The sequence below is a fragment of the Cellulomonas aerilata genome, assembly GCF_007991755.1.
Classification (GTDB): domain Bacteria; phylum Actinomycetota; class Actinomycetes; order Actinomycetales; family Cellulomonadaceae; genus Pengzhenrongella; species Pengzhenrongella aerilata.
This window is the reverse complement of sequence record NZ_BJYY01000020.1, coordinates 1-57,037: the sequence shown is the minus strand read 5'-3', so window position 1 is coordinate 57,037 and position 57,037 is coordinate 1. Positions and strand designations below refer to the sequence as shown.

Here is a 57,037-nt window from a genome sequence, read left to right as displayed (position 1 = left end):
GGTCGGGCAGGCGCTGGTGACGGCACTCGAAGCTGTCACCCCCGTTCCGGCTGCTGGGGACACCTCGACGGCCGATCAGCGGCGGGCGCAGGCGGTCGGCGTCCTGGCGAACCTGGTGCTGGACAAGGGACTCGCCGGTGAGGGCCGCGCGTCACGGCCGCGGCTGAACGTGCTGGTGTCCTACGAGACGCTGCAGGCCGTCACCGAGCGGGCGATCGCTCGCCAGGACGGGCAGACGTTGCCCGGGTTCGCGTCGGTATTGACGGCGGAGAGCGTGCTGCACGCCCCGCGGTTCGAGGACGGCGCCCCGGTCCCGCGTATTCTGCTGGACCGGCTGGCGTGCGACGGGGAGCTGAACCGGGTGATATTCGGCCTCAAGTCGGAGATATTGGATGTGGGCCGGGCGGAACGGACCTTCACCCGGGCCAGACGCAACGCCATCATCGCCCGCGACCGGCATTGTCGGTTCCCGGGGTGCAGCGCGCCACCGACGTTGTCGGAATGTCACCACGTCAAACACTGGGCGCGTGACCACGGCAGCACCAGCGTCGACAACGGGATCCTGCTGTGCTGGCACCACCACGGGCATGTCCACGCGCGCGGGATCGAGATCCACCGCCAGGGTGCCCGGTGGGTGTTCACCGACGCGGCCGGGCGCGAGCTGGGCGATCCCTGCCCGGACGACGAGGCGGGATGACGTCGTGCGTCACCGGAGATGTGTAGACGCGGGGGCGAGTCACCGGGCACATCGAGATGCGTCACCAGGAGCTCGGACGCTCGCTCACGCCACGCGCCCGGTCGATCCACGACGCACCCCGTTCGATGAGCTGGGGTGGCACCGGGGCGATCGCAGCGCCCGGTGCCACCCCTGTCGGTGGCCCCTGCTCGAAGGTCGTCCTCGACCGCTCCGCACCGGTCCGGCGCCATGAGACACCGGGCCGGCCCGACCCTGTCCGGCTCAGCCCTCCCCGAGCCGCTCCCCGCCCTCGGCGAGGTCCGGGCTCTCCTCGGGCTGCGGGACGCAGAGCTCGAGGGCGCCAGGACGCACGGTGACGACCAAGGAACGACCCGGCTCGATGACGTCGCCGTCGAGCTGGCGCCGCTGCTCCCGGTCGCACACGACGCGGATGCGGGTGCCGCGCAGGACGTCCATGTGGGCGATGTCCCGGTTCTGCCGGACGATCCCCCAGATCATCTGGACCCAGTGTCCGAGCCGGTGGGGGGCGAGGATCGCGACGTCCATCTGGCCGTTGTCCGGCTCGGCGTCGGCGAGCAGCTTCACGCCGCCCTGCAGCCGTCCGACGTTGCCGACCACGACCGTGCGGGCGCGTCGACGCACCGGCGGGCGGTCGTCGATGTAGACGGCCACCCGCATGCGCCGGTCCCGCAGGTGCTTGAGCGCCGACAGGACGTACGCGACAGGCCCGAACTTCGCCTTGAGGGTGGTGGACGCGTCGTCCAGCAGCGCGGCGTCGAAGCCCATGCCGGCCATGACGGCGAAGACGTGCCCGTCGACCTCGCCGACGTCGAGCCGCCGCCGGCCCCACTGCGTGGCGAGCTGTACGCCCGCCTTCGGGTCGTCGGGGATGCCGAGGTTGGTGGCGAGCAGGTTGCCGGTGCCGGCGGGCAGGACGGCGAGGGCCGCCTCGGTGCCGGCGACGCCCTCGATGCACGAGCGCACGGTCCCGTCGCCGCCGCACGCGAAGATCACGCGCGCGCCGTCCTCGACGGCCTGGCGCGACTGGCCGGCGCCCGGGTCCTCGGCGCTCGTCTCGATCCACTCCGGCGCGGGCCACCCGGCCTCGGCGAGGGCGGCCTCCACGGCCACCCGCCGGCCCTCCAGGTCCTCGACGCGCACCGGGTTGTAGACGACGGCCGACCGGACCGGCTCCCGGGAGGAGGAGGCCGCGTGCCGCGGGCGGGACCGGGTGACCGGCGCGCCCGCCGTGTCCGGGGCGAAGCTGCCGGCGACGGCCGCCGGCCCGGTGCTGCCGGCGGTCGTGTCCGGTGCCGAGGCGCCAGTGGTCGGGGCATCCATGAGGTCTCCTGAGGTGGGTCGTCCGAGCGCTGGGCGTCGGGCGGCAGGTGCGGGCTCCCTCTACGGTCCCAGACCGCCTCGCTCCCCGCAGCGCGGGGCCGCCCGCCCCTGCGCCGCAGCCCGGCCCGCCCCGGACGACGACCACCCGGTCGGTGACGTCCGCACCGGCGCGAACGGTGCCAGGGTGTGCTCATGACCGGGATCCGATCGGCGGCCTCGCAGGCCGGCAACAACCCTCTCGTCGAGCGCGGCGCGCGCCTGGGCTACGCGGCCAGCGGGCTCCTCCACCTGCTCATCGCCTGGGTCGCGCTCCAGGTGGCATGGACGGGCAGCGGGCAGAGCGCCGACCAGAACGGCGCGCTGCAGACCCTGGCGGGCAGCGGCGTCGGCCGCGCGCTGCTGTGGGTGACCGTGGTCGGCTTCGTCGCGCTGGGCCTCTGGCAGATCACCGAGGCGTTCGCCCGGCGGGACACGGGCGACCGCGTCAAGGCGGCGGCCAAGGCGGTCATCGACCTCGTGCTGGCCTGGACCGCGCTGTCGGTCGTGCGCGGGTCGGGCGGCTCGGGTGGCGGGGAGGGCGTCACGGCGACGCTCATGTCCAGCACCGGCGGGCGGGTGCTGCTCGCCGCCGTCGGGCTCGGGGTCGTCGCCGTGGGGGCCTACCACGTGGTCAAGGGCTGGACCCGGCGGTTCCTGGAGGACCTGCGCGAGAACCCCGGACGCTGGCCGGTCGTGGCCGGCCGCATCGGGTACATCGCCAAGGGGCTCGCGCTGGCCGTCGTCGGTGGGCTCCTGGTGCTGGCCGCGGTCCGGAGCAACCCCGGGCAGGCGCAGGGGCTGGACGCCGCGCTGCGGACGGTCGCCGCCCTGCCGCTCGGCACCGCACTGCTCACCGCCATCGCGCTGGGTCTGGCCGCGTTCGGCGTCTACTCGTTCGCCCGGGCGCGCCACGCGCGCGTCTGACGCACCGCACCGCCGGACACGCCTCAGCCGCCCGACGGACGGATCCGTCGGGCGGCTGAGGACGCGGGGTGCAGTCGGGTGGGACCCGTCAGACCGTCTGCGGCTCCCGGGCCGCGACCTGGGCGTCGGCGGCCTGCTCGGCCTCGACGATCGGGTTGGGCTTCATGCTCTTGAGCGCGATGACGACGACGGCCATGACGACCATCCCGACGGCGACCGCGAGCAGGAACCCGAGGGCGTTCGAGATCAGGGGCGACACCCACACGCCACCGTGCGGCGCGCGCAGCTCCGAGCCCAGGCTCATGATCATCGCCCCGGTGACGGTGGAGCCGACGACCGAGGACACGATGACCCGCCACGGGTCCGCCGCGGCGAACGGGATGGCGCCCTCGGAGATGAAGGACAGCCCCAGCAGCCAGGCAGCCTTGCCGTTCTCCTGCTCGGCGTGCGTGAACAGGCGCTTGCGGACCGTCGTGGCCAGCGCCATCGCGAGCGGGGCCACCATGCCGGCGCCCATGACCGCCGCCATGATGCGGAACTGGGTGGCGCCTGCCTCCAGGCCCTCGGTCGCCAGGCCGGTGGTGGCGAAGACGTAGGCCACCTTGTTGATCGGGCCGCCGAGGTCGAAGCCCATCATCGCGCCGAGGATGGCGCCGAGCAGGAACAGGTTCGCGCCGGACAGGCCGTTGAGCCAGCCCGTCAGGCCCTCCATGAGGCCCGCGATCGGGCGGCCGATGATCACGAACATGATGAGGCCGGTGAGCAGGGAGGACAGCAGCGGGACGACGACGACGGGCATGACCCCGCGGACGCCCTTCGGCACCTTCCAGCGGCTGATCCACAGCGCGAGGAAGCCGCCGATGAAGCCGGTCGCCAGACCACCGAGGAACCCGGCGTTGATCGCACCGGCGATGGCGCCGCCGACGAAGCCCGGCACGAGGCCGGGACGGTCGGCGATCGCGTAGGCGATGAAGCCCGAGAGCACAGGCACCAGGAACCCGAAGGCGAGCCCACCGGTGCGGAAGAGCAGGACGGCCCAGTCCTTGCCGGAGAGGGCGTTGAAGCTGCCGACGAGGTCCGCGACCGGGACCTGCGTGACCTCCACCGGCCCGTTCTCGCCCCACGCCGCCTGGGCGACCATGAAGCCCAGCGCGATGAGGATCCCGCCCGCGGCGACGAACGGGATCATGTAGGAGACCCCGGTCATCAGCCACTGGCGGACGCGGGTGCCGACGCCGGCGTTCTTGTCGACCTTCGTCACCGGTCCCCCGGCGGCGGTGGCGCCGCCCGGCGCGGCTGCGGGCACGACGCCGGACTCGACCGCGGCGACCGCCTGGGCCAGGACCCCGTTCGGGTCGTGCACGGCCTTCTTGACGCCGACGTCGACGACGGGCTTGCCGGCGAACCGCTCCTTGTCCTTGACCTCGAGGTCGGCGGCGAAGATGACGCCGTCGGCGTCCGCGATGAGCTGGGGGTCCAGCGGGGTGGAGCCCGCGGCTCCCTGGGTCTCGACGTGGACCTCGTGCCCGGCGGCGCGGCCGGCGACCTCGAGGGCCTCGGCGGCCATGTAGGTGTGGGCGATCCCCGTGGGGCACGAGGAGACGGCGACGAACTTCATGAGACCACGACCTCTCGGGAGACGATGTCGGCCACCGTGGCGGGGTCCGAGGCCTCGAGCAGCGAGGTGCGGAACGACTCGTGGATGAGCCGGCGTGCGAGCGCGGCGAGGATCTTCAGGTGGTCGCCGTGGGCGCCGTCGGGTGCGGCGATGAGGAAGACCAGCCGCGCCGGTCCGTCCGGCGCGCCCCAGTCGACTCCCTGGCGCAGCTTGCCGACGGCGAGGCTGGGCTCCACGACGTGCGCGGACCGGGCGTGCGGCAGGCCGACGCCGCCGGGCATCCCGGTGGCCATCTGCGCCTCGCGGGCCCGGACGTCGGCGTGGAAGCCGTCGGCGTCCGTCACGCGCCCGGCGGCGGTGAGGAGCTCGATGAGCTGTCGGGTGGCGTCGTCGCGGTCGGTGGCGTCGAGGTCGACGGCGACCAGGTCCGCGGTGATGAGGGGGGTGCTCACGTTCACAGCTCCTTGAGGGTGAGGGTCGGATCAGGGCTCTCGACGACGCGGACGGCGCCGATGACGGCGTCCACGTCGGACTTCTCGGGGACGGCGCTGCCGGGCAGCAGCACCGCGGCACGGCCCCAGGCGACCGCCACACGCAGGCGCTCGGCGGGGGGGCCGTCGGCGGACAGGTAGCCGGCGAGCGTGGAGTCACCCGCGCCCACCGTGGACAGCGGGACGAGCGGCGCGCCGCCGGCCCACCAGCAGCCGTCGCCCGTGACGAGGAGCGCACCGTGCGCTCCGAGGCTGACCAGGACGGCGTCGTTGCCCTGGGCCAGCACCTCCCGGCCGGCGACGACGACGTCGTCCACGGTCACGAGGTCGCGACCGACGAGCTCGGCGAGCTCGTCGTCGTTCGGCTTGACCAGCGCCAGGCCACCGGCGGCCACGGCCGCGGCGAGCGGTGCGCCGGAGGTGTCCAGCGCGACGGGGACGCGGTGCCGGCCGGCGGCGCGGGCCGCCCGGACGAACAGGTCGTCCCCGGCCCCCGGGGGCAGGCTGCCCGCACCGACCAGCCAGCGCGGGGCGGTGGTGAGCTGGTGGCCGACGGCGGCCAGCAGCGCGCCGACCTCCTCGGCGCTCAGGCCCGGCCCGGGCGCGTTGATCTTGGTGGTCGTCCCGTCGCGCTCGACCAGCGTGACGTTGGAGCGGGTGTCCCCGGCCACGGGGACCGGGACCGCGGGGACGCCGAGCTCGGCGAGCAGCGCCACGAGCCGGGACCCGTCCGCACCGCCGGCCGGGAGCACCGCCGTGGACGGGACACCGGCACGCACCAGCGCCCGTGACACGTTGATGCCCTTGCCACCCGCGTGCTCGTGGGCGGCGACGGCGCGGTTCACCTCCCCGACCGCGAGGCTCTCGAGATCGAGGGCACGGTCGACGCTCGGGTTGGGCGTCAGGGTCACGATCATGCGCGCACCACCGTCGGACCGGCAGCCTCGAGCTCCTCGGCGAGCTCGGGTTCGACGCCGGAGTCGGTGATCACCGTATCGACCTGGGCGAGCGGCGCCACGTGGGCGAAGTCGGTGCGCCCGATCTTGGTGTGGTCGGCGAGGACGACCACCCGGCCGGCCGCCGCGATCAGCGCGCGCTTGACGGCGGCCTCCGCCAGGTCGGGGGTGGTCAGCCCCTGCTCCACCGTCACGCCGTTCGTGCCGAGGAAGACGACGTCCGCGTGGATGTCGGCGAGCTCGCGCAGCGCCCACGTGCCCACCGCCGCGAGCGTCCGGCCGCGCACCGTGCCGCCGACCAGGTGCAGCGTGAGGCCGGGACGGGAGGCCAGCGCCGAGGCGACCGGCAGGGCGTGCGTGACGACGGTCAGCTCGCGGTCCGCGGGCAGCTGCTCCGCGAGCCGCAGGGTCGTCGTCCCGGCGTCGACGAGGATCGAGCCGCCGTCGGGGACCTCGTCGAGCGCCACCTTGGCGATGCGCTCCTTCTCGACGGACAGCAGGCCCTCCCGGTCGGTGAGCGTCCGCTCGATCGTCAGGCGCTCGACCGGGATGGCGCCGCCGTGCACGCGCCGGACCAGGCCGTGCCGCTCGAGGACGCCGAGGTCACGGCGGACGGTCTCCGCGGTGACGTCGAGCTCGCGAGCCAGGGAGGCCACGTCCACGCGGCCCTCCGACCGCGCGCGGGCCAGGATCTGCTGGTGCCGCTCCGGTGCGTACACATCGACTCCGTCGTCCGGACCCCGAGCCCCTGCGCCCGTCGGGTGTGCCCCGAGTCTGGCCGGAGGGTGCCGTCGATGTCAACACATTCGGGCATTTCCGGGTGAACTCGGGCAACCCGGAGGTCCGATTCCTTCCGATTCGGTCCGGCGTGATCAGGCGCGCCGCCGACACCCCGATCGCCCGGCTCGCCCGGGTCGCGCCGGTGCGGAGCGCCCGGCACGGTGACCAGGTGACGGACGCAGACCAGGGTCGGGCGCTCGTGGTCGGGGCGAGCAGCGCCATCGGGCGGGCGATCGCGGCGCGGCTCGCCGACCGGTTCGCGCTCCACCTGTGGGGGCGCGACCGGACGCGCCTGGACGAGACCGCGACGGCCTGCCGCCGCGCGGACCGACCGTCGCCGGTGGTCGAGGTCGTGGACGTCACGGACCCTGCCGCCCTCGCCGGCGCCGCGGGGCGCGTCCGGGACGCCGGCGGGCTCCAGGTCGTCGTGTGGGCGGCCGGCGCCTTCGACTGGGCGCCCGCCCCCGACGCCGACCCGGCCACCTGGCGACGGGTCCTCGACGTCAACCTCGTCGCCCTCGCCGAGGCCGCGGCCCTCCTCGTGCCCGAGCTCGTCGCCCACGCCCCGGGCTCGCTCGTGCTGCTCGGCTCCGGTGCCGCGCACCGGGCCTACGCCGGGAACGCCGCGTACGTCGCCAGCAAGCACGGGGTCGCAGGCCTCGCCGAGGCGCTGTGGCTGGACCTGCGCCGTCACCACGTCGGGGTGACGCTCGTGTCCCCCGGCCTCGTCGCCGCCGGCGCCGGGCTGGGCGCGCCCGTGGCGCAGGACAGCCCCGAGCTCCTCCTGCAGCCCGAGGACGTCGCCGACGCCGTCGGGTACGCGGTCGACCTGGCGACCCGGGGCCCGGCCCGCGCGTGCCCCACGGTGATCCGCCTCGACCCGTACGTGGAGCCCTGAGTCTTCGTCCCCGGGCCACCGCGCGTTCACCGCCACCGTGTGGGATCGGGTCCAGGCCGCGCGCCGCGCCGGCCCCGTGACCAGGAGAGACCGTGCCTCGATCCGCTCCCCCGCTCGTCATCGGCCACCGCGGCGACCCCGTGTCGTTCCGGGAGAACACCGTGGCCGCCGTCGAGTCCGCCATCCTGTCGGGTGCCGACGCCGTCGAGGTGGACGTCCAGCTCGCCGCGGACGGGACGCTCGTGGCCGTGCACGACGACACGTTCGAGCGCCTGTGGGACGACCCGCGACCGGTCGCCTCGATGACCGCCGTGCAGATCGCCCGCCTCGGCCACGGCGACGTGCGCGTCCCGCGGCTGGCCGACCTGCTCGAGCTGTCGACGGCGGCCGGCATCCCGCTGGTCCTGGACCAGAAGCACCCGATCGCCGCCATGGCGGCCGCCCGGCTGGTCACGCGCATGGGCGCGACCCGGACGGCGTTCTGCGGGTCGACCCAGGGACTGCTCGCCATCCGTGAGGCGGACCCGGACGCCACCGTCTACCTCAACGACGCGTCGCTGCACCCGCCGGACGTGCGCCTGCTGGCGACCCTGCGACCGCAGCTCTACAACCCGCTCTGGACGCTGCTGTCGCCGTCGACCGTGCACGCCATGCGCACGTTCGGCATCGGGGTGTGCTGCTGGACGCCGAACGACGACGCGGACCTGGAGCTCGTGCTCGCGCTCGGCGTGGACGCGGTCATGACGGACCGTCCGGGGCGGCTGCGCGAGCTCGTGGAGGCCCGGTGGCCGGCGCCCTCCCGCGAGCCGGTGGCGCCGGTCGGGTCCGCCGCCGGAGCGCTCGGCCGCGCCGCCGACCCGGCGTAGCCGCCGGCTGGGGCACAGTGGGCCCGTGCGCACCCACCTGGCCCTGCTGCGCGGCATCAACGTCGGCGGCCGCAACCGGCTCGCCATGGCGGACCTGCGCGAGGTCGTCACCTCCCTCGGTCACCGGGACGTGGCGACGTACATCCAGAGCGGCAACGTCGTCCTGACCTCGACCGGGACGGACGCGGCAGCGCTCGCCGACGACCTCGAGCGCGCGATCGCCGAGCGCACGGACGTCCACCCCGGCGTCGTGGTCGTCCCTCGCGACGCGCTCGCCGCGGTGGTCGCCGGCAACCCCTACCCCGGGGAGGGCGACCCCAGCCGCCTGCACGTGGTGTTCCACCGCGCGCCGCTCACGCCGGAGGCGGTCGAGGCGGTGGCCGACGCCGTCCGCCGGGCGCAGGCCCGGGGCAGCCGGGACGAGGCCACCGCCACCGGCTCGGTCGTGTACCTGCACACCCCGGACGGCCTGGGGCGCAGCGAGCTGGCCACGCTGCTCGCGCGGGTGCCGGCCGACGTCACGGGCGGCGTGACGACGACGCGCAACTGGGCGACGGTCACCCGGCTGCTGGGGCTGCTCGACGAGGGCTGAGCCCCTGCTCCTCAGCGCCAGGGTGCGCGCAGGGCGCCCAGGGCCGGGGCGCCGAGCGGCTCGGTCAGCCACCGCGCACCCACCGCACCGCCGGCGCTCCCAGCCGCCTCGTCCGGCGCGGCGATCTCCAGGCGCAGGCGGTGCGGCGTCTCGCGGAACACCACGTCGACCAGCAGGGTGCCCCGTCCGGTCCAGCCGCCGGTGACCGCGACCGGGACCGCGGTGCCGTCGGCCCGGTGGGCGTCGGCGACCAGCCAGCCCCCCGCCGCTGCACCGGCGCCGGTGCCGGCGCCCGATCCGGTGCCGCTGCCGGGCCGCGGGAGCGGCACCGTGACGGCGTGCGGGTCCGTGGCGGCGTCCGGGTCCGCGGCGGCGTCCGCCCCGGCGTCGGTCCCGTCCCGGCGGCCGCGCACGGTGAGCTCCCACCCGTCGTCGCCGCGCGCGAGGGTCACCTCGGCGACCGGACCGTCCGGCGACCCGGCCGTGAGCCCGTCCCAGCGCTCGGCGGCGGACGGCGGCTCGCCGTCGCCCGGCAGGGGCGGCAGCGCGAGCCGGGCGAGCCGCTCGGCGAGGTCCCGGTCGGCGGCCTCCGGGTCCGTCCGGTCGGTGCCGGGCCGCCCGTCGCCGGATTCCTGCCCCCCGTCGGACCCCTGCCCCCCGCTGGACGCCCGCCCCCCGTCCGACGCCCGGCCCCCGAGCGCCGGGAGCAGGTGCGCGTAGACGGCCTCGAGGACGCTCCCCATGTCGGTCGTCGCAGCCGTGATCGCCACGACGGCGTCCTGCTCGGGGAGCACGAGGCAGAACTGCCCGTAGGCGCCGTCCCCGCGGTACCCGTGCTGACTGCGCCAGAACTGGAAGCCGTAGCCCTGGCGCCAGTCCGCGGCCGTGTTCGCCACGGCGTTGTCGACGTGGCTGCGGGTGGCGTCGTCGACCCACTCCTGCGACAGCAGGCGGATGCCGTCCCACACCCCGCCCTGCAGGTACAGCTGCCCCAGCCGCGCGATCGCGTCGGTGGTCGCGTGCAGCCCGGAGTACCCGATCTCCCGACCGGACGAGTCGCGCTGCCACGCGACCGGTCCGATGCCCAGCGGGTCGAGCAGCCGGGGACGCAGGTACTGCGTGAGCGACTCCCCGGACCGGGCCGCGACGATCGCGGCGACCGTGTAGGTGCACGGCTGGTTGTAGGCGAACACCGTCCCGGGCTCGCGGTCCGGCGGCGTGAGCAGGAAGCCCCGCACGAGGTCGGCCGGGTCGGTCTCGAGCGCGCGCTCGTGGGTCTCGGTCAGGTGCCCGCTCGCCATCGCGGCGACGTGCCGGACGAGCATGGCGCGGCTGCGGGGGTCCACGACGTCGGCGTCGAGGTCCGGGAAGTGGCTGAGCACGGTGTCGTCGAGCGAGACCAGCCCCTCGGCGACCGCGAACCCGAGCGCGGTGGACGTGAAGCTCTTGCTCAGCGAGTACAGCAGCTGGACGCCGTCGGCCGCGTACGGGTGCCACCACCCCTCGGCGACCACGTGCCCGTGCCGCAGCACCATGAGGCTGTGCGGCTCGATGCCGGGCGCCGCCTCGAGCGCGTCGAGCAGCGCCGCGACACCGCGCGCGTCGACGCCCTGGTCGCGGGGAGCGCTGCGGGGCAGCGCGTCGGTGCGGGCGGGCGCGTCGGTCACGGGAGGGCCTCCGGAGCGGGTCGGTGAGCGGCGGACGCCGCGGGGTCGAGGCCGGGCACGGCCGGGGTACCGGCACATCGTGCACGACCCCGGCACCCGTGTCGTGCCGCCGGGCGACAGGTCCCGCCCGACGGGCGCCCGCCCTCTCACCGCGCCCGCTCGCCGCGCGCGATGTCCCCGCTCCGCTGACACTCGGACGTGTGACTACACCCACCACCGCCGTGGACGTGCCCGAACGCGCCCCCACGCCCGGCATGGTCCGCACGATCCTCACGATCATCGGCCTGCTGCTCGCGACCGCGCTGCTCCTCTACATCGTCCTGCACTCCCTGCAGGTGATCACGTGGATGATCATCGCCGCGTTCTTCGCCGTCGCCCTCTACCCGGTCGTCAACCTGATCCAGAACCGCCTGCTCGGCGGCCGCAAGCGCGTCCTGGCGACGCTCCTGGTCTTCCTCGTCGTGCTGCTGGTCATCGGCGCCATCGGCACCGTGTTCGCCGTCCCGCTCGCCCGTGAGGGGAGCCAGTTCGCCGGTGAGCTGCCGGACCTCGTCGAGGACGCGCGCAACGGGCGCGGACCGGTCGGGGACCTGCTCGAGCGCACCAACGCCCTGGAGTACGTGCAGGACAACCAGGAGCGCATCGGGGAGTTCGCCCGCGGGCTGACCAGCCCCGCCGCCGGCGTCCTCGCGGGCGTCGCGAGCGGGCTCATCGCCCTCGTGACGATCTTCGTGCTCGCGGTCCTCATGGTCCTGGAGGGCCCGAAGGTCGTCGACGGCTTCGTCAGCCTCTTCCGCCCGACCACCGGCCACCGCATCCGCGTGGTCGGCGGCGACTGCGCCCGGTCCGTCACGGGCTACCTCTCCGGCAACCTGGTCATCAGCGTGATCTGCGGTGTGCTCACGTACATCGTGCTCAAGGTCGCCGGTGTCCCGTTCGCCGGGCTGATCGCCCTGTTCGTCGCCCTGATGGACCTCGTCCCGCTCGTCGGGGCGCCGATCGGGGCCGTCGTCGCGACCGTCGCCGCCCTCGTCCACTCGGTCCCGGCCGCCATCGCGGTGGGCATCTTCTTCCTGATCTACACCCAGCTGGAGAACCAGCTGCTGCAGCCGGTGATCCTCTCCCGCGCGGTGAGCCTCAACCCGCTCGCGGTCATCGTGTCGATCCTGGTCGCCGTCGAGCTGGCCGGGATCCTCGGTGCCCTGCTGGCGATCCCGGTCGCGAGCATGATCCAGGTCATCGCGCGCGACGTGTGGGACCACCGCGGTGGGCGTCTGAAGGACGAGCCGACGGTGGGCGAGGACCGGCTCCCGGTGAGCCAGGCCCCGGCGAACCCGGCGATCTCCGGGGCGTCGGTCGCCCGGTAGCCCGGCTCACGCCCGGTTCGCGCCCGGCCTCGCACGCCGACGGGTGCACGGTCGAGGAATCCGTGCACCCGTTCAGCGGCCCCCGGTGAGCGTGCGGTGGCGCTGCCGGACCCCGGCGACGCCGTACGGGTAGTCGTCGACGCGGGGTGCGCTCGCCTCGCCGAGCCGGGTCAGCTCGTCCTCGGTCAGGTCGAGGTCGGCGGCCGCGAGGTTGTCGGCCAGCTGCTCGGCCGTGCGCGCCCCGAGGATCACCGACGTGACCGCCGGCTGGGCGGCCAACCAGGCGAGCGCCACCTGGGACGACGACGCGTCGTGCGCCGCGGCGACCTGCCCGACGACGTCCAGCACGCGCCACGTGCGCTCGTCGGCGTTGCGCGCGGCCCACGCCTCCATCCCGCGCGCCGGGTTCTCGCCCAGGCGGGTCGCCCCGGTGGGGTCGACGTCGCGCCGGTACTTGCCGCTGAGCCAGCCGCCCGCCAGCGGGGACCACGGCAGCAGCCCGACGCCGGCGTCCAGGGCGGCCGGGACGACCTCGTGCTCGATGTCCCGCACCAGCAGGTTGTACTGCGGCTGCAGCGTGACCGGCGGCGCCCAGCCGTGCGCCGCCGCCACGTGCACCGCCTTGGTGAGCTGCCAGCCGAGGTAGTTCGAGAAGCCGTAGTACCCGATCTTGCCCGCTGCGACGGCGTCGTCCAGGAAGCGCAGCGTCTCCTCGAGCGGGGTCAGCGCGTCCCAGGCGTGCATCTGGTAGAGGTCCACGTGCTCGACGCCGAGGCGGCGCAGGGAGTCGTCCAGCGCCGTGCGCAGGTGCCGGCGGGACAGACCGTGGTCGTTCGGGCCGGCTCCCGTGGGGAACCGGCCCTTGGTCGCGACGACGAGCTGCGCGGCGTCGGTCGGGTGGGCGGCGAGCCAGCGGCCGACGATCTCCTCCGAGACGCCGGCGCCGTAGACGTCCGCGGTGTCGACCAGCGTCCCGCCCGCCTCGACGAAGGCGGTCATGATCCGCCCGGACGTCGTCTCGTCGGCCTCGGCGCCGAACGTCATGGTGCCCAGCGCCTGGGTGGACACGACGGTCCCGCTGCGGCCGAGCGTGCGGTATCTCATGGGGCTCCTCGTGGGGGTGGGCGCCGGTCGGACGCCGGTCGGGCCTGACGGGCGCTGGTCGGGCCGGACGGCCGGCTCAGCGGGTGAGCGCGGGCTCGCTCCGGTGCAGCGTGCTGTGCCGGTAGCCGAACAGGGCGTAGATCGCCATCCCGGCGGCGAGCCACGCGAGGAACCGCAGCCAGGTGAGCGTCGTGAGGTTCGTCATGAGCCACAGGCACGCGACGCCGGACAGGATCGGCAGCAGCGGGGACAGCGGCACCCGGAACCCGCGCTTGAGGTCCGGGCGCGAGCGCCGCAGGAGCGGGACCGCGAAGCTGACCAGCACGAAGGCCGACAGGGTGCCGATGTTGATCATCTCCGCGAGCACCTCCACCGGGGACAGCCCCGCGATGAGCGCGACCACCACGCCCGCTGCCACCTGCAGCCGGACCGGGGTGTGGTACCTGTGCGACGTGCGGGAGAGCGCCCGCGGCAGGAGCCCGTCGCGGCTCATCGCGAAGACCACCCGGGTCAGGCCGAGCAGCAGCACCATGAGCACCGACGTGAGCCCCACGAGGATGCCCACCGAGATGATCCGCCCGGCCCAGTCCGCCCCGACCAGCACGAACGCCGTCGTCAGGGACGGGCTGTCGGACTCGGCGAGCTCGCGGTAGGACACCATCCCGGTGACCACCACGGTGACGAGGATGTAGAGCACCGTGACGATCGCGAGCCCGCCGAGCACGCCGCGCGGGATGGCGCGCTGCGGGTCCTTCGTCTCCTCGGCGGTGGTGGCGACGACGTCGAACCCGATGAACGCGAAGAACACCAGCGCGGCCCCGGACAGGACGCCGACGACGCCGTAGGTGGACGGCTCGAACCCGAGCAGGAACGCGCTCAGCGGCTGGTCGAGCGAGCTCTTCTCCGCGGCGGCCTGCGACGGCGGGATGAACGGGGTGTAGTTCTCGACCCGGACGTAGGTGAACCCCACCACGATGACCAGCAGCGTGATGCCGACCTTGATGAGCGTGAAGACGCTGTTGACCCGCGTGCTGAGCTTGGTGCCGACGGCCAGCAGGGCGGTGAAGACGGCGACGATGACGACGGGCCCCCACTCGACCGCCAGGCCGCCGGGGTGGACCGTCGTGGGGATGTCCACGCCGAACAGCCCGAACGCGTCGGACAGGTACACGCCCCAGAACTTGGCGATCACGGCCGAGGCGAGCAGCAGCTCCAGGATGAGGTCCCAGCCGATGATCCACGCGACGAGCTCACCCATCGTGGCGTAGGAGAACGTGTACGCGGACCCGGCGACGGGGAGCGTGGACGCGAACTCGGCGTAGCACATGATCGCCAGGCCGCAGACGACCGAGGCGATGACGAACGACAGGATGACGCCGGGTCCGGCGTAGTCGGCGGCGGCGGTCGCGCCGACCGAGAAGATGCCGGCCCCGACCGCGACGGCGACGCCCAGGACGGCCAGGTCCCAGCTGGTGAGCACCCGGGACAGGGACCGCTCCGGGTCGTCCACCGAGGCGAGGGAGTCCTCCACGGACTTCCGCCGGAAGATGCTGCGCGACTCCATGGTGCCTCCACGTCGTTCGGTGCGTGCCGGACCGCTCCGGCCGGAACCCCACCGGCGCATCGGCGCGCCGGACGACGGCGCCCCGCGCTGCCCCGCGACGGCGTCCCGCCGACGAGCATCCCAGGATCACCCGCCGGACGCCCGGTGACACGACCGGGCGTCCGGGACGCGGCTGCCCGAGGGGTCCGCGCGGTCCGACGACCGGTCAGGCCCCCGGGACCTCCAGCACGACCATGCTCCACGAGGCCGGTGGCAGCTGTGCGGTCAGCGTCCCGTCGGTCACCGAGGCGTCCGGGTGCGGGCGCGGGACGACCCGGTCCGGGTCGGCCTGCGTGTTGGCGGCGGTGAGGTCGTCGTCGGCGATGACGACCGCCTCGGCGATCTGGCCCCCGCCGAACGCGCGCAGGTCCGTGCTGAACGACACGGGCTCGGAGGGGTGCCGGTTGACGACGAACACCGCGAGCCGGCCCTCGTCGGCGTCGTGGGTGGCGACCGCGTCCAGCACCGGGACCTCGCCGTACGTCGGCGTGGTGGTCGTGGGGGCGTCCAGGCGCAGGTCCAGGACCGTGCCCCGTGCGTGGCGGGCGGTCCGGGCGAACGGGTGGAAGATCGACTGGCGCCATGCCGGGCCGTTCGGCTCCGTGCGGATGGACGAGATCGTGTTGACCAGCTGCGCCTGCGAGGCCGCGGTGACCCGGTCGGCGTGCCGCAGGAGGGTGATGAGCAGGGAGCCGACGACGACGGCGTCGAGCACCGTGTACGCCTCCTCGCTCGTGCGCGGCGCGACGGTCCAGTCCTTCGGGAGCCCGCCCTGGCCGCTCATCAGCTCGCGCAGGTACCAGACGTTCCACTCGTCGAACGAGATGTCGATCCTCTTGTCGGACCCCAGGCGCGCGCCGACGTGGTCCGCGGTCGCCACGACCTGGTCGATGAACCGGTCCATGTCGACCGAGCACGCCAGGAAGCTCGCGTGGTCGCCGTCGAGCAGCTGGTAGTAGGCGTGGGCGGAGATGTAGTCGACGACGTCGTAGGTGTGCTCCAGGACGGTCGCCTCCCACGCCCCGAACGTCGGCATGGTGCGGCTCGAGGACCCGCACGCGACGAGCTCGAGGCCCGCGTCGTACTGGCGCATGGCGCGCGCCGTCTCGGCGGCCAGGCGGCCGTACTCCTCGGCGGTCTTGTGCCCGAGCTGCCAGGGTCCGTCCATCTCGTTGCCCAGGCACCACAGGCGGATGTCGTGCGGCTCCTTGGCGCCGTGCTCGATGCGCAGGTCCGACAGCGCCGTCCCCTGCGGGTGGTTGGCGTACTCGAGCAGGTCGATGGCCTCCTGCAGGCCTCGGGTGCCCAGGTTCATGGCCATCATCGGCTCGACGTCGGCCTTCTTGGCCCACTCCATGAACTCGTTGAGCCCGAAGGCGTTCGTCTCGATGGTCCGCCACGCGGGGTCGAGCCGGGTCGGGCGGTCCTCGCGCGGGCCGACGCCGTCCTCCCACTTGTAGCCGGACACGAAGTTCCCGCCGGGGTAGCGCACGGTCGTGACGCCGAGCTCGCGGACCAGGTCCAGGACGTCGCCGCGGAAGCCGTCGTCGTCCGCGGTGGGGTGCCCGGGCTCGTAGATCCCGGTGTAGACGCACCGGCCCATGTGCTCCACGAAGGACCCGAAGACCCGGCGGTTGACCGGGGCGACGACGAACGCGGGGTCGATCGAGATTCGTGCCTGCTGCATGGGACTAGGCCTCCTGGGCGCTGCTGGGCGGGGTGGGTGACGGCGGGGTGGGTGACGGCGGGGTGGGTGACGGCGGGGTGGGTGACGGCGGGGTGGGCTGCGGGGTGGGCACCTGCGGCCCGAGGGTGGACTCGCGCTCGACCACCCGGAACGGCGCGACGTGCTCGACCGCCGGGCGGGCGGCGCGGGCCGGGTCGGCGATGCGCTCGACGAGGAGGCGGACCGCGGTGCGGGCGATGTCGTGCCGTCCGGGGTCGACGCTCGTGAGCGACGGGGTCGAGTAGCGCGCGTCGTCCAGGTCGTCGAAGCCGACGACCGCGACGTCGTCCGGCACGGCCAGGCCGCGCGCGGACAGCACGCGCAGAGCGCCGAGCGCCATCGCGTCGTTGAGCCCGAAGATAGCGTCGACGGCGGTGCCGCTGTCCAGCAGGCGGCTCATCGCCTCGGCGCCGGTCGCGCGCTGCCACCGGTCGCCCGGGACGACCAGCGCCGGGTCCAGCGCGAGGCCGGCCTCGTCCAGGGCCCGCCGGTAGCCGGCGATGCGCAGCGAGGCGGAGCCCGTCGGTGCCCCGGGGTGCGCGCCGAGGATGGCGATACGGCGTCGTCCCAGGTCCAGCAGGTGCCGGGTGGCGGCGTACCCGCCGTCCTCGTTGGCCATGGTCACGTGGTCGGTGGGGCCGTGGAAGATCCGCTCGCCGAGCAGGACGAGGGGGTAGTCCACCGACAGCGCGGCGCGGTCCTCCTCGCCGAGGGCGAGCGGGGAGAGGATCAGCCCGTCCCGCATCCGGCGCCGGGCACCGTGCAGGACCTCGAGCTCGCGGTCCCGCTGGGCCCCGGTCTGCTCGATAAGCACGGTGACGCCGAGGTCCTCCCCCGCCTGGATGACCAGGTCGGCGAGCTGGGCGAAGTACGGCTGGCTCAGCTCGGGGACGGCCAGCCCGATCATCCCGGTGCGCCCCTGGCGCAGGTTCCGTGCGGCGACGTTGACCTGGTAGCCGAGCTCGGCGATCGCCGCCTCGACCCGCTCCTTCGTCGCCGGCCGCAGGTGCGCGTAGCCGTTGACGACGTTGGAGACGGTCTTGACCGACACGCCCGCGCGCCGGGCGACGTCGTGCATGGTCACCGGCATGGACGTCCCTCGGATCGGCGCGGGCGGCGGGTGGTCACGGCTGCGGGCGGGTGGTCACGGCAACGGGCGGCGGGTGGTCACGGCTGTGGGCCGTCGGTCACGGCAGCGGTGCCCGGTCGAGGCGGTCGGTGGCTGCCCGGGCGACGTGCGCTGCCCCGGCCCGGCGAACTCTACAACGATGTACAGCGTCCTACAACGATGTACGGCGTCGGCAGCAGGAGGTGTGCCGGCCGACTAGGGTGGGCGGCGATCGAGCGTTCGCGAGGCACACGTCCGCGCGCACCTGCCTGGCGTGAGGACACCGCGATGACCAGCGTGACCGAGCCTGCTCTCCCCGAGATCGACTGCGCGGACGAGCCGATCCGCATCCCGGGGTCCGTCCAGGCGCACGGCGTGCTGCTCGCCGTGGACGAGAGCGACCACACCGTGGTGATGGCGTCCGCGAACGCCGCCGAGCACCTCGGGCAGGACGCGGCGAGCCTGCGCGGGCGCCGTCTGCAGGACGTGCTCGGGCCCGACGGCGTGCCGTCCCTGGCGGCCGGGGAGGAGAGCGCCGAGCCGCGGCGCATCGACGTGCCGCTGCCCGACGGGACCCGCCGCGCCGTCGACCTGCTGGCCCACCGCAGCGACGGGATGCTCGTCGTCGAGCTGGAGCCCCCGGTCGGGTCGGCGCCCGAGACCGCCCCGCGCACGCGGCTGGCGCTGCGCGCGCTGCAGGGTGCGACGAGCCACGGCGAGCTGACCCGCATGCTCGCCGCGGAGATGCGCCGGGTGACCGGGTTCGACCGTGTGATGGTCTACCGGTTCGACGACGACTGGAACGGCGAGGTCGTCGCCGAGGAGGCACGCGAGGACCTCGAGCCGTTCCTCGGGCTGCACTTCCCGGCGTCCGACATCCCGGCCCAGGCGCGCGCGCTGTACACGTCGCAGTGGTTGCGGTCGATCCCCGATGCCGGCTACACCCCGAGCCCGCTGATGCCGGGCCTGAACCCGCGCACCGGCCTGCCGCTGGACCTGTCCGGGGCGGCGCTGCGCAGCGTCTCCCCCGTCCACCTGCAGTACCTGGCCAACATGGGCGTGCGGGCGTCGATGTCGGTGTCCCTGCTGTCCCACGGGCGGCTGTGGGGGCTGGTCGCGTGCCACCACTACGCCGGCCCGCACTACCCGAGCCCCTCGACCCGCAACGTCGCGGAGTTCCTCGGGCGCACCGCGTCGCTGCTCATCCAGGGCAAGGAGGACGAGGGCCGGTACGTCGACGCGCTGGCGATCAGCGCGACCGCCGCCGATCTGACCCGGTCCCTGGCCGGCAACATCCGCAACCCGCTGGACTCGCTCGCCGGGGACGGCGGGGCGCTGGACCTGATCGAGGGCGCGTCCGGCGTCGCGATCCGCGTCCACAACGAGCTGCGCCTGCTCGGCGAGACGCCGTCCGTGCAGGACGTCGAGGCGCTCGCCGGCGTCCTGTGGAGCAGTGGCCGGACCCTGGTCGTCACCGACGCCCTCGGTCGGGACCTCGCCGCCACCGAGCTGACCGCGCGCATCGCCGGCACCGCCAGCGGCGTGCTGGGCGTGCCCCTGACGTCCGGCGAGCGCAGCGACTTCCTCATGTGGTTCCGCCCCGAGGTGCTCCGTGAGGTGCAGTGGGCCGGGGACCCGCGCAAGGCGGTCCAGCGGACCGACGACGGGCTGCGCCTCACGCCCCGCGCCTCGTTCTCCGCCTGGGTGGAGCAGGTCCGCGGGCGGTCCGACCCGTGGGCGCCGGCGGAGACGGCGGCGGCCCAGCGGCTCGGGCAGGACGTCGACGAGCTGCTGGCCCGCCGGTCCGCGGAGGACAGCCGCATCGCGGCCGCGCTTCAGCAGATCGTGCTGACCGAGCGCCCGGTCATCCCGGCCGGGTTCTCCCTGGCGTCCCGCTACGTGCCCAGCGGCAACGACATCATCGGCGGCGACTGGTACGACGTCACCGTGCTGCCCGACGGCCGGGTGGTGCTCATGGTGGGCGACGTCGCCGGCCACGGGATGGGCGTCGCGGCGATCACCGCCCAGATGCGTCACGCGCTGCGCGCCTACCTGGTCAACGAGGGCAGCGCGTCCACGGCGCTGCGCCGGCTCGGGACCCTCATCGGCGCCCTGCTGCCGGGCAAGCTGGCGACCGTGGTCGCCGCGGAGCTCGACCCGCAGACCGGCAGCGCCCGCATCACCAGCGCGGGCCACCTGCCGATCCTGCACCTCGGGGCCGAGGGCGGCCGCCTGCTGCACGAGGCCACGGGCCCGGCACTGGGCGTCGACGTCGCCCGGGACTACGCCGAGGTGACGGTCGAGCTGGCGCGGGGCGACGCGCTGGTCCTCTACTCCGACGGCCTGGTCGAGGAGCGCGGGGTGCACCTGCTGCGCAGCCTGGAGCAGCTGCGCGACCGGGCGGCGGCCGGCGGCCGCGACCCCGACGGGCTCTGCGAGCGGCTGCTCGCCGGTGCGCCGCAGACCCGCGACGACGTGACCGTGCTGGCGCTGTCGCGGTTCTGAGGGCCGGGGACGGGCGAGGGCGCATCCCGCGCCCCGGCTCGGGGCTCGGGGCTCGGGGCTCGGGGCTCGGGGCTCGGGGCTCGGGGCTCAGGCGACGTCGGTCGCCGGCTCCCGGCGCACGGCGGGCAGGTGGACGGCGCCGAGGTCGGCGAAGACGTCGGCGTTGAGGCGGAACGCCACCCGGGCCTCGTCGATCACCCGCGCCCGCTCGTCGACGCCGAACGGCAGCGCGTCGAGCCGGGCGCGGTAGGCGTCCTTGAAGAGCTTCGGCTTGGGGATCGACGCGAAGGTGTAGAACGCCAGCGCGTCGTCGGGCACCGCCATCGTGCGGCGCAGGACCGTCCGGATCGCCTGCCCGCCGGACAGGTCCCCCAGGTAGCGCGTGTACGCATGGGCGACGTACCCCCCGACCCACGTCTGGGCTGTGGCGCGCAGGCGGTCGACGTAGCGCCGGGTCGCCGGCAGCACCCGCAGCCCGTCACGCCACGTCGGACCGCACAGCACGGCCAGGTCGCTCTCGATCGACCCCGACCGGGCCAGTCCGTCGACCACGACGCTCGCTCCGGCGCAGTCGGCTCGCACGAACGGCTCGGCGGCCTCCAGGGCGTGGTAGATCGCGTGGTGCTGGGACAGCAGGTCGACGTAGGCCGCGAGGGGAAGACGGCCGGCCATCAGCTCGCCGACGAAGGGCATGTGCTCGGCCTGCTCGTGCTCCGTCCGGGTGGCGGTCCGGAGCGCGGCGGCGAGGGGCGTGTCCACGGGGCTGAGGATGCCACGTCCGGACGACCAGCCGGGCTGACGGGGTGGCGCGCGCCCTCAGCTGCGCGGCTTCAGGCGCTGCAGCGGCATCGGGGGTGCCGGCAGCGGAGGGTGCGCGTGCCCGGTGACGGTCCCGAACCTCGAGCCCGGCCGGGGCCGCCCCATCGGGCCGTCCGGGACGGCGTCGGGCGGCACGCCGTCCGCCGCGCCGAGGTCGGCCCGACGTGGGTCACCGGCGGCCGGGTCGCCGGCCACGGCGATCTCGGCGTCGTCCGCGCCGATCTCCTGCTGCCACCGGTCCCGGGCGGCCACGACCTCGTCGTGGGAGCGGCCGATGAAGTTCCACCACATGACGATGCTCTCCCCCAGCGGCTCACCGCCGATGAGGACGACCCGCAGGTCGGCGTCGCCGAGCGCCCGCACGGCGAGCGTCGACGTGCCCGGCGGGACGTACAGCAGCTCGTCGCGCTCCCCGCGCACCCCCTCGACCTCCGCGGTGCCCGTGTCGACCAGCACCGCGTGCTCGAACGTCGGGTCGACCGCGAACGTGTGCTCGCAGCCGCCGCCCAGCACGACCTCGGCGCCGACGAGCGGCGAGAACGTCGGCACGGGGGACGTCGACCCCTGCAGCGTGCCCAGGAAGACCCGGACCGCACCGTCGTCGAGCAGCACGACCGGCGGGGCGTAGTGGTCGAACGCCGGACGGGTGTCGCGGTGCCGCTCGGGCAGCACCGTCCACAGCTGGACCCCGTGCAGCACCCGGGTCTGCGCGGTGGAGTCCTCGGAGTGGCTGATCCCGTGCCCGGCGGTCATGAGGTTGAGCTCCCCCGGCCGCACGAAGGCGTGCGTCCCGAGGCTGTCGCGGTGCTCCACCTCGCCGGAGAACAGCCAGCTGACGGTCTGCAGCCCGGTGTGCGGGTGCGGCGGGACCTGCATGCCGCCCGTCGCGGTCACGTCGTCGGGCCCGTAGTGGTCGAGGAAGCACCAGGCGCCGACGAACGACCGCGCCCGCTGCGGCAGGGTCCGGCGCACGGACATCGCGCGGATGCCCCCCAGCGGCACGTCGCGCGGGGTCAGGACCTGCACGCCCGCGGCGGCGGTCTCCCGGTCGTCGCACAGCAGCGCGTCGGGCCGGGTGTCGAGGTTGGTCACGAGTCCTCCTCGGACGTCGACGCCGTGACCGCCGTCGGCCGGCGGGGGCAGCCCCCATCCTGCCCCGACGCGGGGCTGCTCAGGTGAGGGACAGCACGAAGGACAGCAGGAAGCCGGCCGTGGTCGAGAGCGCGACGGTCGGCCCCCCGTCCTCGTAGGCCTCGGGCATCAGCGTGTCGGCGAGCGAGGCGAGCACCGCACCGGCCGCGAACGCGAGCGGCAGCGAGATCGTCTCCCCCGACGCGCGCGACAGGGGCCCGGCACCGAGGACGACGGCGAGCGTGAGGAGGACGCCGCACAGGGTCCACAGGGCCAGCACCGAGAGCCGGGACCGTCCCTGCGCACGCATCGACGCCGCCCCGACGAGGGCCTCGGGGAAGTTCGACACGAAGATGGCCGCCAGGAGCGCCAGTCCCCCGGTCCCCTCGCCGATCGAGACCCCCAGGGCGACGTTCTCCGGCACGCCGTCGAGCGTCACGGCGGCGAGCAGGGCGAACCCGGCGGCGCCGCGCGTGGACGCCGACGACGGCGCGTGCTCCTGCGCCGCGGCCTCCAGGTCCAGCTTGTCGCTGCCCTCGTCGCCGGACGTGGTGCCCGACCCCGCGCGGGCAGCCGCGTCCAGACGCGCGCTCAGCAGCGTGAACACCACGGCACCACCGGCCAGACCGAGCGCGGCACGGCCGATGCCGCCGCGGTCCACGGACTCCTCGAACAGCTCGAAGGCGAGCGCCGTGATGAGGGCTCCGGCGGCGAAGGCGAGCATGCCCGCCAGCACGCGCTTGGGCAGGGTGGCCCACCCGCCGACCAGAGCACCCAGCACGAGCGCGCTGGACGCGATCGCCCCGAACAGGATGACCTCGCCCATGGGTTCACCCAACCGCAGCGCGGCCGCCGTGACCAGGCCCGACGGCACCGGGTCCGACGTACCAGCGCGGGCGACGGGCCACGGCCGGGGTCAGTAGACGTGCACCGGCGTGCCCAGCGGCGCGCCCCAGGTGTCCCAGATCCAGTCCATGGCGGCGTTCGAGACCCGCACGCAGCCGTGGGACGCGGGCCACGGCGGGATCGAGCTCGAGCCGTGCACGGCCCACCCGCCGCGGAAGTACTTCGGCCGGTACATCGAGCCGAGCTCCAGGGTGGACTCGTGCATGCCGTCGATCTGCCGGACCACGCTGTAGTCGCCGGTCGGGGTGACGGCGCGCTGGGTGCGGCCCAGCGCCTCGTACGGCTTGCCGTTGCCGGACGACGCGTTGACGACCCGGGTCACGACGCCGTCGTCGACGGCGAGCAGCAGCTGGGCGTCGAGGTCGACCTCGATCGCCCGGCCGCTCGTGGTGCGCGGGGCGGGAAGGGTGCCGGCGTCGAGCGCGGCCAGCGTCGCCGGCCCGACGACGCCGTCCCGGCCAAGGCCCGCGGCCTTCTGCAGGGCCCACACGGCCTGCTCCGTGCCGGCACCGAAGCGGCCGTCGGCCGCGGTGAGGAAGTAGCCCAGGTCGATCAGGCGCTGCTGCAGCGCGAGCACCGCCTCGCCCTCGTCGCCCCGGCGCAGCCCCGTGGGCTCTGCGGGGGGCGCGGGCTCCGGTGCGGCAGCGGGCGGCGCCGGCTCCGCCGGTGCGGGTGCCGGCGCGGGTGCCGGCGCCGGTGCGGGCGCCGGCGGCGCCGGCTCCGGGGCGGGCGCCGGGGTCGAGGTGGGCGGGGGCGTCGGGGTCGAGGTGGGCGGGGGCGTCGGGGTCGACGTGGGCGTCGGTCGTGGAGCCGGGGTGGCGCGGTCGGACGCGCTCGGCGACGCCGTCGGGCCCGGCGACGGTGCGGCGCCCTGGGCGCTCGTCAGACCGGTGCCGCACCCGGTCAGCACCACCCCGACGAGCAGCATCGCGCTCGCCGCGACAGCACCGCGCCGGACCCCGCGCCGCCCCGCCGCTGGTGAAGCGGCCACGTCCTGCACCATGGTGAGCCCCCGTTCGTCGCGGCGACCCCGCGGTCGCCTGAGAATGATGACGCGCGAGCGGTCCGGAACGTTGTCTCCTCGACGCGGGCTCGCGGCGCGCCCCGCGTTTCACCCGGTCGCCGCGGGCCCTGCCTGTCCGCCCTCGGTGGCGTGGGACCGTGCCGGCGCCTGCCCCGACAGGCGCCGGACGCTCTCGTCGATGTCGGCGCCCTCCCGCTCGACGTCCTCCAGGTACAGCCGCGCCCCGACGACCTGCTCGTCCCGTACCTGGAAGAGCGCGACTCCTCGCACCTCGAACGGCTCGCCGTCGGTGCGCCTCCCGGTCCAGTGCCACTCCGACCACACGGTGTCCCCGTCGACCACGCTGCCGAGCAGCTCGGCACGGAAGTCCGGGACCCCGGCGAACATGGCCTCCCAGTTCGCGCGCATCTGCGCCCGCCCGCTGAAGTCGCGGGCCGGGTGGGCGGGCTGCCGGCTCTCGTACCCGGGGGCGAAGAGCGCCGCCGCGCCGTCCAGGTCGTGCGCGTTCATCGCGGCCGCCAGCCGCTCCACCAGGTGGGTCATCGTCGGCCTCCACCGGTGGGCCCGTCGACGTCCGGCGGGCGCGCCGGTCACCACCATGGTCCTCCGTGGCGGGGTCCGGAACCAGGTCCTGCGTACCGCACGGACCTCGCACGCAGGCGACCCCGGCGCGACGGCGGCGAGCGCTGTCGTGCCGGGGCGCAGGCCGCGCCGCGTGCCCGGGTCGCGTGCCGCGGTCCCTCCGTCCGCGGGCGACGCCGTCAGACCTGCGGTGCGACCGGCAGGCCGGCGTCGGGCAGTGCGGGCGCCGGGGCCGCGGCGATCACGGGGGACGACGGCGGGGCGCCCACCCGGGCGACCGGCACGGCCACGGCGTCCGGAGCGGTGACCGGGACGTCGCCGTCCGCGATCGACCAGGCCTCCTCCGTGATCGTGCGGGGCCAGACCGTCGCCGCGATCAGGTACGCGACGAGCGAGGTCAGGCCGCCGTAGAACGTGGGCCACCCGTCGAAGCTCGCGGGCACCAGGTCGTTGGGCAGGTAGGCGACGTCGTTGGGGACGCCGTACATCGTCGGCGTCAGGACGAACAGGCCGATCCGCACGACCAGACCCGTCACCATGGCGGCGACGGCCGCCCGCGTGCCGCCCCGCTTCCAGAACAGGCCCAGCAGGAAGGGCACGACCAGGCACGCCAGCATGAGGTCGAAGGCCAGGGTGAGCAGGATGCCGGTCTGGGCGACCTGCAGGGCCACGGTCACGCCGAGGATCACGACCGGGATCATCGCCATCCGGGTCCAGCGCAGCAGCGGGTCGCGCACACCGGGCTCCGTCGTGACCCGCCGGACGCCGAGGATGTTGCGCACGGCCACCGCGGAGGTCGCCAGGATCGCCCCGGACGCGGTGGAGAAGGACGCCGCGACGATGCCGGACAGCACGAGGATGGTCAGGGCCGGCGGGGCGTAGTCGTCGAGCAACGTGAACAGCACGGGCCCGTCGGCCATGTCGAGCCCGAACGCGGAGACCGCGGCGAGCGAGACGAGGGCGTAGGCGACGCCGATCACCGCGGTGCCGGCCGCACCCGTGAAGCACGAGCGCCGGGCGACCTCGGGGCTCCGCGCCGAGAAGATCCGCTGCATGAAGTCGATCGCCACGATGTCCCCGATGCCCAGCGAGAGCAGCGTGGCCCAGTTGATGGGGGCACCGGCGTCGGTGGAGGTGAGCTGCTCGAAGTCGAACGGCCCCATGCCGTCGGGGATGGAGAACCCGATCGTCGAGCCGACCCACCACAGCAGCGCGGCGGTCGCGGTGAGCGTGATGACGATCTGGATCGCCGCGGTGTAGGCGTCGGAGAACATCCCGCCGCCGATCGTGTAGACGAGCACCAGCACCACGGCGATGCCGACGCCGAGGGTGTAGTCGAGCCCGAGGAACCGCTCGAGCAGGAACCCGCAGGCCACCAGGTTCCCCGCCATGAGGATCGCGAACGCGAAGATCATCAGCAGCGACGACGCCACCTCGACCCCGCGCCCGTAGCGCAGCCGGTAGAAGTCCGCGAGCGTGAAGAGCCCCATCCGGTTCATCGGCTTGGCCAGGAAGATCCCGGTCAGCAGCAGGCAGAGCGCCAGCCCGAGCGCGAGCGACGCCCCGGACCAGAAGCCGAACGCCGACGTGAGGTCCGTGTTGCCGACCGTGGCGTTGGAGTCGACTGCGGCCGCCATGAGGGACGCCGCGACGAGCGGCACCCCCAGGCGCCGGCCCGCGACGAGGAAGTTGGCACTGTCGCCGTCGACCTTGCGGGCGACGACGATTCCGACGAGGACGACAGCGAGGACGCTGAGTCCGACTCCGGCGATGATCACGGCACACTCCGATGCACGAGCGCAGGGGGGACCCGGTCGCGGACGAGGTGGCCGCGGGACCGGCGCCGGGGAGTTTCCTGTCGCCCGACAGGCTCATTGATCACCCGGGCCGTGTCCGGGTCGATGCGCTCGTGCAACGGTCGTGTTAATTCTCCGGCCGCGCCGCACGATTCTGCGGAAAGCGCGCGACGCCGAGATCCGGGAGCGTCGCGCGCAGCGCCAGGCCCTCGGCGCGCACGGCGGCGAGCCCGGCGGGGGTCGCGCCGAGGAGGCGCTGCACGGCGTCGGCGACCCGGGGGGCGACGTCGTCGGCCCGGAGGTCGGGCTCCTCCCGGCGCCGCAGGATCACGCTCTCGACGAGCCCGATCGCCAGGGACGACAGCTCGCCGACGTCCTCGCCGCGCACGCCGGGGTACTGCCCGACGAGGTCGGCGTACCCGGCTCGCAGCGCCAGGTGCAGCGCCCGGAACGGCGCGAAGCGCTCGTCGGACAGCTCGGGGAGGAAGTACAAGGCCCCCAGGTTGTCGCGCGGTGCGCACAGCAGCTCGACGTCGGCGGCGGCGAGCGCCCACAGCCGGGCCGGCACGCCGGCGTCGATCCGGGCGAGCAGCTCGGCGTTGCGCAGCGACGGGCGCACCGTCCCGAGCAGCAGCTCGTGCAGGATCGCGTGCTTGCCGGCGAAGTGGTGGTACATCGACGCCTGCCGGACGCCGGCGCGCTCGGCGATCGCGTACGTGCTCGTGGACGTGTAGCCCACCGTGCAGAACAGCGCCGCGGCGGCGTCCAGGAGGTCCTGCGCGGTGCCGCGCCCGGTCGCCTGCTCGGCGTTCGCCCGGGGCCGTCCGGGTCTGCGTGCCATAGGTGTTCCTGCCATGGGCCGGGGACCGTACACCGCGTAATCCGCTGTTCACGCAATGGTGACGGACGCGGAACACCGGCCGTCCACCCTCATTCCTGTCGACCAACAGATTCGGCCTCGAGAATCGTGAGCGGAGAGCCACATGACCGGCAGCAGCAGCGGCACGGCCACCACAGCGGGAGCACGTGAGCACGCCCGGGCGCAGGAGGCGCAGGCCCTGGACGGCGCGGCCGGCGGGCGCCTGGCGATGCCGGTCCTGCCGGCCAGCGCCTGGCCCACGCCTCCCCCCGGCGTCGCCGCCGGCGACCTCGTCTGGGCCGAGACGCTCGGCGCGGGCGGGTACACGCACCTGGTCGTGGAGCGCGGCACCGCCGTCCGGCTGACCGACCTCACCGGTGACGCCTGCGCGCACGTCCTGCTGCACAACGCCGACGAGCCGTGGGAGCGGCTCAACGTCGCCGACACGGTCAAGGTCCAGTGGCAGGTGCACCTGACCGCCGACCACCTCCTGCTCTCGGGGCAGGGACGGGCCCTGGCGAGCATCGTGGCGGACACGTCGGGCCGGCACGACAGCCTGTTCGGCACCACCACGCGCCGGCGCAACGAGGAGCGCTACGGCGACGGGTCCGCGCACGGGCCGTCCCCGGCCGGGCGCGAGCTGTTCACGCTCGCCGCCGCCAAGCACGGCCTGGACCGCCGGGACCTGCCGCCGAGCATCTCGTTCTTCCAGGGCGTCCGCGTGGACGACGACGGCCGGCCCCGCCCCACGGGCTCCGCCGGCCCCGGCGCCGCGGTCACGCTGCTCGCCGAGATGCGCCTGCTGGTGCTGGTCACGAACACCGCCCACCCGCTCGACCCGGCGCCGGCCTTCCGGAGCGGGCCGCTGGAGGTCGTCGCCTGGCGCGCGACGCCCACCACGCCCGACGACGCCCGCTGGACCGCGACCCCCGAGGGGCGCCGCGCGCTCGAGGCGACCGCCGCCTACCTGACCACGAGGGGGACCCGATGACCACCACCATCACGAGCGCCGCCGCCGCCGGGCCGCGCGCCGCCGACCCGACCACGCAGCCCGCCGTCCTGCTCGATGAGGTCGTCCCGGCGCGGGCGCCCTGGTCGACCGTGCTGCCGGCGGGCAGCGAGCTGACGATCGTCGACCTGGAGGGCAACCAGGCCGTGGACTTCCTCGCCTACGACGCGCACGACACGTCCCTGCGCTACAGCGCGCCGGACACCATCGCGGCGCAGGGGTCGATCTTCCTCACCACCGGCAGCGTGCTGCTGGACTGCGAGGCCGACCCGCTGCTGACCGTCGTCGCGGACGAGTGCGGCCGGCACGACACCCTGGGCGGTGCCTGCTCCAAGGAGTCCAACGCCCTGCGGTACGGCCGGCACACCGCCGGGCAGCACGCGTGCGCGGAGAACTTCCTCGTCGAGGGCAGCCGGCACGGGCTGACCGCCCGCGACCTGGTCTCCAACGTCAACTGGTACATGAACGTCCCGGTCGACCCCGACGGCGCCCTGGGCATCGTCGACGGCATCTCCGCGCCCGGGCTGAGCCTGACGCTGCGCGCCGAGCGCGACGTCCTGGTGATGGTGTCCAACTGCCCGCAGGTCAACAACCCCTGCAACGGCTTCGACCCGACCCCGGTGCGGATGGTCGTCACCGCGCCCGCTCCTGCCGCCGCCACCGCCGCCGCCACGCCCGTGCCGGCCACCGTGCCGGCCACCGTGCCTGCCCCCGTGCCGGCGCCCACCGACGGGCCGGAGGCCTGAGATGTCCTTCGACACCCTGCTCGTCGCGAACCGCGGCGAGATCGCCGTCCGCATCCTGCGCACCGCGCGCGCCATGGGCCTGCGGACGGTCGCCGTCCACTCCGCCGCCGACGCGGGCGCCCCGCACACCCGCCTGGCGGACACCTCGGTGCTCCTCGGCCCGGCACCGGCCGCGCAGAGCTACCTGCTGGGCGACCGGATCGTCGAGGCCGCGCTGGCCTCCGGCGCGGGCGCGATCCACCCCGGGTACGGGTTCCTGTCGGAGAACGCCGGCTTCGCGCGCGCCGCCGAGGCGGCCGGGGTCGCGTTCGTCGGGCCGTCGCCGGAGCACCTGGAGCTGTTCGGGTCCAAGCACACCGCCCGGGACGCCGCCCGCGCCGTCGGCGTCCCCATGCTCGCCGGCACCGGGCTGCTGGAGACCCTCGACGAGGCGCTCGTCGCCGCGGACGCCATCGGCTACCCGGTCATGCTCAAGGCGACGGCCGGGGGCGGCGGCATCGGGATGCGGGCGTGCCGCTCGGCCGCCGAGCTGTCCGCGGCGTGGGAGTCCGTGCGCCGGACCGCCGGCGCGAGCTTCGGGACGGCCGGGGTGTTCCTCGAGCGGCTCATCACCGCCGCCCGGCACGTCGAGGTCCAGGTCTTCGGCGACGGCGCGGGCACCGTGGTCACGCTCGGCGACCGCGACTGCTCCCTGCAGCGCCGCCACCAGAAGGTCTGCGAGGAGGCGCCCGCCCCCGGGCTGCCGGACGCCGTCCGCACGGGCATCGCCGACGCCGCCCGGGACCTGTGCGCCTCGGTCGCCTACCGGTCCGCCGGGACGGTGGAGTACGTCTACGACGCCGAGCGCGAGGAGGCGGCGTTCCTCGAGGTCAACACGCGCCTGCAGGTGGAGCACCCGGTCACCGAGGCGGTGTACCGCGTCGACCTCGTCGAGTGGATGCTGCGCCTGGCTCAGGGCGACACCTCCGTCGTCGACACCCCGCTCGAGCCGCGCGGGCACGCCGTCGAGGCCCGGGTCTACGCCGAGAACCCCGACCGGGACCACCTGCCCAGCGCCGGCACGGTGACCGGCTTCGCCTCCCCCGCCACCGGCGTCTCGACCGGCAGCACGAGCGGCGGCCCGGCCGGCAGTCCGGCCGGCGGCTCGACCGGCACCGCCGCGCGGGTCGACACCTGGATCGAGGCCGGCACCGAGGTCACCACGCACTACGACCCGCTGCTCGCCAAGGTCATCACCGCCGGCGCCGACCGCGACGCCGCGTGGGCCGCGCTCGGCGACGCGCTGGCCGGCACCCGCGTCGACGGCATCGCCACGAACCTGGGGCTGCTGCGCTCCATCACGACCACCGCCGACGTCCTGGCCGCGACGCACCACACCGGCACGCTGGCCGGCGTGGTCGACGGCGACCCGCGGGTGGAGGTCGTGCGCCCGGGGATGCTGACCACCGTCCAGGACTGGCCGGGCCGCACCGGGCTGTGGCACGTCGGCATCCCGCCGTCGGGCCCGATGGACGACCTGTCGTTCCGGCTCGGCAACCGGGCGCTGGGCAACGACGAGGGCGCACCCGGGCTGGAGTGCACCCTCGCCGGGCCGGCGCTGCGGTTCCGGACCGCGGCGACCGTCCTGGTGGCGGGCGCCCCCACGCCGGTGACCGTCGACGGCGACCCCGTGCCGCAGTGGCAGCCGGTCCACGTCCCGGCCGGGTCGGTCCTGGACATCGGCACGCCGACCGCGGGCATGCGCAGCTACCTGCTCGTGCGGGGCGGGCTGGACGTCACGCCGGTCCTGGGGTCGGCCGCCACCTTCGACCTGGGCCGGATCGGCGGCGTGACCGGGTCCGCCCTGCGCGCCGGCGACACGCTCCGGCTCCCGGCGGCGGCCGCGGAAGGCGACCCGATCGCCCCGGGCGCAGGCGTGCCGGTCGCCGACCGCCCGACGATCACCGACGCGTGGGAGATCGGCGCGCTGGAGGGCCCGCACGCCGCCCCGGAGTTCTTCACCCCGGGCGACGTCGAGGAGTTCTACGCCGCGACCTGGTCCGTCCACTTCAACTCCGCGCGCACCGGGGTCCGCCTGGTCGGCCCCAAGCCGACCTGGGCCCGTCCGGACGGCGGCGAGGCGGGCCTGCACCCGTCCAACATCCACGACACCCCGTACGCCGTCGGCGCCGTCGACTACACCGGGGACCTGCCGATCCTCCTCGGACCGGACGGGCCGAGCCTGGGCGGGTTCACCTGCCCGGCCACGGTCGCCGTCGGGCAGATGTGGAAGCTGGGCCAGCTCCGGCCGGGCGACGCCGTGCGCTTCGTGCCGGTCGACGAGGCCCAGGCCGGCACGCTGCGCGCCCGGCCGCAGTCCCGGCCCGTGGCGTCCCGTCCGGCCCACGACGACGGCGGCATCCTCGCGCGGCTGGAGGCCCAGGCGCACCGCCCCGAGGTCACGATGCGCCGGTCCGGCGACGACAACCTGCTCGTCGAGTACGGGCCCATGCAGCTGGACCTCGCGTCGCGCATGCGGGTGCACGCGCTCGCCGAGGCGGTCCGCGAGCGCCTGGCGGCCGACGGCGGACGCGCGGCACGCGGGCTCGTCGATCTCACCCCCGGCATCCGGTCGCTCCAGCTGCACCTGGACCCCGACGTCCTGCCGCTGCGCACCGCGCTGGACCTGGTGCGCCAGGTCGAGGACACGCTGCCGGCGACCAGCGAGCTCGTCGTCCCCAGCCGGACGGTCCACCTGCCGCTGTCCTGGGACGACCCCGCGACCCGGGAGGCGATCGAGCGGTACATGGCCGGCGTCCGCGACGACGCGCCGTGGTGCCCGTGGAACATCGAGTTCATCCGCCGCATCAACGGCCTGGGCTCGGTCGACGACGTCTACCGCACCGTGTTCGACGCCGACTACCTCGTCATGGGCCTGGGCGACGTCTACCTCGGCGCCCCGGTCGCCACACCGCTGGACCCGCGGCACCGGCTGGTGACGACGAAGTACAACCCCGCCCGGACCTGGACGCCGGAGAACGCGGTCGGGATCGGCGGTGCCTACCTGTGCATCTACGGCATGGAGGGACCCGGCGGGTACCAGTTCGTCGGGCGGACCGTGCCGGTGTGGTCGACCCACACCCAGCGGGGCGCGTTCGAGCCCGGCACGCCGTGGCTGCTGAGGTTCTTCGACGTCATCAAGTGGCACCCGGTCGGTGCGGACGAGCTGCTCGACCTGCGGGCCGACGCCAAGGCCGGACAGCTCGACCTGCGCATCGACCAGGGCACCTTCGCCCTCGCCGACCACGAGCGGTTCCTCGCCGACAACGCCGGGTCCATCGAGGCGTTCCGGGCCGCCCAGGCTGCGGCCTTCGGGACCGAGCGCGACGCCTGGGAGGCCGCCGGCGAGTTCGACCGGCGCGCGGAGGCCGAGCCGCCGGCGTCCAGCGGGGACGGCGTCGTGGTCCCGGAGGGCTCGGAGGGGGTCGGCGCCCCGTTCGTCGGCACGGTCTTCCGGATCGACGTCCGGCCGGGCGACGTGGTGACCGCGGGGCAGACGCTCCTGGCGCTCGAGGCCATGAAGATGGAGGCGCCCGTGGTCGCCTCGGTGTCCGGGACGGTCACGGCCGTGTCCGTGACGCCCGGCGACCAGGTGTCCCCCGGGCAGGTGCTGGTCGTGGTCGAGCAGCGCGCGGCCGCATAGGGCCGTGCGCTGACCTAGGGTCCATGCCGACGACTCGCGGCCGGCTCGGGTCCAGGCGGGAAGGACGGGCGGATGCTGCCGCTGAGCACGTTCTTCCCGCCCGCGCCCGAGCCGGGGCGGGCCGGTGACCCCGGCACCTTCGGCCCCGGCTCGGCGGCGTGGCGTCTCGCCCGCGAGCGGGTCGTGCTCGTCGGGGGTCCGGCCGCCCTGCTGCTGCAGGTCGCGCACCCCCTCGTGGCCGCCGGCGTCGCCGCGCACAGCGACTTCGCCGCCGACCCGCTGCGCCGGCTGCAGGGCACGCTCGACGCCGTCATGACCGTCACCTTCGGCGACACCGCTCAGGTCCGCGGCGCCGCCCGGCACGTCGCCCACCGGCACCGGCCGGTCCGCGGCACCCTGCCGGTCGCGACCGGAGGCCACCCGGCGGGGACGCCGTACTCCGCCGCCGACCCGGACCTCGCCCTGTGGGTCTTCGCCACCCTGGTGTGGACCTCGGTGCAGGTCGTCGACGGTTTCGTCCGGCCGGTGCGGCCGCCCGAGCGCGAGGCGTACTACCGCGACATGACGCAGGTCGCCCCGCTGTTCGGCATCCCCGCCCGCGTGCTGCCGGCGGACTACGCCGACCTGGCGCGGTACGTGGACGCGCAGGTCGACGGCGTGCTGGCCGTGGGTGACGCAGCCGCCCGGCTCGCGGACCAGATCCTCGCGCCGGACCCCCCGATCCTGCCGGCACCGGCCCGGGGCCTGCCGGCACTGCTCGCGGCGGGCGTGCTGCCGCCCGCGCTGCGGGCCGCGTACGGGCTCGACCAGCGGCGCCGGGACCGGTTCGCTTTCGGGGCCGCACAGCAGGTGTCCCGCCGCGTGCTGCCGCTGCTCCCGTCCCGTGCCCGGTACTGGCCGCACTACGTCATCGCCACCCAGCGCGTCACGGCGGAGCAGGTCGGGCCGGAGCGCGCCGGGGCCGAGCGGGCCGGGGCTGAGCGGGTCGGGGCTGAGCGGGTGGGGACCGAGCCGAGCGCCTGAGTCCCGCTCGGGCGCCTGCGCCCGAGGGCGCGGAGATCACCCGCGGCGATCGGGTGACGCGGGCCCGTGGCCGCAACCCGGCGCGACCGTGGACGCCACAGTGGTCCGGCGACCGCCCTCGACCCCACGGAGCCCGACGCCATGAGCCCGCCCGACCCGTACGCCGTCCCTGGGCCGGAGGCGGGGCGGCACGGACCGGACCCGGCACCGTACGCCCCGCCCTACGAGCGAGCGGACGTCCCCGGGTGGGCACGGCCCGCACCGCACGCCGCCGCGCCGTTCCCGGCCCCGCACGCGGCCGTGCACACGGCCACCCGCACCGTGGCGACGCCGACCCACGGGCCGTCGCCCGCACCGCCCACGTCCGCGTTCCCGGACCCGCCGTGGGGCGGCCCCGTTGCCTCGGGGACCGGCGCCGGTGCCCCGTGGGCCGGCCCGGGTGGCCCGTGGGCGGACGGAGCCTGGCCACCGCCTGCGCTGGGTGGGCACGGCGGTGCGCTGGTCCGGCGGGTGGCGTGCACCGCGGCCGCGGTCGCGCTGGCGATCACCGCCGTCGTGCTGGCCTCCCTCGGTGAGGGCCCGGTGTCGGTGCTGGTCGGCCTGCTGGGCGTGGTGGCGGGGCTGCTGGGCCTGTGGCCCACGCCCACCCGCGACCGCCGGGGCAGCGGCTGGGCGGCGGCCGGCCTGACCGCCTCCTCGCTCGCCGCCGTGGTCGGCGGTGCGGTGTCCCTGGTGGCCGGCACCGGCCTCGGCGCGGCGGTGGACGACTGGGCGAGCTCGACCACCGACATCGACCTGCCCATGGTCGCGCTGCGCACCGGCGAGACCGGCCAGGTCGGTGACTACTCGGTCGTCGTCGACGAGATCCGGCTGGACGCCGACGACGACCTGTCCGCCGACCCGCAGAACCCGCCCGCCGAGGGCCGGTACGTCGAGGCGGTCGTGACCGTGACCTACACCGGCAGCAGCCTCGGGACGGTCGGCGACGACCTGCTGGTGTCCTACGCCGGCAGCACGGACGAGTGGCTCTACGACGAGTGGTCGTGCGCCGCGGTCACCGAAACCCCGCCCTACGAGGTGCCGCGCCTGTCCCCCGGTGAGTCCGCCACCTTCGTCTCCTGCATGGACGTGCCCGCCGACGTGGTCGACGAGCCCGCGGTCGTCGTCGAGGACCTCACCTCCGTCGAGCCCGTCGGCGAAATGTGGGGTGAGCGCCCCGCGTCCTGAGACACCGGCCGGGCGGCGGGCTGCCAGGGGCAGGACTGGCGCGACGAGCCCGCCCGGTGCACCGTGGAGGAGCCGCACCACCGACCCCACGGTCCGCAGCAGGAGGTCCGCAGCCATGAGCACGACCATCCCGGGCGCCCCGACCGCCGGCGTGGACGACGACGACCCCCGCGAGCACATCGAGGTCGGTGTGCTGCTCCCCACCGGGCGGCTGGTCGGGCGCCGGTTCGCGTCCCGGGCCGAGGCCCAGGCGTGGGCGCGGCCGGAGGAGGGCGAGCAGGTCGTCGAGTGGAACCTCGTCTGCGAGTGCGCGGTGTGAGCCTCCCCGACCGCACCCCGGACGCCGCCGCGTGGGACGAGCGCTACGGCGCCACGGAGCAGGTCTGGAGCGGCGACCCCAACGGCGCCCTCGTCGCCGAGACCGCGGGGCTGGAGCCCGGCCGGGTCCTGGACGTCGGCTGCGGTGAGGGCGCCGACGCCGTGTGGATGGCGCGCCGCGGGTGGCACGTGACCGCGCTCGACGTGTCGCGGGTCGCGCTCGACCGAGCCGAGCAGCACGCCCGTGAGGCGGGCGTGCAGGTGACCTGGCTGCACAGCGGGCTGGTGGAGTCCGGGCTGCCCCCCGGCGGGTTCGACCTGGTGTCGGCGCAGTACGCCGTCCTGCGCCGCACGCCGGACGCCGTCGCCGAGCGCACCCTCAGCGAGCTCGTCGCCCCCGGCGGGACGCTCCTCGTCGTCCACCACGCGCTCGACCGGCACCACGGCGCCGAGCACGAGCACGGCGACGAGCACGATCCCGACCACGATCCCGACCATGCCGGGACCGGCGGCTTCGACCCGTCCCTGTACGTGCTGCCCGACGACGTCGCGGCCACCCTGCGTGCGGGCTGGCAGGTCGACGTGCACGAGCGCCGGCCCCGGTCGGTGTCCGGGGGCGGCGGCGCGCACCACGTGGAGGACGTCGTGCTGCGCGCCCGGCGGCTCTGAGGGCGAGCGCCCCGCACGACGGCGGCCGCGGTGGTCGTCCTGAGGGACGACCACCGCGGCCGCGGTCGGTGCAGCGGGCGTCAGACGCCCGCGACCACCTCGTGCTCGTTCGGGACGCAGTGCGTCATGACGAGGCCGGTCACGTCGCGCGGGCCGTTCTTGCCGAGGTTCGACAGCCGGACGAGCTCGTCCTCCGACAGCGTCTGGCTCTGCAGCGGCGGCAGGTGCCGGACGTCGTCGGGCGAGATGCCCAGGCCCTCGCCGACGCGCAGCCCCAGCTCGTCCTCGCACATGAGGAAGTGCCACACCATGCGCTCGGCGATCGGCCGGTCGCACTGCTGCAGCGCCGAGACCAGGTTGAGGACGAGGTCGTCCTTCTCCCACTGCTCCGACAGCAGGTAGCGCTCGCCGGCCTGCGCGTAGTCGTTCGTGCGTGGGATCCGCTTGCGGGTCAGCCGGCCGGTGATCTCCGGGCCCTGCTCGTCGTGCGTGGGGTAGGTCGCCTCACGCAGGCCGCCGGTGATCGACGGCTCGTAGTTCACGTGCGGGTTGGCACCGACGACGTCACGCCCCATCGACATCTGGCCGCCCTGCTGGTTGGTGTGCACCGGGGCCTGCGGCCGGTTCACCGGCACCTGCAGGTAGTTCGGGCCCACGCGGTGACGCTGGGTGTCGGAGTAGGAGAACGTCCGGCCGACCAGCATCTTGTCGTCGGAGAAGTCCAGCCCGTCGACCAGCACGCCGGTCCCGAACGCGATCTGCTCGTTCTCGGCGAAGTTGTCGGTGACGTTGCGGTCCAGGACCATCCGGCCGACCGGACGCAGCGGGAACTGCACCTCCGGCCACACCTTGGTGTCGTCCAGCGGGTCGAAGTCGAGCTCGGGGTGCTCGTCGTCGCTCATGATCTGGACGTTGAGCTCCCACTCGGGGAAGTCGCCGCCCTCGATCGCGTCGTACAGGTCCTTGGTGTGGTGGCCGAGGGTGCGTGCCTGCACGGCGGCGGCGTCGGCCGCGGTCCAGGACCTCACGCCCTGCTTGGGCAGCCAGTGGTACTTGACCAGCACGCTCTCGCCCTGGGCGTTGAGCCACTTGTAGGTGTTGACCCCGAAGCCCTGCATGGTCCGGTACGACGCCGGGGTGCCACGGGGCGAGAAGACGAGCGTGACCATGTGCATGGCCTCGGGCGTCTGGCTGAAGAAGTCGAAGGCGCGGTTGGCGACGTTGGCCTCGAAGGTGACCGGGTCGGGCTTCTGGGAGTGGATGAAGTCGGGGAACTTGATCGCGTCGCGGATGAAGAACACGCCCATGTTGTTGCCGACGAGGTCCCAGTTGCCGTCCTCGGTGTACATCTTCACCGCGAACCCACGGGGGTCGCGCGCGGACTCCGAGGAGTCCTTGCCACCGGCGACGGTGGAGAAGCGCACGGCGACGTCGGTGCGCTTGCCGGGCTCCTGGAACAGCCTGGCGCGCGTGTAGCGGGCGATCGGCTCGTCGCCCAGCGACCCGTACGCCTCGAAGTACCCGAACGCCGTGGTGCCGCGCGCGTGCACGACGCGCTCCGGGACGCGCTCGCGGTCGAAGTGGCTGATCTTCTCGAGGAACTGGTAGTTCTCGAGCGTCGCCGGGCCGCGCGCGCCCACCGTGCGGGAGTTCTGGTTGTCGTAGACCGGGTGGCCCTGACGGTTGGTCAGGACGGGACGGTCGTCGTCGGGGGCGGACGGCTGGGATGCGACGTCGGTCATGGGTCTCCTCGGTGGTGCGCAGGCGCGCGTTCGTGGTGGTGACTCCCCTGTCGGGTCGTCACCGCCGGGGGGTCAGTGGTGGCTGTGCGGGCGCGCCGCCACGGCGGCGGGCACGGTGGCGGGCACGGCGGTGGGGAGGGCAGGGGGCTCGGCGCCGGGGGCATCGGGGGCAAAGAGAGCGGGCGCTGCGCCGTCGGGGACGACGGCGCCTCGCGGGCCTCGGGGCGGCCGCGGGCCGGTCGGTCCGGCGACGGCTCCGCGGGCGGCGCACGCGGCGCACCGGCCCCAGAACACCACCTCGGCCTCGTCGACCACGAAGCCGTGGTCGTCGCCGGGCGCGAGGCAGGGCGCCGACCCGTGGGTGCAGTCGACGTCCACGGTGGTCCCGCACTCGCGGCACACCAGGTGGTGGTGGTTGTCACCGACCCGGGTCTCGTAGAGCGCGGGGCGTCCGGCGGGCTCGATCTGCCGCACCAGGCCGGCGCGGATCAGCGCCTCGAGGCAGTCGTAGACGGCCTGGGTCGAGATGCCGTCCGTCCGCCGTCGGGCGCCGGCGGCGACGTCGGCGGCGGTGAGGTGCCGGCCCTCGCCGCGGGCGTCGTCCAGCACGCCGTAGACCGCGAGCCGGGTCCCGGTCGCGCGCAGCCCCGTGCGGCGCAGCAGGTCGGCGGGAGTCACGGGCACGGCCCCATCCAAGCACCCAGTCTGGAACGAGTCCAATGTACGGCCGCCTCCGGCGCGGCGGCGCGGCTCGCCGTGCCCGTTTTGCCCGGCCTGGCCGGATATGTCGTGCGTGTCTATCGTCGGTGGGGCCAACGGACCACGACCCGGTGTCGCCGACCAGCGTGGGTGGACGACGCCCGTCGATGGAGGGACCACCTATGCGCACTCCGCTATCCGCCCGGGCGCTCGTCGTCGCGACGACGGCCCTGCTCCTGCTCGCCCCGGGCGCCGCCGTCGCGCACGACGACGACCGTGCCACCCGCGACCGGGACCGGGGCCTGCCGACCAGCTACGTGCTCGACCCGGCGGGGCAGGCCGACCCCGACGTCTTCCCCGAGGGCATCGCGGTGCGCGGGGACACCTTCTTCGTCGGCAGCACCACCGACGGGACGATCTACCGCGGTGACGTGCGCGAGGGGACCGCGACGCCGTTCCTGCTGCCCGGGAACCCGGAGGGGCGCACGTCCGCGATCGGGATGAAGGTCGACGGCCGGACCCTGTTCGTCGCCGGCGGGTCGACCGGGCAGGTCTTCGCCTACGACGTCCGCAGCGGTGAGCTGACCGGGCGGTGGACCGTCACCGACCCCGCCGGGTCCCCGACCTTCCTCAACGACCTCGTGGTCGACCGCAGCGGCGACGTGTACGTGACCGACTCCCTGCGTCCGGTGCTCTACCGCATCGACGCCCGCGACCGGCGGACCGACGGCGTGCAGACGCTGCCGCCGTTCGTGCGCTTCACGGGCACGGCCCTGACGTACGTCGAGGGGTTCAACGTCAACGGCATCGCCGTCTCCCCGGACGACCGGTACCTCGTCCTCGCGCAGTCGAACACCGGGACGCTGTTCCGGGTCGGCATCCGGGACCGCAGCGTCACCCCGGTGGACCTGGACGGGCAGGACGTGCCGGGCGACGGGCTCGTGCTGCGTGGCCGGACGCTGTACGTCGTCGACAACCGCTCGGCCGATCCCGCTGTGGTCCGGGTCGACCTCGAGCGCGACCTGACCGCAGGCACCGTCGTCAGCCGGACGGCGGACCCGTCGTTCGCGTTCCCCACGACGGCGGCCTCCGTCGGCCGGTCGCTCCTGGTCGTCAACAGCCAGTTCGACGCGCGCAACGCCGGCCGCCCGCCGACGCTGCCGTTCACCGTGTCCCGCATCCCCGCCCCGTGAGAGGAACCACCATGCGCACTCCCCGAGCCCTCCGGGCGCTCGTCGCCGTGACCGCCCTGCTCCTGGTGAGCCCGACCGCCGCCGTCGCGGCCGACGACCGGGCGACGCGCGACCGCGACGCGCACCTGCCCACGAGCTACGTCCTCGACCCCGCCGGGGTCGCGAACCCGAACATCTTCCCCGAGGGCGTCGCGGCCCGCGGGAACACGTTCTACGTCGGCAGCACCACGGACGGCACCGTGTACCGCGGGGACGTCCGCGAGCCGGTCGCCACCCCGTTCCTGCTGCCCGGCGAGGACGGACGCACGTCGGCGGTAGGGATGAAGGTGGACGGGCGGACGCTGTTCGTCGCCGGCGGGGCGACCGGGCGGGTCTTCGCGTACGACACCCGCACGGGCGACCTGACGGGCTCCTGGACGGTGGCGAACCCGACCGACCCGGCCAACCCCACGTTCCTCAACGACCTGGTCGTCACCCGGGGCGGGGACGTCTACGTGACCGACTCCCGCCGCCCGGTGCTGTACCGCATCGACGCCGACGAACGGCGGACCGACGGGGTGGCGGACCTGCCGGTGTTCCTGTCGTTCGCCGGGACGCCGGTGCAGTACGGCACCGGCTTCAACGTCGGCGGCATCGCGGCCTCCCCGGACGGGCGGACGCTCGTCCTGGCGCAGTCCAACGCCCGGGCGCTGTTCCGGGTGTCGCTGGACGACCGGGCCGTCACGGCGATCGACCTCGGCGGCGAGCCGGTCGGTGGCGACGGGCTGGTCCTGGTGGGCCGCAGCACGCTGTACGCGATCGAGCGGCAGGGCGACCTCGGCTACGTCGTCACGGTCGACCTCGACCGGGACCTCGGTTCGGGCGAGGTCCTGGGCCGGACGCCGGACGCGTCGTTCGACGACCCGACGACGGCCGCACGGGTGGGCCGCTCGCTGCTCGTGGTGAACAGCCAGTTCGGTGCCCGCAACGCCGGCGTCCCGCCCACGCCGCCGTTCACGGTGTCGCGCGTGGCGCTCCCGTCCGCACGCTGACCCCGCGGCACGCAGCCCGGGAGCGGCCGGCCGGTCAGCGGCCGGCCGCTCCCACCGGGTCGGGGCTGCGCAGGGAGGTTCGTCCGTCCTGCCAGGCCGCCAGCATTTCCGCCCCCGCGCGGCCGTCCACCGCGAGGTAGATGGCCGCGCCCCACAGCACGTCGTCGCGCACGGCCGGCTCGAGCTCGGCCAGCGCGCCGGCCAGGTCACGGCCGGCGATCTGCTCGTGCACCGCGTCGGCCTCGACGTGCTCGTCGTAGTAGAAGGTGACGTCGGTGCCGTACCCGAGCCGGCGGAAGCCGTTGGCGTAGCGGCGGCACGGCAGGGACGACGTCATCTCGAACGCCGCCAGGTGCCCGACGATCGCGCCGCGCAGCCGCCGGTGCAGCCCGAACAAGCTCAGGACGTTCGCCGACGCGAGCGTCAGCGCGGGCACCCGGTCCAGGTACGCGCCGTAGGCGTCGTCCAGGCCCAGGGCACGCATCGTCCCGGCGAACAGCTCGGAGTGGATGTGGCCGGGCCGCCCACCGCCGTACTCGTCCGCCTGAATCTCGATCAGCGCGGACTTGGGCCGTCCGGACAGGCGCGGGAGCGCCCAGCTGTGCGGGTCGGACTCCTTGAGGTGGTAGATCGAGCGCTGCACGACGAACTCGTGGGCCTGCTCGTCGGTCGCGTGCTTGGCCAGGTACGTCGAGACGCTCGGGCCGGTGTCGGCCGCGGTCAGGTCGAAGAGGGCCTGCGCGACCTCCGCGGCGGTGCGCGCCTGGCTCGCCGGGACGGGCACCACGTCGCGCAGGGCCGCCTCGAACGCGCGCTCGACGTCGCCGCGCACGCGCAGCAGGTCCGGCTGCCACTCCCAGGACTCGTCCACGCCGTCGACGCCGCGGTAGTGGAGCTCGTAGAGCACGGACAGGGACAGCTGCAGGTCCTCGTCGGCGAGCACGTCGGTGGTGGCGGCCAGAGCGCCGTCGACCGCGGCCTGCACACCGGGCACCGGTGCCGGGGCACCCTGCAGCGCCTCGAGCAGGGCGACGCTCACGGGTCCTCGGGGGGCGGGCGGTCGCATGCGGTCTCCTCCTGGCTGTGCTCGCGGACGCGTCCCGGCGCGCGCGTCCGGTTCGGCGGGACACGGTGCCACGGGGCACCGACTCCCCGTCCATCGTCGGCGCTGCGCGGCGCGCGCGCTCGCCGGAGCGCTCGGGCCCGTTCGTGCGGACCGGCGCGGCGCCTCGGTGAGCGCCCGGGCACGCGGGCGGGTTGACTGACGGGCATGGCCCCGGACGACCTGCCGACGACCTCCACCCGACCGGCGGGGTGGGCGAGCGTCACCGCCTGCCCGCATGGTCCGCTGCTCGTGCGCGGCGACGTGGAGATCCTGCTGGCGTCCGGCGAGCCGGCGCCCCGGCGGCGCAGCACCGTGGCGCTGTGCCGGTGCGGCGCGTCCGGCATCAAGCCGTACTGCGACGGCAGCCACAAGGCGATCGGGTTCCGGACGGACGACGAGCCGACCTGACGGGCCCCGGGCCGGCGCGCCCGGCTCGGCCGGGTGCGGCGGCCAGGTCGGGCTCGACGCGCTCGGCGGCCGCGCCCGGCTCGGCGCGCAGGGTCCAGGCCCGGCCGTCCCCGGCCGGGCCGGACCCGTCACGTCAGGTGCGGGCGACCTGCACGGTCACCCGGCGGGGGTCGCTCAGGGCGACCCGGTGCAGCGGGCCCGTGACCGTGACGAGCGCACGGCTCGTCGCGGTGCCCGGGATCGCGCGCTCCGCGGCGGCGCGCTCGTTGCGGATCGCCCCGTTCGTCGCCTCCTCGGCCACCTCGACCCGCGAGGCGGAGGCGTGCGAGCCGACCCACACCTGCGCGTCGCCCGGCTCCACGACTCGCGTCATGGACCGGTCGGAGAAGGCGAACCGCTGCGTCGGCACCGTGAACGTGACCGTCGCGGACTCCCCCGGCTCCAGCGTGACCCGGGCGTAGCCGAGCAGCTGCACGACCGGCCGCGCCACGGACCCGTGCACGTCGCGCCCGTAGAGCTGAACGACGTCGGCGCCGCGGACCCCGCCGGCGTTGGTGACGGTCACCGTCGCGGTGAAGGAGGAGCCGGCGCTGACCTCGGGGTCGACCTCCAGGTCGCCGTACGCGAACTCGGTGTACGACAGCCCGAAGCCGAACGGCCGCGTCGGGGTGGAGTCCGTCGAGGTCACCTCGGAGGGGCCACCCAGGATCGGGTGCAGGTAGGTGTACGGCTGGGCGCCGGCGTCGCGCGGCAGGGACACGGGGAGGCGACCCGACGGGTTGACCCGCCCGGAGAGCACCCCGGCGATCGCGGTGCCGCCCTCCTCACCCGGGAAGAAGGCCTGCAGGACGGCGCTCGGGCGGGCGTCGCCGTCCAGGGCCCACTCGATGGCGTAGGGGCGTCCGGTGAGGACGACCATGACGACCGGCGTCCCGGTCGCGACGACCGCCTCGACCAGCTGGCGCTGCACCCCCGGCAGGTCCAGGGACAGCGTGTCGTTGCCCTCGCCGACCGTCCCGCGGCCGAACAGCCCGGCCTGGTCGCCGACGACCACGACGGCGACGTCCGCGCCCTCGGCGGCGGCGACCGCCTCGGCGAAGCCCGAGGTGTCGCCCTCGACCTCGCAGCCCTGGGCGTACACCAGCTCGGGCCCGGACGCCGGGTCGGCGCCGCCCAGGCTCTCCCGGCCGAGCGCCTCCAGCACCGTGGGCATCTCGACGGCGATGGGGAACTCGGGGTGGTGGGCGAGGACGTGGTTCGCGAAGGAGTAGCAGCCCATCAGCGCCTCGGACCGGTGCGCGTTCGGGCCGATGACGGCGACGCGCGCAGCGGGGTCCGTGAGCCGCAGCGGGAGCAGGCCGTCGTTGGACAGGAGCACGACCGACTCCTCCGCGAGACGACGGGCGATGTCGCGGTGGCGCGGGGTGTCCAGGTCGACGTGTGCCGGCGGCTCGTCCTCGAAGGCGCCCGGCTCCAGCAGCCCGAGCTCCTCCTTCTGCTTGAGGGCGCGCAGGACCGCGCGGTCCACCAGACCCTCGGACACCCGGCCGGTGCGGACGGCCTCGGCCAGCGGCTCCAGGTACGCGTCGCCGACCGGCAGCTCGACGTCGATCCCGGCGGTCAGCGCCAGCTCGGCCGCCTCCGCCCGGTCGCGGGCGACGCCGTGCATCACCTCGAGGAACGCGACCGCGAAGTAGTCGGCCACGACGACGCCGTCGAAGCCCCACCTCTCGCGGAGCAGCTCGGTGAGGTACTCGGTGCTGGACGCCATGGGGATGCCGTCCACGTCGGTGTAGGAGTTCATGACCGACCGGACGCCCCCCTCGACCACCGCCATCTCGAACGGCGGGAGGAAGACGTCGGCGATCTCACGCGGCCCGGCGGACACCGGGGCGTGGTTGCGCCCCGAGCGCGAGCCGGAGTACCCGACGAAGTGCTTGAGCGTCGCGTGCACGCCGGTCGACTGCAGCCCGCGCACGTAGGCGGTCGCGAGGGTGCCGACCACGTAGGGGTCCTCGGCGATGCACTCGTCGACCCGGCCCCACCGGGGGTCGCGGACGACGTCGAGGACGGGGGCCAGCCCCTGGTGGATGCCGAGCTCACGCATCGACTCACCGATCGCGACGGCCATCTCCTCGACCACCTCCGGGTCGAAGGACGCACCCCAGGCGAGCGGCGTCGGGAACGTGGCGGCCTTCCAGGCGGCCAGTCCGGTGAGGCACTCCTCGTGGACGAGCGCCGGGATGCCCAGGCGGGTCTCCCGCTTGAGCCGGCGCTGCTCGGCCCACAGCCACGCGGCCCGGTCGACCGGGTCCACGGGACGCGTGCCGTACACCCGCGTGTAGTGGCCCAGCCCGTGCTCGGTGATCTCGGCCAGCTTGCCGGACCCCTGCCCGGCGGCCATCTCCCCCTGCATGGGGGCGACGAGGCCGTTCTGGTCGAGCCAGTAGCCGACGATCTGGGCGAGCTTCTCGTCGAGGGTCATCCGGGCGTGCAGCTCGCGCACGCGCTCGGACACCTCCGGCATCGCAGGCAGCGACTCGCCCGAGCGGGCAGGGCGCGTCACCCCGGGGATGGCTGGGGCAGTCACAGGTCGTCTCCTTGGACGGGCAGAACGTGGACGGGCAGAGCGTGGACGGGCAGAACGTGGACAGGCTGAGCGTGGACGGGCAGAGGCGCCACGGGGCGCGCCGGACGTGCGCGGGCCCCAACAGCACGGCGGCCGGGCGCGGGGTGCGCGCCGGCCGCCGGGCTGGGCAGTGCAGAGCGGGCGGGTCAGCCCTTGACGGCACCCTGGAGGCCGTTGACGATCCGCTTCTCCATCGCGAGGAAGAAGATCAGCGCCGGGATCATCGCCAGCGACGTGAACGCCAGGACGCCTGCGGTGTCCTGCGCGTGCTCGCTGGAGAACCCGGCGACACCGAGCGGCAAGGTCTGCGCCGCCGGGTCGTTGAGGATCAGCAGCGGCAGCAGGTAGGAGTTCCACGACGCCACGAACGCGAGCACGCCGACCGTCACCATCGCGGGCCCCGACAGCGGCAGCAGGATCCGCCAGAAGAAGCCGATCCGCGACGTCCCGTCGAGCTGGGCCGCCTCCTCCAGCTCCTTCGGCAGGGCCATGAGGAACGGCCGCAGGATGACGATCGTCATCGGCAGCGAGAACGCCGCCTGCGGCAGCGCGACGCCCCAGAAGCTGTTGGTGAGGTTCAGGTCCCGGATCATCAGGAACAGCGGGATGATCGCGACCGTCAGCGGGAAGAGCAGCCCGAGGGTGAAGACCGTGGTCAGCAGGCCGCGACCCTTGAAGTCGTAGCGCGCCAGCGGGTACGCCGCCATCACGCCGAAGACCGCCACCAGCGCCGTGGTGATGAGGGCGACGACCGTGGAGTTGAGGGCGTAGCGCCAGAACTCCGGCGACGTGAGCACGTTGACGTAGTTGGTGATGATCCACGGGTCCGGCAGGCCGACGGGGTCCGCGGCCAGCTGGGGGTTGGACCGGAAGCCACCGAGGATCGCGTAGATGACGGGCCCGAGGGTGGCGACCACGACGATCAGGGCGATCGCGTAGATCGCGACGTTGCCGCCGCTGAAGCCCTTGCCGCGGCGGGGCGGCGGGTCCTCGAGGAGCGCCGGACGGCCCGTCGCCGGGGTGAACGTGGGAGCGCTCATGCCTTCGCCTTCCTCGGCTTGGGGGCTTGCGGGTTGTCGCGACGGAGCACCAGGTACTGGTACAGCGCCGCGATGATGAGCGAGATGACGAAGAGGATCACGGCGACCGCGGAGGCGTAGCCGTAGAGGCTCCGGTTCGTGCCCTGGTTGATGAGGTACGTGGCCATCGTCATCGTCGAGTTGGCCGGACCGCCACCGGTGAGGATCCAGACCATGTCGAACAGCTGGAGCGCGCCGATGATCGACAGGAAGCCCCAGGTGCGGATGGTCGGGCCGAGCAGCGGGATGGTGATCCGGCGCTGCACCTGCCACCAGGAGGCGCCGTCGAGCTGCGCCGCCTCGTACAGGTCCGCGGAGACACCCTGGAGGCCCGCGAGGAAAAGGATGATCGCCAGACCCAGGTACTTCCACGTGAGCACGACCATGACCGTGCCCAGCGCCACGTCGGGGTCACCGAGCCAGAGCTGGGTGAGGCCACCCAGACCGACGGCGTCGAACATCGCGTCGATGACGCCGTTGGGCTGGAGCAGCATGAGCCAGACGACGCCGGCGACGACCTCGGCCAGCACGTACGGGACGAAGATGATGACCCGCAGCGCCGTGCGCCCCCAGATCTCCCGGTTCAGGAGCAGGGCGATGGCCAGCCCGAGCGGCAGCTGGATGATGATCGACAGCACGATGATGATCAGGTTGTGCATCACCGCGTCGGTGAACACGGTGTCGCGGAGCGCCTGCGTGTAGTTGTCCAGCCCGACGAAGTCGTCCATCGGGCCCAGACCGTTCCACTTGTAGGTGGAGTACCGCACGGCCTGGACGACCGGGACCACGACGAAGAGGACGAACAGCGCAAGAGCCGGCGCGACGAAGAAGGCGATCTCCAGGCGCTTGCGCGCGTTGCTGGAGACCGATCGGCGGCGACGCCGCTGTCCCCCCACGGCACCCGCCGCCGACCTGGCCGGAGCCAGGTCGGCGGCGCGTGCGTCGCGAGGGGTGGCAGCGACGGCCCCGGTGCTGGTCGAACGCGCCGTCAGGTCGTCCGCCATGTCATCACTCGTTGTCGAGAGCGGTCTGGGTCGCGTCGACGATGTCCTGCGGGCTCGCCTCGCCGGCGAACATCAGGGCGATGGCGTCGTTCATGGCGCCACCGACGTTCTCGCCGAAGTACGTGTCCAGGTACAGCTGGACACTGCTCGCCTCCTCGTCGCGGTACGTGAGGAGGTCGGCCAGCGCCGGGTCGGCGACGGAGCCGGTCGCGGCCGGGTTCGTCGGCAGGCCCATGCTGTTCTCGGCGAACGTGGTCTGGACCTCGTCGCTGAGCAGGTAGTTCGCAAAGTCGGTCGCGGCGTCCGGCGCCTCGGCCGAGACGGCCCACGCGTCGCCGCCACCCATGGCGGACTCGGGGTCACCCTCGCCACCCTCGACGGCCGGGAACGGGAACCAGCCCGTCTTCTCGCCCAGGCCCTGCTTGTCCTCGGTGAGCCCCTGCATCACGCCGGGCTCCCAGTGACCGGCGAGCTCCATCGCGACCTGCTCGGTCGCCAGCAGGCCGGACGCGCTGGTCGGGCCGGTCTGCGCCGGCGTGGCCAGGAAGCCCTCGTTGAACGGCTCGGCGGCGATGAGCTCCTCGAGGTCCTCGCCGGCCCGCACGAAGCACTCGTCGGAGAGGTCGCCGTCGGTCGTGGCGGCACTCATGGCGTCCTCGCTGCACTCACGCTGGGCGAAGTAGTACCAGTAGTGCGCGGCGGGCCACTTGTCGCCCGCGCCGACGGAGATCGGCTGGATGCCGGCGGCCTTCAGCTTCTCGATCGCGGCGTACAGCTCGTCCATCGTGGTCGGGGCCTCGGTGATCCCGGCCTGCGTGAAGAGCTCGGTGTTGTACCAGAAGCCGACGACGCCGACGGAGAACGGCAGCGCGTACGTCTTGTCGTCCACCTGCCACCCGGCGACGGAGCCGCCGATCTTCTCGATCGCCTCGGCGGAGTCCTCGGTGATGTCCTTGGTCAGGCCGGCCTCGACGTGAGCGGCGAGCTCGCCGCCGCCACGCTCCATGTAGACGTCCGGCGTGTCGCCGGTCTGGAAGGCGGCGTCGAGCCGGGTCAGCATGTCCTCGTGCGCGAGGGCGCTGATCTCGATCGTCACGCCGGGGTTCTCGGCCTCGAAGTCCTTGGCCACCTGCTCGTAGACGCCCTTGCCGGGGTCGCTGTTCGAGTTGTGCCACCAGGTGATGGTGTTGTCCCCGCTGTCGGAGCCCTCCGCTGCGGTGTCGCTGCCGCCGCCGCCACAGGCGGCCAGCATGGCCACACCCGCGGTCAGCGCCACGGCCGAGAGAACGCGGTTCCGCGCCATAGTCAGTGTCCTTAGTCGTCGTTGACGGGCAAGTCTCGAAGAGCATCACATGCTCGATCTGGGAGTGTCAAACGTTTTCGATAACGTTTTCGTAGCGGTACCATCGCCACGTGACCGACCTCCAGCGCTGGACGACGACCACCGGACCTCACCGTGTGACGATCAACGACGTCGCGCGGGAGGCGGGCGTCTCGGTCGCCACCGTGTCCAAGGTGATCAACGGACGCTACGGCGTCGCGGTGAGCACCTCGGAGCGGGTGCAGCAGGTGATCGACGATCTCGGGTACGAGTCGAGTCTCGTCGCAAGGAGCCTGCGCAGCCACCGGACGAACGTCATCGGGATCCTCGTGGCGGAGTTCGAGCCGTTCAGCACCGAGATCCTCAAGGGGACCTCGCAGGCCATCACCGACACGGGCTACGAGCTGCTCGCCTACTCCGGCGGCGGGCGGGCCGGGACGAGCGTCGGCTGGGAGCGCAGGTACCTGTCCCGGCTCAGCGGGACCCTGATCGACGGCGCCATCCTGGTGACCCCGACGGTCGTCGAGCCGGGCGGGTCCGTGCCGGTCGTGGCCATCGACCCGCACGCGGGGCCGGCGGGCATGCCCACCGTGGACTCGGACAACTTCGCCGGCGCCTCCACCGCGACCCGGTACCTGCTCGGCCTGGGGCACCGGCGCATCGGCTTCCTCGGCGGCCGCCCCGACCTGGAGTCCTCGCGCCAGCGCGAGGACGGCTACCGCTCGGCCCTGGCCGAGGCCGGTGTCGCCGTCGACCCCGACCTCATGCGGGTGGGCGGGTACCGGCGCGCCAGCACCGTGGAGCCGGCGCGCGAGCTGCTCACCCGGCCCGACCGGCCCACCGCGCTCTTCGCCGCGAACGACCTGTCGGCGCTCGGCGTGATGGACGCGGCCGCGGCCCTGGGGCTGACCATCCCCGACGACGTGTCCCTGGTCGGGTTCGACAACATCCCCGAGTCCGCCCTCACGACCCCGCCGCTGACGACCATCCACCAGCCGATCCAGCAGATGGGGGCGGCCGCCGTGGACCTGCTCGTCCACCTCATGGACGGCAGCGGTGACCGCGACACGCACGTGCGGCTGCCCACCGACCTCGTCGAGCGCGGGTCCGCCCGGGCGCTGTAGCCCACGCTCGTCCTGGCCGGCACCCGGCCGGCGCTCGCCCTGCACCTGAACGACGTCGTCCGACGTCGTCCCTCGTCCCACCGCTGGAGGACCGATGTTCGTCGACATGCCCGAGGACCGGCTGCGGGAGCACCGCTCCGCGGTGAGCGAACCGGAGGACTTCGACGAGTTCTGGTCCCGGACCGTGGCCGAGGCCCGCACGCACGACACTCCCCCGCAGCTGGTCAGGGTCCCCAGCCCCCTGACGACCCTCGAGGTCCACGACGTCACCTTCCCGGGGTACGGCGGCGAGCCGGTCCGCGCGTGGTACCGCCGTCCGGCCGGCGTCACCGGACCGCTGCCCGTCGTCGTCCAGTACGTCGGCTACGGCGGCGGTCGGGGCCACCACCTGGAGAACCTCGTGTGGGCGTCGGCCGGGTACGCGCACCTGCAGATGGACACCCGCGGCCAGGGGTCGGGCTGGAGCCGTGGCGACACCCCCGACAGCGGCGGCGCGGGCCCGCAGATCCCGGGCGTCATGACCCGCGGCATCGAGGACCCGCAGACCTACTACTACCGGCGCCTGTTCACCGACGCGGTCCGGGCGGTCGACGCGGCGCGCCTCCTGCCGGGCGTGGACCCCGAGCGGGTCGCGGTGCTCGGCGGCAGCCAGGGCGGCGCGATGGCGCTCGCCGTCGGCGGGCTCGTCCCGGACCTCGCCGCCGTCGTCGCCTACGTCCCGTTCCTGTGCGACATCGCCCGGGCCGTGACGATCACCGACGCGTACCCGTTCCGCGAGGTCGCCGACTACCTGGCCACGCACCGGGAGAAGGTCGACGCGGTGCTGCGGACGCTGTCCTACATCGACGGCACCGCGTTCGCCCGCCGGGGCACCGCACCGGCCCGCTTCTCGGCGGCGCTGATGGACGACGTCGTCCCGCCGTCGACCGTGTTCGCCGCGCACAACGTCTACCCGGCCGCCAAGGAGATCCGGGTGTGGCCGTTCAACGGCCACGAGGCCGGCGCCGTCCAGGACGACGCCGAGGCGCTGGAGTTCCTCGCCCGCGTGCTCGCCTGACCCTCCCGAGGGACCGGCCCGGACCAGCCCGACGCTGCACCAGCCCGACCCCGGACCAGCTCGACCCCAGTTCTTCGACGACGAGGAGAGACCCATGACCCCGACCTACCGTTCACCGTCCCCCGACCCCACCATGGCCCACCGCACCGCCGACGCGACCCTCGTCGTGCGCGGCGCCGACGGCAGCCCGCTGGCGGGCGCGGAGGTCGTCGTCGAGCAGACCCGGCACGCGATCGCGTTCGGGAACATCGGCTTCGACTTCATCGGCTACGCCAACGGCGAGGTCGAGGCGACCCCGGACAGCCCGTTCGGCGGCGCCGGGCCCGAGCTCGGCGAGACGCTGTCGAAGCTCTACTTCGACCTGTTCAACACCGCGACCCTGCCGTTCTACTGGGGCGGGTTCGAGCCCGTCCGCGGCAAGCCGGACACCGCGCGCGTGCTGCGCACCGCGCAGTGGCTGGTCGAGAACGGCGTGCAGGTCAAGGGTCACCCGCTGGTGTGGCACACGGTGACCGCGGACTGGCTGCGCGACCTGCCGACCGACGAGGTCGAGGCGGCCCAGCGCGACCGCATCCGTCGCGAGGTCACCGACTTCGCCGGCGTCGTGGACACCTGGGACGCCATCAACGAGGTCGTCATCATGCCGGTCTTCACCAACGAGGAGCGGATGAACGGGATCACCCGCCTGTGCCTGGAGAAGGGGCGCATCGCGACGATCCGGATGGCCTTCGAGGAGGCCCGCGCGGCCAACCCGGACGCGACGCTGCTGCTCAACGACTTCGACATGTCGACGGCGTACGAGTGCCTGATCGAGGGCGTGCTCGAGGCCGGCATCCAGGTCGACGCGCTCGGTCTGCAGAGCCACATGCACCAGGGCTACTGGGGCGAGGAGAAGACCCTGCGCGTGCTCGAGCGGTTCTCCCGCTACGGCCTGCCGATCCACCTCACCGAGAGCACCCTGCTGTCCGGCCACCTGATGCCGCCGGAGATCAAGGACCTCAACGACTACCAGATCCCGTCCTGGCCCTCGACGCCCGAGGGTGAGGCGCGGCAGGCCGAGGAGATGGTCCGGCACTACCGCACGCTCGTCTCGCACCCGTCGGTGCAGGCCATCACCTACTGGGGCCTGTCGGACGAGGGCGCGTGGCTCGGTGCGCCGGTCGGGTTCGTCCGGGCCGACGGCACCCCCAAGCCGTCGTACGACGCGCTGCACGGGCTGGTCAAGGGCGAGTGGTGGCTCGCGCCGACCACGGTCCGCACCGACGACGAGGGCCGGGTCCCGGTGCGCGGGTTCCTCGGCGACTACCGGGTGACCGCCGGCGCCACGTCGGCGTCCTTCACGCTGGACACCGCCGGTGCGGTCTCCGCGGAGGTCACGCTGGGCTGATCGCGGCCGCCCGCGCCGCGGACGACGACGCCCGTCCCGCCGAGCAGCCCGACCAGCGGGCTGACCGCGCCGCCGAGCGCACCCTGCAGCGAGCCGATCACGGCGGACGCCGTCCCGGACCGCTCCGGGTGCCGGGACAGCGCGAGCGCCGACGCGTTGGAGATGATCGACGCCAGCAGGGCGACGGTCACCCACAGCGGGACGATGAGGCCCACGACGCCGCCGGCGTGGGTCGCCGCCACGGCGACGAGGGCACCCGTCGACACCACGGTCGCCGGCAGCCCGGCGCGCAGCAGGCGCACCGGGCCCACCCGGCGCACCAGCGAGGCGTTGAGCTGCGAGCCGACCATCATCGACGTGGCACCGAGCCCGAACACGAGCGCGAAGTCGCGTGCGGTCAGCCCGTACTCGCCCTGGAGCACGAAGGGCGAGCCCGTCACGTAGCTCATGATCACGGCGAGGCCGAGGCCGGGCAGCACCGCCAGCGCGACGAACTCCCGGTCGCGCAGCAGCCGCCCGTAGCCGCGCACCGACGCCCCGAGCCCGCGGGCGGTGCGCCGGTCGGCGGGAAGGGTCTCCGGCAGCGCACGCGCGACCGCCAGCCCGAGCAGCGCGCCGAGGACCGCGAGCGCCACGAACACCGCCCGCCAGCCCCAGCGGTCCGCCACGGCGCTGCCCACGAGCGGCGCCAGGATCGGCGCGACGGCGATGGCGATCCACAGGCGCGACATCAGCCGTGCCGCCTCCGCGCCCCGGAACCGGTCGCCGATGACCGCCATCGCCACGACCGACGCGGCGGCACCCACCACGCCCTGGAGCACGCGCAGCGCGACGAGCTGGCCGATCGTGGCGGCGACCACGCACAGCAGCGCGACGACGACGTACGCGGCCATGCCGAGCACCGCCGGGCGGCGGCGGCCGTAGCGGTCGGACAGCGGACCGACCACGAGCTGGCTGAGCGCACCGCCGATGAGGACGCAGCTGATCGTCAGCTGTGCCGCGGCGCTGGTCGTGGACAGGTCGCGGGCGACCTCCGGCAGGGACGGCAGGTACATGTCGGTGGTCGCCGCCGGCAGGAACGCCAGCGCACCCAGCAGGACCACCAGGCCGCGGTGGCGTCGGTGCCCGGCGGTGACGGCGGGCTCGGGAGTCGCGGGGGTCGTCACGGACGCCGGGCCGTCGGCCGGCACGTCGGGCCGGGCGGCGGCCCGGGCCTCCGCAGGCCGGACGTCGGCGCGGACGTCAGCGGCCGGGAGGTCGCCGGCCCGGTCGTCCGGCACGTCCGCGGGCACGCCGTCCGGCAGGTCGGCGGGCTCGGAGGACCGGCGGGTGGACAGGCCGGCCGAGGCCGCGGTGGGGTCGGTGGTCTGCACGGGTGAAGTCTGACATCGAATCGATTCGAACGCTGCACCGGTGAGCCCGTCCGGGTCGGCGTCACACCAGCAGCTGGTGCGACGCGAGCTCGCGGTAGAGCGGGCTGGTGGTCAGCAGGTCCTCGTGCGTGCCGACGCCGACGACGCGCCCGGCGTCCAGGACGACGATCCGGTCCGCCCGCACGACCGTCGCCAGCCGATGGGCGACGATGAGCACCGTACGACCCCGGGCGGCGGCGTGGAGCGCGTGCTGCATGGCCTGCTCGTTGCGTCCGTCCAGGCTCGCGGTCGGCTCGTCCAGCAGGAGCAGCGGGGCCCCCGCCAGCAGCACCCGGGCGATCGCGAGCCGCTGCCGCTCGCCGCCGGAGAGCCCGACGCCGCCGTCCCCGACCTCCGCGTCGAGGCCAGCCGGGTGCCGGTCGACCCGCTCGAGCAGGTTGACGGAGTCGAGGACGCGACGGCAGGCGTCGTCGTCGGCGGCCGGGGCGGCCAGCAGCAGGTTGTCGCGGAGCGTGCCGGCCAGCACCGGGGCGTCCTGCTCGACGTACCCGATCTGGCCCCGCAGCGCGGCGCGCGGCAGGGTCCGCAGGTCGTGCCCGTCGAGGCGGACGACGCCGTCGTCCGGGTCGTAGAACCGCTCGGCCAGGGCCAGCAGGGTGGACTTGCCGGCCCCGGACGGTCCGACGACCGCGGTGGTCCCGCCCGCCTCGACGGCGAGCGTCACGCCGCTCAGCACCGGCTCCCCGGGGCGGTACGCGAAGGACACGCCATCGAACGCGAGCAGCGGGTGCCGCGCCGGGGCGGTCGGGCCGCCGTCGACCGGCGCCGCCGGGGCGGCGAGGTGCGGCGTGGCGCCGTCGTCGTCGGACTCCGGCGCGAGGTCGAGGATCTCCTGGATCCGGGCGAGGGCCCCCAGTGCGGAGCGCACGGAGGCGATCGCGCCGAACGCCTGGCCCAGCGGGGTGAGCATGAGGAACAGGAAGAGGATGAAGCTCACCAGGTCCGCGACCGTCAGGGCACCCGTGGCGACCCGGTAGCCGCCGACCCCGAGCACCGCGAGGAAGGCACCCTGGATGGCCAGTCCGCTGACCGGCCACAGGATCGCCCCGAGCCGGGCGATGCGGACGCCCAGGTCGTAGGCGGACCGCGCGTCCGCCTCCAGCCGCGCGCTCTCCCGTTCCGTGGCGTTGGCCGCCCGCACCGTCCGGACCGCCGACAGGGCACGCTCCACGCCCGCGGCGACGCGGCCGACGGCGTCCTGCGACTGCCGGGTCAGCACCTGGATGCGGGCGCTGGCCACCACAACGCTGACGACGGCGACCGTGATGACCCCGACCGTCATGCCCAGGAGCAACGGGTCGAGCAGCGCCATCGCCACGACGGACCCCGCGAACACGAGCGTGCCACCGACCGCGTCGAGCAGCCCGCCGGTGAGCACCGAGCGCAGCATCGTGGTGTCCGACCCCACCCGGGAGACCAGGTCCCCCGTGCGTCGGGTGTCGTACTCGGCGACCGGCAGGCGCAGCAGGCGTCGGATCAGCCGACGCCGCGCGTCCAGGACGACCCCCTCCGCGGTGCGCTCGAGGCCGTACTGCTGCAGCGCGCCGAGCACCCCGGCGCCGACGACCAGCGCCACGAGGACCCCGACCCCGCCGCCGTACGGCTCGCCCCGCCCGACGGCGGTGATCACCCGGTTGACCACCACCGGCTGGGCCAGGCTCAGCCCCGCCGAGAGCACCGACACCACGAGGACGAGCGAGAGCACGCGGCGGTGCCCGGAGAGGTACGCGAGCAGGTCGCGCAGGCGGGCGGGGGTCGGCGGGGTCTCGGTGCCGGAGTCTGAGTCGGTCTCGGTGCGGGTCGGGGTGGTGGTGCCGGTCGCGGTGCCGGTGCCGGTGCCGGTCGCGTGGTCGGTCCCGGTGCCGGTGGCGGGGTCGCTGCCGGTCGCGGTGTCGGTCTCGGTCCTGGGGGCTCTGTCCGCCATGGGTCCACCCTGCCGCGCGCCGGTCGTCGCCGGGGCCGGTCCCGTCCACGTGGCGTCGGACGGCGCGCCGCCCGGCCGGTGCGTCAGACGGGCGGGGTACGGCCCAGGGCGACACCGAGGCCGAGGGCGACCGCCATGATCGCGAGCTCGCCGACGGCGAGCCTCGCGAACAGCGCCCGGGAGGCCGGCGAGCGCTCCAGCGCGGGCAGCACGCGGCGGCGATGCTGGCGGCCGAGCACCCCCAGGACCACCAGCGCGACCACCTTGGCGGTCGTCAGGGCGCCGTAGGCGGTCGTCGGGGACGGCCAGTGGCCGACGCGGTACAGCGCCCCGGCGACCCCGGAGGCGGCGACCGCCAGGAAGCACCAGCCGGCCAGCGTCGAGAAGCGCCGGGCGCTGGCGGCGATGTGCGGTCCGAGGTGGCGGCGCAGCAGCGCCAGCCCGGCGAGACCGCCGACCCAGGCGGTCACCCCCGTCAGGTGCAGGACGAGCGTGTTGACGGCCGCGTCGTGGCTGGCTGCGCCCGCGGAGTGGCCGCCGAGCGCGGGTGGCAGCAGCGCGCCGAGCGACACCAGGGCGAGGACCGCGAGGGTCGACACCCGGCGCGCACTCTGCGCCCCGACGAGCACGGCCGCCACCAGGACGACCGTGCCGGCCAGCAGGCGCCCGACCTCGACGTCCACGAGGAACGTCCCCAGCCGGTCGAGCGCGCCCGGCTCCCCCAGCCCCACGCCGACGACGTCGGAGTACGTCAGCAGCAGCACGCCGACCGCGAGCCCGGCCCACCCGGCAGCCCAGCGGGCGGCCAGCCGCACCGCGCGGACCTGGTGCGGACCAAGCAGGTCGCGGTCCCGCTCGGTCGTCCGGGGCAGGGCCACGACGGCGATCGCGAGCAGGCCGATGGTCATGGTGGCGGCCGCGTCGTGCAGCGCGCGCAGCACCGGCAGCCCCCAGCGGGTGAGCAGCCCCGGGTCCGAGAGCGCTGCCGGTCCGGTCGGGCCGACGGCCAGCTCGCCGACGGCCGCGAGGGCGGCCACGGCGACCACAGGCGCGAGGGCGAGCAGCGCGACGACGAGCAGCCGTGTGCGTGCGGTCCGGGCGGGCGGTGAGCCGAGGCGCTCGGGAGAGGTGTCGGATGCGGGGCTCACGGTGGGCTGACGGTACCGGAGGGGTCGGCGGGGGCTGGCCGGGCCCGGGCTGCGAGGTGACTCCTCGCGTCAGCGGGGCGCGTCCGGAGACGTCTGCGGACGTCAACTCGGCGTCGGCTCTGGTCGAAAGCCTTGGCCGCCGGAAGAGGAGACGGCCCGACACGAGCCGACCCAGCAGGTCCCCCTGCTCATGAACGCACTCGCATGGTGAAAAAGGTGCTCAGCTCGGGGCCCTTCAATGGACGTCAAGGCGTCCACAGGCCGACGCGGGGACGGCTCGTCCACAATCTATGGTGACCCGCCAGGAATGTCAGTAGGCCACCCTAGAATAGGAAGCAACAAGCCGATTCGGTGCAGACGCCGGGGAGGGGTGAGCGCCATGGACGACCACGAGCCGGACGAGCCAGGCATCACCCCGGCGCGTGCCACCGGCACGGACCTGTCGACGGTGCGGCCGGAGGTCGCGGAGCTGCTGACGGCGCTGGAGGCGGTGGCCGATGCTGCGGTCGCCGTGGCCCGGTCGGACGGCGGGGTGGACGGTCGTGAGGCGGCGGTGGTGGCCGCGGGGATCGCAGCCGCGACGAGCCGGCTGCGGGTGGTGCAGGCGCGGATGCTTGCGGTGGTCGAGGCGGACGGGATCTGGTCGGTCGAGTCCCGGTCGCTGGTCCGGTGGGCCGCCC

At 74.6% G+C, this 57,037-nt stretch carries 48 protein-coding genes; 21 read left to right on the top strand and 27 right to left on the bottom strand.

Annotation, left to right across the window (positions count from 1 at the left end):
* Positions 1-697: HNH endonuclease signature motif containing protein (locus CAE01nite_RS16120; protein ID WP_146906556.1), on the top strand; the 697-nt coding region annotated here is incomplete at its 5' end.
* A 261-nt stretch (positions 698-958) separates the two neighbouring features.
* Here the strand turns inward: CAE01nite_RS16120 and CAE01nite_RS16115 are convergent.
* Positions 959-2,038, bottom strand: a complete 1,080-nt coding sequence (locus tag CAE01nite_RS16115; RefSeq protein ID WP_146906555.1) for a diacylglycerol/lipid kinase family protein — start codon at positions 2,036-2,038, stop codon at positions 959-961.
* 192 nt (positions 2,039-2,230) lie between these two features.
* Here CAE01nite_RS16115 and CAE01nite_RS16110 point away from each other — a divergent pair, with 192 nt between their 5' ends.
* On the top strand, positions 2,231-3,001 hold the full coding sequence (locus CAE01nite_RS16110) for a DUF1206 domain-containing protein (protein WP_146906554.1): 771 nt from the start codon (positions 2,231-2,233) through the stop codon (positions 2,999-3,001).
* 88 nt (positions 3,002-3,089) lie between these two features.
* Here the strand turns inward: CAE01nite_RS16110 and CAE01nite_RS16105 are convergent, their stop codons facing one another.
* The 4 genes from CAE01nite_RS16105 to CAE01nite_RS16090 are packed head-to-tail and all read right to left on the bottom strand — an operon-like array spanning position 3,090 to position 6,785.
* Positions 3,090-4,619 carry a PTS fructose transporter subunit IIC gene (locus tag CAE01nite_RS16105; protein WP_146906553.1) on the bottom strand — a complete coding sequence of 510 codons (1,530 nt, stop codon included), beginning with the start codon at positions 4,617-4,619 and terminating at the stop codon, positions 3,090-3,092.
* On the bottom strand, positions 4,616-5,071 hold the full coding sequence (locus CAE01nite_RS16100; protein WP_146906552.1) for a PTS sugar transporter subunit IIA: 456 nt from the start codon (positions 5,069-5,071) through the stop codon (positions 4,616-4,618). The genes CAE01nite_RS16105 and CAE01nite_RS16100 overlap by 4 nt, the downstream gene beginning before the upstream one ends.
* Before the next feature lie 2 nt (positions 5,072-5,073).
* Entirely contained in the window at positions 5,074-6,027 is a 954-nt protein-coding gene (gene pfkB / locus CAE01nite_RS16095) for a 1-phosphofructokinase (protein ID WP_146906551.1), read from the bottom strand.
* A complete protein-coding gene (locus CAE01nite_RS16090; RefSeq protein ID WP_146906550.1) occupies positions 6,024-6,785 on the bottom strand; it encodes a DeoR/GlpR family DNA-binding transcription regulator in 762 nt (253 codons plus the stop codon). Before CAE01nite_RS16090 ends, pfkB begins: the two co-directional genes overlap by 4 nt.
* 230 nt (positions 6,786-7,015) lie before the next feature.
* Between CAE01nite_RS16090 and CAE01nite_RS16085 the strand changes: the two genes are divergently transcribed.
* The 3 genes from CAE01nite_RS16085 to CAE01nite_RS16075 all read left to right on the top strand — a co-directional run bounded on the left by CAE01nite_RS16085 (position 7,016) and on the right by CAE01nite_RS16075 (position 9,202).
* Positions 7,016-7,744 carry an SDR family NAD(P)-dependent oxidoreductase gene (locus CAE01nite_RS16085; RefSeq protein ID WP_186816633.1) on the top strand — a complete coding sequence of 243 codons (729 nt, stop codon included), beginning with the start codon at positions 7,016-7,018 and terminating at the stop codon, positions 7,742-7,744.
* A gap of 92 nt (positions 7,745-7,836) precedes the next feature.
* Positions 7,837-8,610, top strand: coding sequence for a glycerophosphodiester phosphodiesterase (locus CAE01nite_RS16080; RefSeq protein WP_146906548.1), 774 nt, complete (start codon positions 7,837-7,839; stop codon positions 8,608-8,610).
* Between the two features lie 25 nt (positions 8,611-8,635).
* Positions 8,636-9,202 (top strand): DUF1697 domain-containing protein, encoded by a 567-nt coding sequence (locus tag CAE01nite_RS16075; RefSeq protein WP_186816632.1) that lies wholly within the window; start codon positions 8,636-8,638, stop codon positions 9,200-9,202.
* A gap of 11 nt (positions 9,203-9,213) precedes the next feature.
* Here CAE01nite_RS16075 and CAE01nite_RS16070 read toward each other — a convergent pair whose 3' ends face one another.
* A complete protein-coding gene (locus CAE01nite_RS16070) occupies positions 9,214-10,869 on the bottom strand; it encodes a serine hydrolase domain-containing protein (RefSeq protein ID WP_246131277.1) in 1,656 nt (551 codons plus the stop codon).
* A gap of 200 nt (positions 10,870-11,069) precedes the next feature.
* On the opposite strand from CAE01nite_RS16070, the gene CAE01nite_RS16065 reads away from it, so the two are divergent.
* Positions 11,070-12,236, top strand: coding sequence for an AI-2E family transporter (locus CAE01nite_RS16065; protein ID WP_222595958.1), 1,167 nt, complete (start codon positions 11,070-11,072; stop codon positions 12,234-12,236).
* A gap of 72 nt (positions 12,237-12,308) precedes the next feature.
* Here CAE01nite_RS16065 and CAE01nite_RS16060 read toward each other — a convergent pair whose 3' ends face one another.
* The 4 genes from CAE01nite_RS16060 to CAE01nite_RS16045 all read right to left on the bottom strand — a co-directional run bounded on the left by CAE01nite_RS16060 (position 12,309) and on the right by CAE01nite_RS16045 (position 17,759).
* A complete protein-coding gene (locus tag CAE01nite_RS16060; protein ID WP_146906545.1) occupies positions 12,309-13,340 on the bottom strand; it encodes an aldo/keto reductase in 1,032 nt (343 codons plus the stop codon).
* 76 nt (positions 13,341-13,416) lie between these two features.
* Positions 13,417-14,904 (bottom strand): amino acid permease, encoded by a 1,488-nt coding sequence (locus CAE01nite_RS16055; protein ID WP_146906544.1) that lies wholly within the window; start codon positions 14,902-14,904, stop codon positions 13,417-13,419.
* Between the two features lie 205 nt (positions 14,905-15,109).
* On the bottom strand, positions 15,110-16,630 hold the full coding sequence (arfA, locus tag CAE01nite_RS16050; protein WP_146906543.1) for an arabinosylfuranosidase ArfA: 1,521 nt from the start codon (positions 16,628-16,630) through the stop codon (positions 15,110-15,112).
* 4 nt (positions 16,631-16,634) lie between these two features.
* The gene (locus CAE01nite_RS16045; RefSeq protein WP_146906542.1) at positions 16,635-17,759 is read right to left on the bottom strand and encodes a LacI family DNA-binding transcriptional regulator; all 1,125 of its coding nucleotides are present in this window, start codon (positions 17,757-17,759) and stop codon (positions 16,635-16,637) included.
* A gap of 306 nt (positions 17,760-18,065) precedes the next feature.
* On the opposite strand from CAE01nite_RS16045, the gene CAE01nite_RS16040 reads away from it, so the two are divergent.
* Entirely contained in the window at positions 18,066-20,282 is a 2,217-nt protein-coding gene (locus CAE01nite_RS16040; protein ID WP_186816631.1) for a SpoIIE family protein phosphatase, read from the top strand.
* Positions 20,283-20,369: 87 nt separating this feature from the next.
* On the opposite strand, the gene CAE01nite_RS16035 is transcribed toward CAE01nite_RS16040, so the two are convergent.
* The 7 genes from CAE01nite_RS16035 to CAE01nite_RS16005 all read right to left on the bottom strand — a co-directional run bounded on the left by CAE01nite_RS16035 (position 20,370) and on the right by CAE01nite_RS16005 (position 27,381).
* On the bottom strand, positions 20,370-21,041 hold the full coding sequence (locus CAE01nite_RS16035) for a biliverdin-producing heme oxygenase (RefSeq protein ID WP_246131276.1): 672 nt from the start codon (positions 21,039-21,041) through the stop codon (positions 20,370-20,372).
* 57 nt (positions 21,042-21,098) lie between these two features.
* Positions 21,099-22,193 (bottom strand): pirin family protein, encoded by a 1,095-nt coding sequence (locus CAE01nite_RS16030; protein WP_146906539.1) that lies wholly within the window; start codon positions 22,191-22,193, stop codon positions 21,099-21,101.
* Between the two features lie 79 nt (positions 22,194-22,272).
* Positions 22,273-23,058 carry a ZIP family metal transporter gene (locus CAE01nite_RS16025; protein ID WP_146906538.1) on the bottom strand — a complete coding sequence of 262 codons (786 nt, stop codon included), beginning with the start codon at positions 23,056-23,058 and terminating at the stop codon, positions 22,273-22,275.
* Between the two features lie 90 nt (positions 23,059-23,148).
* The gene (locus CAE01nite_RS16020) at positions 23,149-24,129 is read right to left on the bottom strand and encodes a L,D-transpeptidase family protein (RefSeq protein WP_246131275.1); all 981 of its coding nucleotides are present in this window, start codon (positions 24,127-24,129) and stop codon (positions 23,149-23,151) included.
* 120 nt (positions 24,130-24,249) lie between these two features.
* Complete coding sequence (locus CAE01nite_RS16015) at positions 24,250-24,705, bottom strand: nuclear transport factor 2 family protein (protein ID WP_146906536.1); 456 nt, start codon at positions 24,703-24,705, stop codon at positions 24,250-24,252.
* Between the two features lie 218 nt (positions 24,706-24,923).
* Entirely contained in the window at positions 24,924-26,522 is a 1,599-nt protein-coding gene (locus CAE01nite_RS16010; protein WP_146906535.1) for a high affinity choline transporter 1, read from the bottom strand.
* A gap of 145 nt (positions 26,523-26,667) precedes the next feature.
* Entirely contained in the window at positions 26,668-27,381 is a 714-nt protein-coding gene (locus CAE01nite_RS16005) for a TetR/AcrR family transcriptional regulator (RefSeq protein ID WP_146906534.1), read from the bottom strand.
* Between the two features lie 142 nt (positions 27,382-27,523).
* On the opposite strand from CAE01nite_RS16005, the gene CAE01nite_RS16000 reads away from it, so the two are divergent.
* The 7 genes from CAE01nite_RS16000 (at position 27,524) to CAE01nite_RS15970 (ending at position 36,073) form a co-directional block, all read left to right on the top strand.
* Positions 27,524-28,390 (top strand): urea amidolyase associated protein UAAP1, encoded by an 867-nt coding sequence (locus CAE01nite_RS16000; RefSeq protein WP_146906533.1) that lies wholly within the window; start codon positions 27,524-27,526, stop codon positions 28,388-28,390.
* A complete protein-coding gene (locus tag CAE01nite_RS15995; RefSeq protein ID WP_146906532.1) occupies positions 28,387-29,154 on the top strand; it encodes an urea amidolyase associated protein UAAP2 in 768 nt (255 codons plus the stop codon). The genes CAE01nite_RS16000 and CAE01nite_RS15995 overlap by 4 nt, the downstream gene beginning before the upstream one ends.
* Before the next feature lies 1 nt (position 29,155).
* Positions 29,156-32,836, top strand: a complete 3,681-nt coding sequence (gene uca, locus CAE01nite_RS15990; RefSeq protein ID WP_146906531.1) for an urea carboxylase — start codon at positions 29,156-29,158, stop codon at positions 32,834-32,836.
* 72 nt (positions 32,837-32,908) lie between these two features.
* Complete coding sequence (locus CAE01nite_RS15985; protein ID WP_146906530.1) at positions 32,909-33,859, top strand: oxygenase MpaB family protein; 951 nt, start codon at positions 32,909-32,911, stop codon at positions 33,857-33,859.
* Between the two features lie 141 nt (positions 33,860-34,000).
* Positions 34,001-35,086, top strand: coding sequence for a hypothetical protein (locus CAE01nite_RS15980; RefSeq protein ID WP_146906529.1), 1,086 nt, complete (start codon positions 34,001-34,003; stop codon positions 35,084-35,086).
* Between the two features lie 115 nt (positions 35,087-35,201).
* Positions 35,202-35,405 (top strand): hypothetical protein, encoded by a 204-nt coding sequence (locus CAE01nite_RS15975; protein WP_146906528.1) that lies wholly within the window; start codon positions 35,202-35,204, stop codon positions 35,403-35,405.
* Positions 35,402-36,073, top strand: a complete 672-nt coding sequence (locus CAE01nite_RS15970) for a class I SAM-dependent methyltransferase (RefSeq protein ID WP_246131274.1) — start codon at positions 35,402-35,404, stop codon at positions 36,071-36,073. The genes CAE01nite_RS15975 and CAE01nite_RS15970 overlap by 4 nt, the downstream gene beginning before the upstream one ends.
* 80 nt (positions 36,074-36,153) lie before the next feature.
* Here the strand turns inward: CAE01nite_RS15970 and CAE01nite_RS15965 are convergent, their stop codons facing one another.
* Together CAE01nite_RS15965 and CAE01nite_RS15960 are read right to left on the bottom strand one after the other, a co-directional pair.
* Positions 36,154-37,815: a catalase gene (locus CAE01nite_RS15965; protein WP_146906526.1), complete on the bottom strand. Its 1,662-nt coding sequence runs from the start codon at positions 37,813-37,815 to the stop codon at positions 36,154-36,156.
* A gap of 72 nt (positions 37,816-37,887) precedes the next feature.
* Complete coding sequence (locus CAE01nite_RS15960; protein ID WP_307725008.1) at positions 37,888-38,499, bottom strand: Fur family transcriptional regulator; 612 nt, start codon at positions 38,497-38,499, stop codon at positions 37,888-37,890.
* A gap of 197 nt (positions 38,500-38,696) precedes the next feature.
* On the opposite strand from CAE01nite_RS15960, the gene CAE01nite_RS15955 reads away from it, so the two are divergent.
* Together CAE01nite_RS15955 and CAE01nite_RS15950 are read left to right on the top strand one after the other, a co-directional pair.
* Positions 38,697-39,707: an SMP-30/gluconolactonase/LRE family protein gene (locus CAE01nite_RS15955; RefSeq protein WP_186816629.1), complete on the top strand. Its 1,011-nt coding sequence runs from the start codon at positions 38,697-38,699 to the stop codon at positions 39,705-39,707.
* A gap of 11 nt (positions 39,708-39,718) precedes the next feature.
* The gene (locus CAE01nite_RS15950) at positions 39,719-40,738 is read left to right on the top strand and encodes an SMP-30/gluconolactonase/LRE family protein (RefSeq protein WP_146906524.1); all 1,020 of its coding nucleotides are present in this window, start codon (positions 39,719-39,721) and stop codon (positions 40,736-40,738) included.
* Positions 40,739-40,772: 34 nt separating this feature from the next.
* Here the strand turns inward: CAE01nite_RS15950 and CAE01nite_RS15945 are convergent, their stop codons facing one another.
* Positions 40,773-41,777 carry an iron-containing redox enzyme family protein gene (locus CAE01nite_RS15945; RefSeq protein ID WP_371862912.1) on the bottom strand — a complete coding sequence of 335 codons (1,005 nt, stop codon included), beginning with the start codon at positions 41,775-41,777 and terminating at the stop codon, positions 40,773-40,775.
* A 231-nt stretch (positions 41,778-42,008) separates the two neighbouring features.
* On the opposite strand from CAE01nite_RS15945, the gene CAE01nite_RS15940 reads away from it, so the two are divergent.
* Positions 42,009-42,251 carry a CDGSH iron-sulfur domain-containing protein gene (locus CAE01nite_RS15940; protein WP_146906522.1) on the top strand — a complete coding sequence of 81 codons (243 nt, stop codon included), beginning with the start codon at positions 42,009-42,011 and terminating at the stop codon, positions 42,249-42,251.
* A gap of 133 nt (positions 42,252-42,384) precedes the next feature.
* Here CAE01nite_RS15940 and CAE01nite_RS15935 read toward each other — a convergent pair whose 3' ends face one another.
* From CAE01nite_RS15935 to CAE01nite_RS15920, 4 genes are all read right to left on the bottom strand, one after another.
* Positions 42,385-44,778 (bottom strand): beta-xylosidase/alpha-l-arabinosidase, encoded by a 2,394-nt coding sequence (locus CAE01nite_RS15935; RefSeq protein ID WP_146906559.1) that lies wholly within the window; start codon positions 44,776-44,778, stop codon positions 42,385-42,387.
* 248 nt (positions 44,779-45,026) lie between these two features.
* Positions 45,027-45,920 carry a carbohydrate ABC transporter permease gene (locus tag CAE01nite_RS15930; RefSeq protein WP_146906521.1) on the bottom strand — a complete coding sequence of 298 codons (894 nt, stop codon included), beginning with the start codon at positions 45,918-45,920 and terminating at the stop codon, positions 45,027-45,029.
* Positions 45,917-46,963, bottom strand: coding sequence for a carbohydrate ABC transporter permease (locus tag CAE01nite_RS15925; protein ID WP_146906520.1), 1,047 nt, complete (start codon positions 46,961-46,963; stop codon positions 45,917-45,919). Before CAE01nite_RS15925 ends, CAE01nite_RS15930 begins: the two co-directional genes overlap by 4 nt.
* Positions 46,964-46,967: 4 nt before the next feature.
* Positions 46,968-48,266: an ABC transporter substrate-binding protein gene (locus CAE01nite_RS15920; protein ID WP_146906519.1), complete on the bottom strand. Its 1,299-nt coding sequence runs from the start codon at positions 48,264-48,266 to the stop codon at positions 46,968-46,970.
* Positions 48,267-48,376: 110 nt separating this feature from the next.
* Between CAE01nite_RS15920 and CAE01nite_RS15915 the strand changes: the two genes are divergently transcribed.
* The 3 genes from CAE01nite_RS15915 to CAE01nite_RS15905 all read left to right on the top strand — a co-directional run bounded on the left by CAE01nite_RS15915 (position 48,377) and on the right by CAE01nite_RS15905 (position 51,852).
* Positions 48,377-49,408 carry a LacI family DNA-binding transcriptional regulator gene (locus tag CAE01nite_RS15915; protein WP_246131273.1) on the top strand — a complete coding sequence of 344 codons (1,032 nt, stop codon included), beginning with the start codon at positions 48,377-48,379 and terminating at the stop codon, positions 49,406-49,408.
* A 94-nt stretch (positions 49,409-49,502) separates the two neighbouring features.
* Complete coding sequence (locus tag CAE01nite_RS15910) at positions 49,503-50,465, top strand: acetylxylan esterase (protein WP_146906518.1); 963 nt, start codon at positions 49,503-49,505, stop codon at positions 50,463-50,465.
* A gap of 94 nt (positions 50,466-50,559) precedes the next feature.
* A complete protein-coding gene (locus tag CAE01nite_RS15905) occupies positions 50,560-51,852 on the top strand; it encodes an endo-1,4-beta-xylanase (RefSeq protein ID WP_222595957.1) in 1,293 nt (430 codons plus the stop codon).
* On the opposite strand, the gene CAE01nite_RS15900 is transcribed toward CAE01nite_RS15905, so the two are convergent.
* The 3 genes from CAE01nite_RS15900 to CAE01nite_RS15890 form a co-directional block, all read right to left on the bottom strand.
* Positions 51,768-53,225, bottom strand: coding sequence for a multidrug effflux MFS transporter (locus CAE01nite_RS15900; RefSeq protein WP_186816628.1), 1,458 nt, complete (start codon positions 53,223-53,225; stop codon positions 51,768-51,770). The two genes, CAE01nite_RS15905 and CAE01nite_RS15900, sit on opposite strands and share 85 nt — an antisense overlap.
* Positions 53,226-53,286: 61 nt before the next feature.
* Positions 53,287-55,209, bottom strand: a complete 1,923-nt coding sequence (locus CAE01nite_RS15895) for an ABC transporter ATP-binding protein (protein ID WP_146906516.1) — start codon at positions 55,207-55,209, stop codon at positions 53,287-53,289.
* A gap of 83 nt (positions 55,210-55,292) precedes the next feature.
* On the bottom strand, positions 55,293-56,357 hold the full coding sequence (locus CAE01nite_RS15890; protein WP_146906515.1) for a CopD family protein: 1,065 nt from the start codon (positions 56,355-56,357) through the stop codon (positions 55,293-55,295).
* Positions 56,358-56,736: 379 nt separating this feature from the next.
* Between CAE01nite_RS15890 and CAE01nite_RS18270 the strand changes: the two genes are divergently transcribed.
* Positions 56,737-57,037 (top strand): hypothetical protein (locus tag CAE01nite_RS18270; protein WP_186816635.1); only part of this gene is annotated, 301 nt, incomplete at its 3' end.

Coding starts and splice junctions, on each gene's coding strand:
- CAE01nite_RS16055 (WP_146906544.1), bottom strand. CDS start 14,904: ATGGAGTCGCGCAGCATCTTCCGGCGGAAGTCCGTGGAGGACTCCCTC.
- CAE01nite_RS15930 (WP_146906521.1), bottom strand. CDS start 45,920: ATGAGCGCTCCCACGTTCACCCCGGCGACGGGCCGTCCGGCGCTCCTC.
- CAE01nite_RS15925 (WP_146906520.1), bottom strand. CDS start 46,963: ATGGCGGACGACCTGACGGCGCGTTCGACCAGCACCGGGGCCGTCGCT.
- CAE01nite_RS15920 (WP_146906519.1), bottom strand. CDS start 48,266: ATGGCGCGGAACCGCGTTCTCTCGGCCGTGGCGCTGACCGCGGGTGTG.
- CAE01nite_RS16015 (WP_146906536.1), bottom strand. CDS start 24,705: ATGACCCACCTGGTGGAGCGGCTGGCGGCCGCGATGAACGCGCACGAC.
- CAE01nite_RS16005 (WP_146906534.1), bottom strand. CDS start 27,381: ATGGCACGCAGACCCGGACGGCCCCGGGCGAACGCCGAGCAGGCGACC.
- arfA (WP_146906543.1), bottom strand. CDS start 16,630: ATGCAGCAGGCACGAATCTCGATCGACCCCGCGTTCGTCGTCGCCCCG.
- CAE01nite_RS15985 (WP_146906530.1), top strand. CDS start 32,909: ATGCTGCCGCTGAGCACGTTCTTCCCGCCCGCGCCCGAGCCGGGGCGG.
- CAE01nite_RS15905 (WP_222595957.1), top strand. CDS start 50,560: ATGACCCCGACCTACCGTTCACCGTCCCCCGACCCCACCATGGCCCAC.
- CAE01nite_RS16105 (WP_146906553.1), bottom strand. CDS start 4,619: ATGAAGTTCGTCGCCGTCTCCTCGTGCCCCACGGGGATCGCCCACACC.
- CAE01nite_RS16045 (WP_146906542.1), bottom strand. CDS start 17,759: ATGCCGGTGACCATGCACGACGTCGCCCGGCGCGCGGGCGTGTCGGTC.
- CAE01nite_RS15995 (WP_146906532.1), top strand. CDS start 28,387: ATGACCACCACCATCACGAGCGCCGCCGCCGCCGGGCCGCGCGCCGCC.
- uca (WP_146906531.1), top strand. CDS start 29,156: ATGTCCTTCGACACCCTGCTCGTCGCGAACCGCGGCGAGATCGCCGTC.
- CAE01nite_RS16040 (WP_186816631.1), top strand. CDS start 18,066: ATGACCAGCGTGACCGAGCCTGCTCTCCCCGAGATCGACTGCGCGGAC.
- CAE01nite_RS15975 (WP_146906528.1), top strand. CDS start 35,202: ATGAGCACGACCATCCCGGGCGCCCCGACCGCCGGCGTGGACGACGAC.
- CAE01nite_RS15965 (WP_146906526.1), bottom strand. CDS start 37,815: ATGACCGACGTCGCATCCCAGCCGTCCGCCCCCGACGACGACCGTCCC.
- CAE01nite_RS15935 (WP_146906559.1), bottom strand. CDS start 44,778: ATGCCGGAGGTGTCCGAGCGCGTGCGCGAGCTGCACGCCCGGATGACC.
- CAE01nite_RS16000 (WP_146906533.1), top strand. CDS start 27,524: ATGACCGGCAGCAGCAGCGGCACGGCCACCACAGCGGGAGCACGTGAG.
- CAE01nite_RS15940 (WP_146906522.1), top strand. CDS start 42,009: ATGGCCCCGGACGACCTGCCGACGACCTCCACCCGACCGGCGGGGTGG.
- CAE01nite_RS16110 (WP_146906554.1), top strand. CDS start 2,231: ATGACCGGGATCCGATCGGCGGCCTCGCAGGCCGGCAACAACCCTCTC.
- CAE01nite_RS15950 (WP_146906524.1), top strand. CDS start 39,719: ATGCGCACTCCCCGAGCCCTCCGGGCGCTCGTCGCCGTGACCGCCCTG.
- CAE01nite_RS16115 (WP_146906555.1), bottom strand. CDS start 2,038: ATGGATGCCCCGACCACTGGCGCCTCGGCACCGGACACGACCGCCGGC.
- CAE01nite_RS15980 (WP_146906529.1), top strand. CDS start 34,001: ATGAGCCCGCCCGACCCGTACGCCGTCCCTGGGCCGGAGGCGGGGCGG.
- CAE01nite_RS15910 (WP_146906518.1), top strand. CDS start 49,503: ATGTTCGTCGACATGCCCGAGGACCGGCTGCGGGAGCACCGCTCCGCG.
- CAE01nite_RS16060 (WP_146906545.1), bottom strand. CDS start 13,340: ATGAGATACCGCACGCTCGGCCGCAGCGGGACCGTCGTGTCCACCCAG.
- pfkB (WP_146906551.1), bottom strand. CDS start 6,027: ATGATCGTGACCCTGACGCCCAACCCGAGCGTCGACCGTGCCCTCGAT.
- CAE01nite_RS15895 (WP_146906516.1), bottom strand. CDS start 55,209: ATGGCGGACAGAGCCCCCAGGACCGAGACCGACACCGCGACCGGCAGC.
- CAE01nite_RS15955 (WP_186816629.1), top strand. CDS start 38,697: ATGCGCACTCCGCTATCCGCCCGGGCGCTCGTCGTCGCGACGACGGCC.
- CAE01nite_RS16025 (WP_146906538.1), bottom strand. CDS start 23,058: ATGGGCGAGGTCATCCTGTTCGGGGCGATCGCGTCCAGCGCGCTCGTG.